This window comes from Streptomyces sp. NPDC015346 (assembly GCF_043078785.1).
Lineage (GTDB): Bacteria > Actinomycetota > Actinomycetes > Streptomycetales > Streptomycetaceae > Streptomyces.
Window position 1 is genome coordinate 1 of record NZ_JBIBTW010000003.1, and the last position, 54,515, is coordinate 54,515.

The following is a 54,515-nucleotide window of genomic DNA, read 5'->3' on the forward strand; positions in this document are numbered from 1 at the left end:
CGGTTACATTCCGAACCCGGAAGCTAAGCCTTTCAGCGCCGATGGTACTGCAGGGGGGACCCTGTGGGAGAGTAGGACGCCGCCGAACAATCATTAGCCTCAACCCCCGGACTTTGTCCGGGGGTTGAGGCATTTTTGCGTTCAGACGGGGACCGTCGACCCCTGTGCATCGCTCCCTCATGACGGAAGGTAAGGTCAGGGGGCATCGTTGGCACGTTCCCACAGGAGGCCCCCGGGTGGAGGTCCAGGAGACTCGCGTTCAGACGGACCGGGTGCTCACCATCCCCAACATCCTCAGCATGGCCCGCCTCCTGGGCGTGCCCCTCTTCCTGTGGCTGATTCTCCGTCCCGAGTTCGGTGGCCCCAAGAGCGATGGCTGGGCCCTGCTGGTGCTGATGCTGAGCGGTGTCAGCGACTATCTCGACGGGAAGCTCGCTCGGCGCTGGAACCAGATCAGCAAGCTCGGCCGGCTCCTCGATCCCGCCGCCGACCGGCTCTACATCCTTTCCACCCTCGTCGGGCTGACCTGGCGGGAGATCCTGCCGCTCTGGCTCGCCCTGGCCCTTTTGGCGCGCGAGCTGATGTTGCTGGTGATGGTGGGAATCCTCCGTCGGCACGGCTATCCGCCGCCGCAGGTGAACTTCCTCGGGAAAGCCGCGACATTCAACTTGATGTACGCCTTCCCCCTGCTGCTGCTCAGTGACGGAACGGGCTGGCTTGCGTCACTCGCTGAAGTTTTCGGGTGGGCCTTCGCCGGATGGGGTACAACTCTCTATTGGTGGGCAGGGATCCTCTACGTGGTCCAGGTCCGCCGACTCGTCAAGGCGGATACCGAGGCCGATTGAACCCGTCCCTTCCCGTGCCGTGCAGCGTCGCCGGCATGAAAGAGGACGCCGCAAGGGTCACTGAGCGGACAGGTGAAGCCGGCAGGACCGTCGTCTCTTGAAGGAGGACGCTTCCGACATGAAGGCCGTCGTGATGGCCGGTGGCGAAGGAACCCGACTTCGCCCCATGACCTCAAGCATGCCCAAGCCTCTTCTGCCGGTGGCAAACCGGCCGATCATGGAGCATGTCTTGCGACTGCTCAAGAGGCACGGTCTCAACGAGACCGTCGTCACCGTGCAGTTTCTCGCCTCGCTCGTCAAGAACTACTTCGGTGACGGCGAGGAGCTCGGTATGGAGCTCACGTACGCCAACGAGGAGAAACCGCTCGGTACCGCGGGGAGCGTCAAGAACGCCGAGGAGGCACTGAAGGACGATGCCTTCCTCGTCATCTCCGGCGATGCGCTCACCGACTTCGACCTCACCGACCTGATCGCCTTCCACAAGGAGAAAGGCGCCCTCGTCACCGTCTGCCTGACCCGTGTGCCCAATCCGCTGGAATTCGGTATCACGATCGTGGACGCGGAAGGAAAGGTCGAGCGCTTCCTGGAGAAGCCGACCTGGGGGCAGGTCTTCTCCGACACGGTGAATACCGGCATCTACGTCATGGAGCCCGAGGTCTTCGACTATGTCGAGGCCGACGTTCCGGTCGACTGGTCCGGTGACGTCTTTCCGCAGCTCATGAAGGAAGGCAAGCCGATCTACGGCTATGTCGCCGAGGGCTACTGGGAGGACGTCGGCACCCACGAGAGCTACGTCAAGGCGCAGGCCGACGTGCTCGAAGGCAAGGTGCAGGTCGAACTCGACGGTTTCGAGATCTCCCCGGGCGTCTGGGTCGCCGAAGGGGCCGAGGTCCATCCCGACGCCGTTCTCCGAGGGCCGCTGTACATCGGTGACTACGCGAAGGTCGAGGCCGGCGCCGAAATCCGAGAGCACAGCGTGATCGGCTCGAACGTCGTCGTCAAGACCGGCGCCTTCCTGCACAAGGCGGTCATCCACGACAACGTCTACATCGGCCCCCAGAGCAATCTGCGCGGCTGCGTCGTCGGCAAGAACACCGATGTCATGCGGGCCGCCCGCATCGAGGACGGCGCTGTCATCGGGGACGAATGCCTGGTCGGTGAAGAATCGATCGTGCAGGGGAACGTACGCGTCTATCCCTTCAAGACGATCGAGGCCGGCGCCTTCGTCAACACCTCCGTCATCTGGGAGTCCCGCGGTCAGGCCCACCTCTTCGGGGCGCGCGGGGTCTCCGGCATCCTCAACGTGGAGATCACGCCCGAGCTGGCCGTGCGGCTCGCGGGGGCGTACGCGACCACGCTGAAGAAGGGGTCCACGGTCACCACCGCGCGTGACCACTCCAGGGGTGCCCGCGCGCTGAAACGTGCGGTGATCTCGGCGCTGCAGGCCAGCGCCATCGACGTACGCGACCTGGAGAACGTACCGCTGCCGGTGGCACGGCAGCAGACGGCCAGAGGCAGCGCGGGCGGGATCATGCTGCGGACGTCGCCCGGTGTGCCGGACTCCGTCGACATCATGTTCTTCGACGAGCGGGGAGCGGATCTGTCGCAGGCGGGCCAGCGGAAGCTGGACCGGGTCTTCGCGCGGCAGGAGTACCGGCGGGCGTTCCCGGGCGAGATCGGGGACCTGTCCTTTCCGGCGAGCGTCTTCGACTCGTACACGGGCTCGCTGCTGCGGAACGTCGACACCTCCGGGATCGCGGAGGCGGGCCTCAAGGTGGTCGTCGACGCCTCCAACGGCAGTGCCGGGCTCGTCCTTCCCAGCCTGCTCGGCCGGCTGCAGGTCGATGCGCTGACGATCAACCCGGGGCTCGACGAGTCGCGGCCCACGGAGTCGATCGAGACGCGGCGGGCAGGGCTCGTACGGCTCGGGGAGATCGTGGCCTCGGCGCGGGCGGCGTTCGGTGTGCGGTTCGACCCGGTGGGCGAGCGGCTCTCGCTCGTCGACGAGCGGGGCCGGATCATCGAGGACGACCGCTCGCTGCTCGTCATGCTGGACCTGGTGGCCGCCGAACGGCGCTCGGGGCGGGTGGCGCTGCCCGTGACCACCACGAGGATCGCCGAGCAGGTCGCCGCCTATCACGGCACTCAGGTGGAGTGGACGACGACCTCGCCGGACGACCTCACCCGGGTCGGCCGCGAGGAGTCCACCATCTTCGGCGGTGACGGTCGCGGTGGCTTCATCATCCCCGAGTTCAGCAGCGTCTTCGACGGTGCGGCCGCCTTCGTACGGCTGATCGGTCTCGTCGCGCGGACGCAGCTCACGCTGAGCCAGATCGACGCCCGTATCCCGCGGGCCCATGTGCTCAAGCGGGATGTGGCGACGCCGTGGGCGGTCAAGGGCCTGGTGATGCGCAGGGTGGTGGAGGCGGCCGGTGACCGGTCCGTGGACACCACCGACGGGGTACGGGTGGTGGAGGCGGACGGGCGCTGGGTGATGGTGCTGCCCGACCCGGCCGAGGCCGTCACCCATCTGTGGGCGGAGGGCCCGGACGACACCTCGGCCCAGGCCCTGCTCGACGAGTGGTCGAGTGTGGTGGACAGCGCAGGTCACTGAAGCTCGGAGCCGATGAGCCGGGAGACGTCCTCGGGACGCCTCCCGGCTCATCGGTGGGGCCATTCGGCGGTAGCCCCGCCGACGTGCGACGATGTGCGACATGTCGCAGCAGCACCCCGTTCGGAGCACCGGAACACCGCCCGCGCGTCCGGACGCGTCCATGTCGCTGCTGAACAACGTGATGGACCACGCTCTCGACGACGGCTACGCGGAGGCGTCGGCCCGGCGGGCCGCGGAGGGCGGCGGGCTGCCGCGCACGCTGCGCGCCAAGCTCGGGCTCGCCGCCGGCCTCGTCCTCGCCGCTGCCGTGGTCACCGTGGGCGCGGCCGAGGCGCGGATCTCCGCGCCGGTCGTCGCCAAGGAGCGGCAGGAGCTCATCGACCGGATCGAGGCGGAGACGGCGGCGGCTGTCAGGCTGGAGCAGGACGTCGAGAAGATCCGCGCCGAGGTCGGGGAGCGGCAGCGCGAGGTGCTGGAGCAGCACGGCGGCGACCAGACCGAGCTCGTGGCGCTCCTCTCGGGAGCGACGCCCGTGCGCGGTCCGGGTGTGAAGCTCGTCGTCGACGACGCCAAGGACACCGAGCAGGGCGGCGGAGGTCCGCGCGAGAGCAGCGGGTTCTCCGACACCGGCCGGGTGCGCGACCGGGACATGCAGCGGATCGTCAACGGTCTGTGGGAGTCCGGCGCCGAGGCCGTGGCGATCAACGGTCAGCGACTGACCTCGCTCTCCGCGATCCGGGCGGCCGGCGACGCCATACTGGTCGACAACAAGCCGCTGGTGCCGCCGTACACGGTGCTCGCCGTGGGGGACGGCCGGCGGCTGAGCACCGCGTTCCAGGACAGCGCCGACGGACAGTACCTGCACGCGCTGCAGGAGAACTTCGGGATCCGCACCAGCATCTCGGCCGAGGCCGAGGTGCGTCTGCCGGCCGCGCCGAGCCTGATCGTACGTACAGCAGTGCCGAGGGGAGCCGGGGCGGCCAAGGCCACCGGACAGGCCACGGCCGACACAGGGAAGGGCACATCTTGATCGCCGTACTGGGCCTGATCGTGGGAGTGGTGGTCGGACTGTTCGTCCGGCCCGAGGTTCCGGCGGTGGTCGAGCCCTATCTTCCGATCGCCGTGGTCGCCGCCCTCGACGCGGTCTTCGGCGGGCTGCGGGCCATGCTCGACGGGATCTTCGTCGACAAGGTCTTCGTGGTCTCCTTCCTGTCGAACGTGGTGGTGGCGGCGCTGATCGTCTTCCTCGGCGACAAGCTGGGTGTGGGCGCGCAGTTGTCGACCGGCGTCGTCGTCGTGCTCGGCATCCGGATCTTCTCCAACGCGGCCGCCATCCGGCGGCACGTCTTCCGGGCGTGAGGCCGATGAGCGACGACGACACGCCTCGGAACGAGATGCCCGCGAACGAGATGCCCGCGAACGAGCCGCCGGTGAGCGGCGAGCCGGCCGTCGGTGAGAAGCAGGAGCTGACCGGACGGCAGCGGCTGGCCGCGGGGCTCTGGCCGCCGCGGGTGAGCAGGGCCCAACTCATCGTCGCCGTCCTGCTGTTCGTCCTCGGTCTCGGTCTCGCCATCCAGGTGCGCTCCACCAGCGACAACAGCGCGCTGCGCGGCGCCCGGCAGGAGGACCTGGTGCGGATCCTCGACGAGCTCGACGACCGCACGCAGCGCCTGGAGGACGAGAAGACCCGGCTCGGGACCCAGCGCTCGGAGCTGGAGACCAGCTCGGACCAGGCCGAAGAGGCGCGCAAGCAGACCCAGGAGAAGGAGCGGCAGCTCGGCATCCTGGCCGGAACGGTCGCGGCCGAGGGGCCCGGGATCACCCTGACGATCTCGGACGGCGCGGGCGCGGTCGAGTCCGACATGCTGCTCGACGCCATCCAGGAGCTCCGGGCGGCCGGTGCCGAGGCGATCCAGGTCAACGAGGTACGCGTGGTCGCGGACAGTTATTTCTCCGGCGGCGACGGTTCGATAGAGATCGATGGAACGAAGGTGACCGCTCCGTACGTCTTCAAGGTCATCGGCAAGCCCGAGGATCTCGAGCCCGCGCTCAACATCCCCGGCGGAGTCGTCCAGACCCTGGAGAAGGAGCAGGCCACGGCCTCCGTGGCCCGTTCCCAGAAGATCGTTGTGGACGCCTTGCGACCTGCGAAGCGGCCTGACTACGCTCAGTCGTCCTCGCAGTGACGCGGGGGCGCATGGCGGTCGCGCGACAAGGGCAAGACGTTGCGGGGGGTCGCCGCACCACAAGCGTGGTGCGTGGTGGAAACTGTCCGGAGGATACGGACGTTGTGAGGATGTCCGGGTCGGCAGGTGTGTTCATTCAGGGTTCGTCCTGCCCCACGGGCGGGTCTGTTTCGGTCAAGGGGAATCGCCCGTGAGTTTTTTTGCGAAGTTGTTCGGCAAGAGCGCACGCGAGGACGGCGGCAACGCCAAGCACCGCGCGCCGCGCCATGCCCAGAGCGAGGAGCAGGCCGGCGAGCGCCCGCTCTTCCGCGACGAGGTCGGTGACCGGGGCGGTGACATTCCGGGCGGACAGGGCGCGTCGTCTGTTGACCCTGCCGGTGCCGGCCGCATAGGTTTCGGAGAACCATCAACCTCAAGTGCGGGTGGAGGGTTCACTCCCGACCCGTATGCGACCCAAACCTCCGCGGGCCAGCCGCGGCAGGAGGATGCGTCCATGCCGGTGTGTACGAGGTGCGGTCACCGCAACACCGCGGACAGCCGTTTCTGCTCCCACTGCGGCACGCCGCTGCGGGGCGGGGCGCCTGTGGAGCGCGCGTCCGAGACGACGTCGACGATCTCCATCTCGGGTCTCGAGGCCTACGACGCGGAGGTCACCGGCCAGACCTCGCTTCCGTCCCTCTCTCCCGAGGCGCTGGCGGCGGTCGAGGCCCTGCCGGCCGGTTCGGCACTGCTCGTGGTGCGACGCGGTCCGAATTCGGGCAGCCGTTTCCTGCTGGACGGTGAGCTGACCACGGCCGGCCGTCACCCGCAGAGCGACATCTTCCTGGACGACTTCACCGTCTCCCGCCGTCATGTGGAGTTCCGCCGGGCGCAGGACGGCAGCTTCACCGTCGCCGATGTCGGCAGCCTCAACGGCACGTACGTCAACCGCGAGCCGATCGACTCGGTCGTCCTGTCCAACGGCGACGAGGTGCAGATCGGCAAGTACCGCCTGGTCTTCTACTCGAGCCAGCGGGGCGTGTAAACGCCCCGGAGAAGCCTTCAGGGAAGGTCCATGCTGCGATCACCGACGGGCGGTGCCGGACACGGCACCGCCACCGCGGGCGACCGGCTGGTCAGCATCGGTACGGTGCTGAGTCAGCTGCGCGACGAGTTTCCCGAAGTGACCATCTCCAAGATCCGTTTCCTGGAGGCCGAGGGGCTCGTCGAGCCCCGGCGTACGGCCTCCGGGTACCGGAAGTTCAGCCCGCAGGACGTGGAGCGGCTCGCTCAGATCCTGCGGATGCAGCGGGACCACTATCTTCCGCTGAAGGTCATCCGTGAGCATCTCGACGCCATGGCCAGGGGTGAGCAGGTCAAGCTGCCGGCCCCGGGTTCGCAGCGGGATCTGCTCGACGGTGCCTGGGATCCCGAGAGTGACCGTGCCACCGCCGCGCGGGTGGGCCGGGCGGAGCTGCTCGCCGCCGCGGAGGTGACCGAGGAGGAGCTCGCGGAGTGGGAGTCGTACGGGCTCCTGGCCCCGGGGGCCGAGGGCGGGTACGACCCCGAGGCGATCACCGTCGCCCGTCTGGTCGCGGATCTGGGGAGATTCGGTCTGGAACCGCGGCATCTGCGGGCGGTCAAAGCGGCCGCCGACCGGGAGGCGGGACTGGTCGAACAGATGGTCGCGCCGCTGCGCCGGCACCGTAATCCGCAGACCAGAGCCCATGCGGAGGCCACAGCCAAGGAGCTCGCCGGGCTCTCCGTACGGCTCCACGCGGCACTGGTCCAGACCGCGCTGGGACTCCGGGTGCAGTGAGCTGGAGGGGCCCCGACTACCCAAACCGGCCGAGCACGTCCTAGGGTTGCTGTGTGAACGAGCTCGACGTTGTGGGTGTCCGGGTGGAAATGCCCTCCAACCAACCGATCGTGCTCCTGCGTGAAGTGGGAGGCGATCGGTACCTCCCCATCTGGATCGGACCAGGTGAGGCGACCGCGATCGCCTTCGCCCAGCAGGGCATGGCCCCTGCCAGGCCGCTGACGCACGACCTCTTCAAGGACGTCCTTGAAGCCGTGGGTCAGGAGCTCACCGAGGTCCGCATCACGGATCTCCGTGACGGTGTCTTCTACGCGGAGCTGGTCTTCGCCAGTGGTGTCGAGGTGAGCGCCAGGCCGTCCGACGCGATAGCGCTGGCCCTGCGCACCGGGACGCCGATCTTCGGCAGTGACGGTGTCCTGGACGACGCCGGTATCGCCATTCCGGATGAGCAGGAGGACGAGGTGGAGAAGTTCCGCGAATTCCTCGACCAGATCTCTCCGGAGGACTTCGGTTCCAGCAGCCAGTGATTTCCAGCCGCCGGTGACCCGCTCTCCGAGGGTGCGTCAGCACATTCGAGTAGCCTTTCCCCGACGAGAGACACGGGAAACCACTCTCAGGGTGATTATCACTCGGCGTGCCGAGTGTGGCGATCGTTGACGCACCCCTAGTGACTGCCTACCTTCGTGTGGGCAGGTCAAGGACGGAGGGTCGGCGTGATGAGCAGCGGCGACGGTACGGCAGGGGGCTCCCTCGGGCGCGCGCCCGGGGAGAGCGGTCCGTATCCGCTTCACGGCAGTGTGGGCGACCTCGGGACGGACGCGGGTGCGGGCGAGGGCGCGGAAGCCGGTGCGGAGACGGTCGGATATCGCGGTCCGACGGCGTGCGCGGCGGCGGGGATCACCTACCGCCAATTGGACTACTGGGCGCGTACGGGACTCGTGGAGCCGAGCGTTCGGCCGGCGTACGGATCGGGGACGCAGCGGCTCTACAGCTTTCATGACGTCGTCGTCCTCAAGATCGTCAAGCGGTTCCTCGACACCGGGGTCGCGTTGCAGAACATCCGGGCGGCGGTGCAGCACCTGCGTGCCCGCGGCTTCCGTGATCTGGAGCGGATGACGCTGATGAGCGACGGGGCGACGGTCTACGAGTGCTCCTCGCCGGACGAGGTCGTCGACCTGCTCCAGGGCGGGCAGGGTGTCTTCGGCATCGCCGTTGGTGTGGTCTGGCGGGACGTCGAGGCGGCGCTCTCCCAGCTGCACGGCGAGCGCGTCGACACCGGAGAGACGCTGATCGGGCACAACCCGGGGGACGAGCTGGCGCGACGGCGGCGGGACCGGGCGGTCTGAGAGGCGCGGGGTTCGTGGCGCCGAGACGCGCGGGGTGGTGGCGTCGAGGGGTGCGGGGTGGTGGCGTCGAGGGGTGCGGGCGCGGCCGTACGGGTGTGCTGGTCGATTGTCAGTGGCGTAGGGCAGCATCGGAACTGTGAGAGCCGCGCCGACGATCCTGCATCTCGACATGGATGCCTTCTTCGCCGCCGCCGAGCAGGCGGCGAAGCCGAGTCTGCGCGGGAAGCCGGTGGTCGTCGGGGGGCTCGGGCCGCGCGGGGTCGTCGCCACCGCCTCGTACGAGGCGCGGCGCTTCGGGGTGCACTCCGCGATGCCGATGGGGCAGGCGCGGCGCCTCGCGCCGAACGCCGCCTACCTCGTGCCGCGCTTCGCGTTCTACCGGGCGATCAGCGAGCAGGTCATGGAGCTGCTGGGGCGTCTTTCGCCGCTGGTGGAGCCGCTGAGCCTGGACGAGGCGTTCGTGGACCTGGAGGCCGGGGGAGCGGCCGACGACAGCGCGAGCGCGCGGGCGACCGGCGAGCGGCTGCGCAGGGACATCCTGGCCACGACGGGGCTTAGCGGGTCGGTGGGGCTCGCGGGGTCCAAGATGATCGCGAAGATCGCCTCGGAGGAGGCCAAGCCGGACGGGCTCGTGCTCATAGAGCCCGGGACGGAGCGTGAGCTGCTCGGGCCGAAGTCGGTGCGCATCCTGCCGGGGGTCGGGCCGGCGACGGGGGAGCATCTGCGACGAGCCGGGATGACCACGGTGTCGGACCTCGCGGAGGCGGGCGAGGACGAGCTCGTACGGCTGCTTGGGCGGTCGCACGGGGCCTCGCTGTACCGGATGGCCCAGGGGTACGACGACAGACCCGTGGTGGCCGAGAGGGACGCGAAGTCGGTCTCGGTGGAGGACACCTTCGACGTGGATCTGCACGACCGGGTGCGGATCCGCACGGAGGTCGAGCGCCTGGCCGAACGGTGTGTGCGGAGGCTGCGGGGGTCCGGGCACTCGGGGCGGACGATCGTGCTGAAGGTGCGGCGGTTCGACTTCTCGACGCTCACCCGCTCGGAGACGCTCCGGGGGCCGACGGACGATCCCGTGGTGGTCCGGGAGGCCGCGGCGCGGCTGCTGGAGGCGGTGGACACGACGGGCGGAGTGAGGCTGCTGGGGGTGGGGGTGAGCGGCCTCGCGGACTACACGCAGGAGGACCTCTTCGCGCAGGCGGCGGAGCCGTCCGGGGGCGTGGAGGTGGAGGCACCCGAGCCGGAGGCACCCGAGCCGGAGGCGCCCGTCGAGCGGCGGTGGGCGCCGGGACACGACGTACGGCATGTCGTGTACGGCGCCGGGTGGGTGCAGGGGAGCGGGGTGGGGCGGGTCACCGTGCGTTTCGAGGAGCCGGGGTCGGCGCCGGGCCGGGTGCGGACGTTTCTCGTGGACGACCCGGAGCTGGAGGCGGCGGAGCCGCTGCCGTTGGTGGGGCGTGCGGACGGTGCGGCGGCGGTCGCCTAGCGGGCGTGCGCCCAGCTCCGACGTCGGCCGTGCCCGTGCGCAGCCGTCGACGGCCGGACACGACCTAGGACTCCTCCTGGCCCGCCAGGCGGCCGAAGTCGTGGTCCGGCGGAGGGGGCGGCGGGAGGGCGATGTCGTAGTGGCGATAGAGCTGGAGTTCCTGCTCCGGGGAGAGGTGGCGGCCCACGCCGAAGTCCGGGGCGTCCTTGATCAGGGAGCGTTCGTACGGGACGTGGAGGGCGTCGTCGATCAGTTCGCTCGGCTCCAGGGGGACGAAGGCGTCCCGGCTGAACAGGCCCGTGCGGACCGCGGCCCATTCCGGTACGCCGGTCGCGTCGTCCAGGTACACCTCGTCCACGGTGCCGATCTTGTTTCCATCGCGGTCATATGCCTTGCGGCCGATCAGGCTGCGCGGATCGACGTCGGTCTGCACGGTCCCTCCAACAGGTCGCAACTCGTGTTCAAGACTACGAAAGTGCACATCTGGGATGTCGGCCACTTGAGCGATGGCAGCGGGAACCGCGCTGGTAGGCTGGTTGTGGCTGTCGACCCCGTGCGGGAGAGTCCTCCGAAGAAACCTTTCGGAGGCGCCGAAGGAGCAAATCCTCCCCGGAATCTCTCAGGCCCCCGTACCGCACGGACGAGGTCACTCTGGAAAGCAGGGCGGGCGCTGTGACGGCATCCGCTCTCACCGACGGTGAAAGCCGGCGTGCCCTTCGGTGTGCGCCGGTGAAGCTCTCAGGTTGAGATGACAGAGGGGGAGGCCGTCCGGGCACCCACGCCGTGGTGCCCCTCGCAGGTCGTGACGACCAGGAGGCCTCCGTACATGACCGCCAACCGCACTCCGCTCTCCGAACTCGAACAGGGCATCCCGTTCGAGCAGCGGCACATCGGGCCCGACGCCGAAGCACGGGCCAAGATGCTCGCGCAGGTCGGCTACGGCTCCCTCGACGAGCTCACGGCCGCCGCCGTGCCGGACGTGATCAAGAACGCCGAGGCGCTGGGTCTGCCCGGCGCCCGCACCGAGGCCGAGGTCCTCGCCGAGCTGCGCACGCTCGCCGACCGCAACCAGGTCCTCGCCCCCATGATCGGCCTCGGCTACTACGGCACCTTCACGCCGCCGGTCATCCTCCGCAACGTGATGGAGAACCCCGCCTGGTACACGGCGTACACGCCCTACCAGCCGGAGATCTCGCAGGGCCGTCTGGAGGCGCTGCTCAACTTCCAGACCATGGTCGCCGACCTCACCGGTCTGCCCACCTCCGGCGCCTCGCTCCTCGACGAGGGCACCGCGGCCGCCGAGGCCATGGCGCTCTCCCGCCGGGTCGGCAAGGTCAAGAACGGTGTCTACCTCGTCGACGCCGACGCCCTGCCCCAGACCATCGCCGTGATCGAGACCCGCGCCGAGCCGACTGGTGTCGAGGTCGTCGTCGCGGACCTGAGCGACGGCATTCCGGCCGAGGTCGCCGAGCGCGGCGTCTTCGGCGTGCTGCTCCAGTACCCGGGTGCCTCCGGCGCCGTCCGGGACATCAAGCCGGTCATCGACGCCGCCCACGAGCTCGGCGCGATCGTCACCGTCGCCGCCGACCTGCTCGCGCTGACCCTGCTCACCTCGCCCGGTGAGCTCGGCGCCGACATCGCCGTCGGCACCACCCAGCGGTTCGGCGTTCCGATGGGCTTCGGCGGACCGCACGCCGGCTACATGGCCGTCCAGGGCAAGCACGCCCGCTCGCTGCCCGGCCGCCTGGTCGGCGTCTCGGTCGACGCCGACGGGAACCGGGCCTACCGCCTGGCGCTGCAGACCCGCGAGCAGCACATCCGCCGGGAGAAGGCCACCAGCAACATCTGTACCGCTCAGGTGCTGCTCGCGGTCATGGCCGGCATGTACGCCGTCTACCACGGCCCCGACGGTCTGAAGCAGATCGCCGAGCGCGTCCACCGCTACGCCACCGTCCTCGCCGCGGGACTCACCGCCGGCGGTGTCGAGGTCGTGCACGGTTCGTACTTCGACACCCTCACCGTCCGGGTGCCGGGCAAGGCCGCCGAGGTCGTCGCCGCCGCCCGTGAGGCCGGGGTGAACCTGTACCTCGTCGACGCCGACCACGTGTCGGTCTCCTGCGACGAGACCACTGGGCGTGCCCAGCTCGGCGCCGTCTGGAGCGCCTTCGGGGTAGACGCCGACATCGAGGCCCTGGACGCCGCCACCGAGGACGCGCTGCCCGCCGCGCTGCTGCGCTCCGACGCGTACCTGACCCACCCGGTCTTCCACGCACACCGCTCCGAGACGTCGATGCTGCGCTACCTGCGCAAGCTCGCCGACCGCGACTACGCGCTGGACCGCGGCATGATCCCGCTCGGCTCCTGCACGATGAAGCTGAACGCGACGACCGAGATGGAGCCGGTGACCTGGCCCGAGTTCGGCCAGATGCACCCCTTCGCCCCGGCCGACCAGGCGCAGGGCTACCTGACGCTCATCACGGAGCTCGAGGAGCGCCTCGCCGAGGTCACCGGCTACGACAAGGTGTCGATCCAGCCCAACGCCGGTTCGCAGGGTGAGCTGGCCGGTCTGCTCGCCGTCCGCGCGTACCACCGCGCCAACGGCGACCTGCAGCGCACGGTCTGCCTCATCCCGTCCTCCGCGCACGGCACCAACGCCGCGAGCGCCGTGATGGCCGGCATGAAGGTCGTCGTCGTCAAGACCGCCGACGACGGCGAGGTCGACGTCGCGGACCTGCGCGCCAAGATCGAGCAGTACCGCGACGAGCTGTCCGTGCTGATGATCACCTACCCGTCCACGCACGGTGTGTTCGAGGAGCACGTCGCCGATATCTGCGCCGAGGTCCACGAGGCCGGCGGCCAGGTGTACGTCGACGGCGCCAACCTCAACGCGCTGGTGGGTCTCGCCAAGCCGGGCAAGTTCGGCGGCGACGTGTCCCACCTGAACCTGCACAAGACCTTCTGCATCCCGCACGGCGGCGGCGGTCCCGGTGTCGGGCCGGTCGGCGTCCGCGCCCACCTCGCCCCGTACCTGCCGAACCACCCGCTCCAGCCCACCGCGGGCCCGGAGACCGGCGTCGGCCCGATCTCGGCGGCGCCGTGGGGCTCCGCCGGCATCCTGCCGATCTCGTGGTCGTACGTGCGTCTCATGGGTGGCGAGGGCCTCAAGCGCGCGACGCAGGTCGCCGTGCTCGCCGCGAACTACATCGCCAAGCGCCTGGAGCCGCACTACCCGGTGCTCTACACCGGCCCGGCCGGTCTGGTCGCCCACGAGTGCATCGTCGACCTGCGCCCGCTGTCCAAGGCGACCGGCGTCAGCGTCGACGACATCGCCAAGCGTCTGATCGACTACGGCTTCCACGCGCCGACGATGTCGTTCCCGGTGGCCGGCACGCTGATGATCGAGCCGACCGAGTCCGAGGACCTGTCCGAGCTGGACCGCTTCTGCGACACGATGATCGCGATCCGCGCCGAGATCGAGAAGGTCGCGTCGGGTGAGTGGCCCGCCGAGGACAACCCGCTCCGCAACGCGCCGCACACCGCGGCCGCGCTGGGCGGGGAGTGGAACCACGCGTACACCCGTGACGAGGCCGTCTTCCCGGCCGGTGTGTCGGCGGCCGACAAGTACTGGCCGCCGGTCCGCCGGATCGACGGAGCCTTCGGTGACCGCAACCTGGTCTGCTCCTGCCCGCCGCTGGACGAGTATGACAACTGATGGCTGATACGACGGCTGAAGCGTGAACCGCGCATGAGTCAGGGCCGGTTCGGAGGTCTCCTCCGGGCCGGCCCTTTGTCGTATGCCTCGTACGTGGTCGGTGCGTGTGCGCTCCGACGCCGCCGGCCGCCTCAGGCGGCGGTCGTGACGCGTCCCGCCGTCAGCGGGCGGTGCGGAGCGATGATCTGCCCGTCCGGCAGCAGTTCACCGGTGTCCTCGAAGAGCAGGACCCCGTTGCACAGCAGGCTCCAGCCCTGCTCGGGGTGGTGTGCCATCAGGCGGGCCGCCTCCCGGTCGGCGGAGTCGGCGGTGGGACAGGCTGGCTGGTGCTGGCACATGGGTGGGTTCTTTCGCTGCGTCGTGGTGAGTGTCGTCCTGCGGCTCGTGCTCATGGCCGCCCCCCGTTGTCGGTTCGGTTGGTCCAGTGTTCCCCCACGGACGTCGATCCGCAGGTATTTCGCGGCAGCTCTTCCTACTGCATGAAGACGTATCACCCGCGCGGGCGGTTCAACTCAACTGGGCGGTCTCTTCGGGTGGTTCGGGGTAGCCCCAGTGGGCTAGTCCGTACGGGTCGGGGTGTTCGACGCGCGCGTTCGGACGGAAGCGCGCCCCGCGGCCCGGTCGGCCGCGGGGCGGGAGGCGTGCGCGCGCCCGGGTGGGACGGATCAGGCCGGTGCCGGGGAGCCCAGCAGGGGCGGGGACGTGACGCGCAGGGTCAGGACGGGCAGGAGGTCCGCGACGCGGTGCGGGCGGTGGGCGGCGATGCCCGGCGGCGCGGGGGCGAGCGGGACGAGCAGGTCGGCCGGGTCCAGGCTGGCCGAGGCGCCGTCCGCCTCCGTGTCGCCGTGGAGCCAGAGCGTAAGCATGTACAGCTCCGGTACGGAGAGCAGGCGCGGCTGGTAGAGGGTGGGCAGCGCCTCCGCCTGGAGCAGGGCTCGCTCCGTGGCGGTGATGTAGGGACCCTCGAAGAAGTGCGAGAAGGACCAGCCGTCGGGGGTGAGCATCGTGTCGGCGGCGGCGACGGTCCGGTCGGTGCTCCGGATGAGGAAGCGCCAGCCGGCGAGCCGCGTGCGCGGTGCCTGCCCCGGCGGCACGACCTGGTCCCGTACGTCGAGGACGTGGACGGGCAGGGGCAGCTCGGGGCTCAGCGGCCCCTGGGCTGCCCTGAGGGCGGGAGTTCGCGCCTCGCGGACGGCGGTGGGGGAACCGAGGGCCGCGAGAACACTGCGCAGGGCCGGCGCAGGGGCCGGGGTGGGTCGGAGCATGATGGGTCGCCTCTCACTCAGGAGACACGGTGACGCGTGGGCAGGTACGACGGCGCTGTCAGCTGCCGGGCCGGAGGGGCCGAGAGGCCATGGCCGGGCGCCAACACTCTGCCTCGTTCGCGGAGTTTATACGAGACGTGTTCACGCATTGTTTCCGCTAGCTGTCGCAGATATTGCGGGCAAGGCCTCATCCGGCCTTATTTACGGGGTGATTCGGTGGCTTCCGGGCGGGTGCGCCTCGTCTGCCTGCGGCGTCGTCGCGGATGCGGACGGCCGAATAGCGATCCCACCCTTCCGGCAATTATGGCTCTGGAATATGTCCTTTGCCAGGTGCCGCTGGGATGTGCCGAGCGGGTGCTTCCACCAGCCTATCGCCCGTCGGGGTCGCACCGCAGGCGTTATGGATCAATCCGCTGGGCATCATGGTCCGTACGCGCGCGGCCGTCGCCGCCGTCGACGATCGGGGAGGGACGCTTCGATGGGCGAGAAGGTCGTGGCAGAGGGGTTCGGCCTGTCCGATCGCCAGCGATACCGGAGGAAGCTCCAGCAGTGTCTCGCGGGGCTCGCGAGGCTCTTGGCGGACAAGAGGTTCGACCGGCCGCGGAATCTCATGGGGCTGGAGATCGAACTCAATCTCGCCGGGGCCGACGGCATGCCCCGGATGGTGAATGGGGAGGTCCTCGAGCGGATCGCGAGTACGGATTTCCAGACGGAACTCGGAATGTTCAATCTCGAAGTGAACATCGCTCCGCACCGCCTCGGCGGCCGGGTTTTCGACCGGCTCGCGGAGGAGCTCAGGACCGGTCTGGGATATGCCGACCGCAAGGCCCGCGAAGTCGACGCGGGGGTGGTCATGATCGGAATTCTTCCCACACTCGCACAGCGGGATCTCGTCTTCGAGAATCTCTCCGCCGTCGACCGCTACACCCTTCTCAACGACCAGATCGTCGCCGCCCGGGGCGAGGACTTCCAACTCGACATCCAGGGCGTGGAGCGGCTGACGTGCACGTCGACGTCGATCGTGCCCGAGGCGGCGTGCACCTCCGTGCAGCTGCACCTCCAGGTCACGCCCGGCCGCTTCGCCGCGGTGTGGAACGCCGCGCAGGCCGTGGCGGCGGTCCAGATAGCCGTCGGCGCCAACTCGCCGTTCCTCTTCGGTCACGAGCTGTGGCGGGAGTCGCGGCCGCCGCTCTTCCAGCAGGCCACGGACACCAGGCCGCCCGAGCTCCAGGCGCAGGGGGTACGGCCCCGGACCTGGTTCGGGGAGCGGTGGGTGGACTCCGCGTACGACCTGTTCGAGGAGAACCTGCGGTACTTCCCGCCGCTGCTGCCGATCTGCGACGAGGAGGACCCGCTCCTCGTCCTCGACCGGGGCGGGGTGCCGCGGCTGCAGGAACTCGTCCTGCACAACGGCACGGTCTACCGCTGGAACCGCCCGGTGTACGGGTGGGTGGACGGGGTCCCGCACCTGCGGGTGGAGAACCGGGTGCTGCCGGCCGGGCCGACCGTCACCGACGTCGTCGCCAACGCGGCCTTCTACTACGGGCTCGTCAGGGCGCTCGCGGAGGAAGCGCGCCCGGTGTGGAAGCGGCTGCCGTTCGAGGACGCCGCCGCGAACTTCGAGGCGGCCTGCCGCCACGGGATCGAGTCGGAGCTGCGCTGGCCGCGCTCCGGCCGGTCGGGCGGGGTGGCGAGCGTCCCCGCTGTACGTCTCGTCCTCGACGAGCTGCTGCCGCTGGCCGCGTCCGGGCTCGACGCCTGGCACGTCGAGCCCGCCGACCGGGACTTCTATCTCGGCGTGATCGAGGAGCGCTGCCGGGCGCGGGTGAACGGCGCGTCCTGGCAGGCCGACACCTTCCACAAGGCGCTGGAGGCCGGCCTCGACCGTGAGGGGGCCCTGGCGGCGACGACCCGCCGGTACGCGGAGCTGATGCACGCGGGGGAGCCGGTGCACACCTGGCCGGTCGGGATCGACTGAGCCGGGGCACGCACCTGGGCAGGGGGGCGTTCGGCGACGGAATGGCGTCCGCACCGGCTCGTCGCGCATGATCTCCGTACCCGGAAAGCGATGGGGAAGTGGAGACAGGTGTGGTGTCGGATCAACGAGTGGTCGCCGGTTCTCTTCCCCCCGAGGGCATGCCGCGCAGGACCCTTCGCTCCGAGACGGTGCTCGTGCTCGCGCTCTCGCTCGGTGCGAGCGCTGTCTCGGCGCTCATCAGCTTCGTCGGCTCGCTGACCAAGCCGGGTGGCCTCAAGGACCAGGCGGCGACGCTGAACAGCTCGTACGCGCCCGGCCGGCCGTGGCTCGACCTCGCCTGGCAGCTCTTCGGGATCGCCTCAGCACTGGTCCCCGTCGTGCTCGTCGCGCATCTGCTGCTGCGTGAGGGGGCGGGGCTCCGGGCCATCGGCTTCGACCGGTCCAGGCCGTGGCCGGATCTCGGGCGCGGGGCGCTGATCGCGGCCGGGATCGGCAGCGCCGGCCTCGCCTTCTACCTGGCGGCGCGAGCTGCGGGCTTCAACCTGACGGTGGTGCCCGAGGCGCTGCCGGACGTGTGGTGGAAATACCCCGTCCTGATCCTGTCGGCGGTGCAGAACTCCGTACTGGAGGAGGTCATCGTCGTCGGCTATCTGCTGCGCAGGCTGGGGCAGTTGGGGTGGACGCCGATGGCCGCCCTGGTGGCGAGTTCGGTGTTGCGAGGCTCGTACCACCTGTACCAGGGGATCGGCGGCTTCATCGGGAACGTCGTCATGGGCGTCGTCTTCGTATGGCTCTACCGACGGTGGGGGCGGGTGGGGCCGCTGGTGGTGGCGCACGCGCTGCTCGACATCGTGGCCTTCGTCGGATACGGGCTGCTGGCCGGGAAGGTCGACTGGCTGCCCACCGCGTAGACGAGGAGCGGGGCGGGAGCGGGAAGGTAAGGGAAGGGAAGGGGCGTACGGCGGCGGCCGTACGCCCCTTCGTCGTAGGGGGCGGAGGCGGGACGGGCCGGGTCAGGCGTGCAGCTCGCCGTCGATGACCATGACCGCGTGGCCGGTCAGCAGGGTGCGGTCGCCGCGCAGGCTGGTGCGCACGATGCCGGTGCGGGCGCCGCCCTGGAAGCCGGTGAGTTCGTCGCGGCCGAGGCGCGCCGACCAGAACGGGGCGAGCGCGGTGTGCGCGCTGCCGGTGACCGGGTCCTCGTCGATGCCGACGCGCGGGAAGAAGCAGCGGGAGACGAAGTCGTAGCCGCGCTCGGGCCGTTCGGCGGCGGCGGTGGCGATGACGCCCCGCTCCGAGAGGTGCGCGAGGGCGGCGAAGTCCGGCGCGAGAGAGCGGACGGCGGCCTCGTCGCGGAGCTCCACGACGAGATCGCCGATGTGGGGCGCGGTGTCGTGGACGGAGACGGCCTCCGTGCCCAGCGCCTTGGTCAGGCCGTCCGGGGCCGTGACGGGCGTCAGCGACGAGGTCGGGAAATCCATGGTGATGGTGGAGTCCTCCTCGGCCGTGGCGCTGAGGATGCCGCAGCGGGCGGCGAACCGGACCGTCCCGGTCGCGAGCCCGGTGGTGTGCAGGACGTGCGCGGTGGCGAGCGTGGCGTGGCCGCACATGTCGACCTCGGTGGTCGGGGTGAACCAGCGCAGGGCCCAGTCGGCCTCGCCGCCGGCCGGGAGGGGGTGGGCGAAGGCGGTCTCGGAGAGGTTGACCTCGGCGGCCACCTTCTGGAGCCAGTGGTCGTCCGGGAAGGAGTCGAGGAGGAGGACCCCTGCCGGGTTGCCGGAGAAGGGGCGGTCGGTGAACGCGTCGACGATTCGGATCCGCATGTCAGGGACCGTACCGGCGCCGTAAAGCCGCAGGCCAAGGCCAATCCGGAGTGAGTGGACCGGTCCGGGTCGGTCGTCGGGTTAGCAGGAGGGCTGGCAGAAGGGTTGGCAAACGAACACTTCCGATATATCGTTGAGGCATCGCGACAGTTCGATGATGTACCCGATGGAAGGAGCGTTGCGATGCGTTCACATGGACACGAACACGGACATGGAGACTGCGGACCCGGCCCTCGCGGCCGGGGGGACTTCGGTCGCGGCGCGTTCGGCCGCGGGGAGTTCGACCGTGGTGACTTCGAGCGACGGCGCGCCGCCTTCGGCCCCTTCGGGCCGGGCTTCGGCGGCGGACCGTTCGGCGGAGGCCCCTTCGGGGGCGGGCGGGGCCGCGGCGGAGGCAGGGCGCGGCGCGGAGACGTGCGCGCCTCGATCCTCGCGCTGCTGAAGGATCGCCCGATGCACGGCTACGAGATGATCCGGGAGATCGGCGAGCGCAGCGGCGGGGCGTGGAAGCCCAGCCCCGGCTCCGTCTACCCGACCCTCCAGCTCCTCGAGGACGAGGGCCTCATCGCCAGTGAGACCGAGGGCGGCAAGAAGCTGTTCACGCTCACCGACGCCGGCCGCGCCGAGGCCGAGTCGGGGCCCGAGGCGCCCTGGGAGGACGCCGGGCGCGGTGTCGACTGGGAGGCGCTGAACGAGATCCGGCAGGCCGGCTTCGGTCTGATGGAGGCGTTCGGGCAGGTCTGGAAGACCGGCAGCGCCGAACAGCGGCAGAAGGCGGTCGAGGTCATCAACGACGCCCGTAAGAAGCTGTACCTGATCCTGGCCGACGAGCACTGAGAGGCCGGACCGGACCAGTCCGGACCGGACCGGTCCGGCGAGAGGGGCCCCGCGGCGATGCGCCGCGGGGCCCCTTCTCGCGCTCGGTGGGGGGTCGGGTTCGTGTGTGTGGGGGTCAGGTCACCAGGCCGGCCAGTTTGCGCAGCGACTCGTTCAGTGCCGCGGTGGCGGAGTCCTTCAGCTTGCCCGCCATCAGCGAGACGGCCGCGCCCGTGAACTCCCCGTCGATCCGGACGGTGGTGGCCTCCCCGTCGGCCGCGAGCGAGTAGCGCGTGCCGACGTTGACGCCCATCGGGCCCTTGCCGCGGATCGCCAGTACGCGGGCCGTCTCCAGCTCCTCGACCGTCCACGTCACCTCGGCGGGGAACCCCATCAGCTTCATGTTCTCGGCGAAGGTGGCGCCCGTCTCCAGCGTGGTGGGGCCGCCGTTCGGGAAGTTCGTGTGGGTGGCGTTCCACTCGCCGTACGAGGTGAAGTCCGTCAGCTGGGCCCAGACCTTCTCGGCCGGCGCGTCGATCCGTGCCTCGGCACTGACTTCGGCCATGCGACCACCCCTTCACGCGTTCACGTGTCGTCGTTGGGATCCGGTGTCGCGGAACGTAGCCGGGCGGCCGTGAACATTCAATACTGATGAACCGTCAGTTCTTCTATGTCGCCGATCCACCACATCTGCGCCGCGTCGAACCAGTCGGAGGCCCGAGGGCCCCCGGTCTCCTCATGGCAGTGGAACGCGGCCCAGAAGAGGTCGGCCGGCAGCGCTTCCCGCGGCGCGTACACGCGGTAGACGTACTGCCGCCCGTCGAGTGCGAGCAGCGCGACCATCCAGAACATACCCGGAGGACGAAACGGGAGGGGGTCGTGGTTGCGTGCGGGGCGTAGAGCAAGGCGGCGCGCGCCCCCGAGGCCGAAGTCTCTCGATCTCCTCCGCAAGGAGGAGGAACCGCACGTCCATGCCCAACTCCGGTGGGATGCGCACATGCTTCTCCACGGGGATGTTCCGGCCGGCCCGGCCTGATGAGGTGGGAGGGTGCAAAGTCCCGTCCCTCGTCCCGCCTCCCGCCCCGTTCCTCATGTGCCGCGGCGGACCGCCGCCGTCGGGCGCGCGGACGTCGAGCCGGGCCCGACCGCCGCGCTCGCCACCACCGCCAGCGGCGCCAGCGGCGCTGCCATCGCCACCGGCGCTGCCACGGTCGCGCTCGCCACGGTGGTAGCCGGTGCGCGCCGCAGGGCGCTGCGCGACGGGGACCGGCAGATCGACACCGCCCACCTGCTGCACTCCCTCGTCGAGTCCGACCCGGAGGTCGGCCCCGCCTTCGAGGGCCGGACACAGCTCGCCCGCGTGCTCGGCTACCTCGTCCAGCGCTCCATCGGATACGGGTTGCGGTGGCAGCGTTCGGTCGAGGACTCCGGCGCCCGCCGCGTCGGCCGGGAGGGGGAGGCGGCGGCGGAGGTGTCGCAGTGGGCCGTGGCCGTGGCCGGATGGTCCCCCTCGGCCGCGGCGGCGATGGCCCGCGCCCGGGAGCGGGCCGCGCCGCGCGTCGATCCGCGCGTCCGCGGCCTCGATCTGCTCGCCGCCCTCACCGCCGACCCGGACTGCCGCGCCGTCGAGGTGCTGCGCCGCGCGGGCGTCGATCCGCGCGTCCTGGCCGACCGGATCGAAGAGCTGTCTCAACAGGTGTAACGGGGGTTACGCACCTGACGGCGTCCTGTCATCATGTCCGGATGCACGCGTCTCAGGGGAGAAGCGCCGGCCTGGGACTAGCCCTGGCCTCGGCCTTCGCATTCGGTGGTTCAGGTGTGGCGGCCAAGCCGCTCATCGAGGCGGGCCTCGACCCGCTCCATGTGGTGTGGCTCCGGGTGGCCGGAGCCGCCCTCGTCATGCTGCCCGTGGCCTGGCGCCACCGGGACCTGCTGCGGCGCAGGCCCGCACTCCTCGCCGGCTTCGGACTGCTCGCCGTCGCGGGCGTCCAGGCCTGCTACTTCGCCTCGATCTCCCGGATCCCGGTCGGCGTCGCCCTGCTCATCGAGTACCTTGCCCCGGCCCTCGTCCTCGGCTGGGTCCGCTTCGTCCAGCGTCGGCCCGTGACGCGCGCCGCCGCGCTCGGTGTCGTCCTCGCCGTCGGCGGACTCGCCTGCGTCGTGCAGGTGTGGTCGGGACTGAGCTTCGATCTGATCGGGCTGCTGCTCGCGCTGGGCGCCGCCTGCTGCCAGGTCGGCTACTTCGTCCTCTCCGACCACGGCGGGGACGAGTCCGACCCGGCCGACCCGATGGGCGTCATCGCGTACGGACTTCTCATCGGCGCCCTCGTCCTCACCGTCGTCGCCCGGCCGTGGGGGATGGACTTCTCGGTGCTCGCCGGCGACGCGGACATGGACGGTACGGGCGTCCCCGCCTGGCTGCTGCTGGGCTGGATCGTGCTGATCGCCACCGTCCTCGCCTACGTCACCGGAATCGTCTCGGTGCGGCGGCTGTCGCCGCAGGTGGCCGGTGTCGTGGCCTGCCTCGAGGCGGTGATCGCCACCGTGCTGGCGTGGGTGCTGCTCGGGGAGCACCTGGCGGCCCCGCAGATCCTCGGTGGCGCCGTCGTCCTGATCGGCGCGTTCATCGCCCAGTCGTCGACGCCGAAGGCGGCGGTGGCGGAGCCGGTGGCCGGGTCCCTGGCGGGCGCCGGGCCGGGTGAGTCCGTATCCGAGTTGTCCGGAGACCGGACCGCCCCCTAAGGTGACGATCATGCATTCGACCGTACTTCCGCCTCCCGCCGCCTAGCGCGGGCGGCCACTCTCCCTGACGAAGACCGGGCTCGGGCAGTCCCCGAGCGGTTCGTCGCTGCCCGCGTGCGGAGTCGAGCGACCACATCACCCCGTCTTCACACGGAGAAGCACGTGTCGAATTCCTCCTCCGCGTCCGCGGCAGCCATGCCTGCCGTCGGGCGGAGCCTCCTCTATCTGATCGTCGCCGGAGTCGCCTGGGGCACGGCCGGTGCCGCCGCCTCGCTGATGTTCCGGGTCAGCGACATGGGCCCGCTGGCGCTGTCCTTCTGGCGCTGCGTCGGTGGCCTGGTGCTGCTGCTCGGGGCGCTCGCGCTACGGCCCCGCCGGGTCGTGGCGGCCCTGGAACCGCGTCGGCGGCGGCTCGTCCGCATCCTCGGGACGGGTATCGGGCTGACCCTCTTCCAGAGCGCCTACTTCGCCGCCGTCCAGGCGACGGGTCTCGCGGTCGCGACCGTCGTCACCCTGGGCGCCGGGCCTGTCCTGATCGCGCTCGGCGCCCGGCTCACCATGGGCGAACGGCTCGGGCGCGGCGGTGCGGCCGCCGTCGTCGGCGCGCTCGCCGGACTCGCCGTCCTCGTCCTGGGCGGGGAGTCGGGCGAGGTCCGCCCGCTGGGCGTGTTCCTCGCGGTGGTGTCGGCGGCGGGGTACGCGGCGATCACGCTGCTCACCCGGTGGCTGGGGCGCGACGGCGGGGCGTCCGACGCCCTGTCGACGACGACGTGGGCCTTCGCGATCGGCTCCGTCGGGCTGCTGCCGATGGCGGCCCTGGAGGGGCTTCTCCCGCACACGGCGGAGCCGGTGCGGGTCGTCGGCCTGCTGATCTACGTGGCGGCGGTGCCGACGGCGCTCGCGTACGCGCTGTACTTCGCGGGCGCGGCCGTGGTCCGCGCGGCGACCGTCTCCGTGATCATGCTCTTGGAGCCGGTGAGCGCGGCGGTCATCGCCGTCACGCTCCTCGGCGAGCAGCTCACCGGCGCCACGGTGGCCGGCACGCTGCTGCTCCTGGCTGCGGTGTCCGGACTCGCCACGGCGGAGGCCCGCGGCGCGGCGGAGCGCCGCAGGGAGGCGGTCGTGGCGGTGTAGCGGGCGGCCGTCCGGCCCCGCGGCGCGACTGCGGGGCCGGGCTGCGGGGCCGGCTGCTGGGCCCGGCTGTGGGCCGGACGCGGCTGCGGGGCCGGGGCGGGGCTGCGGGCCGCGCCCTCAGATGGCGGCGAGGTAGTCGGGCAGGGCGACGGACGGGTCCAGGTCGTCGGCCGGGATCGGTGTGCCGTAGCCCTTGCGTACGGGGACGACACCGGTCCAGTGGGGCAGCGCCGTGTCCTCCGGGTCGTCGTTGGGGCCGCCGGTGCGGACCTTCGCCGAGACCTCCTCCAGGTCCAGGCGCAGCACGGCGGTGGCGGCGAGCTCCTTGGCGTTGGCCGGGCGGGAGTCAGCGGACCGGCCCCGGACGACCTGGTCCACCAGGGCGTCCAGGGCCGTGCGCCGTTCCTCGGGGTCGGTGACCTGGTGGGCGGTCCCATGGACCACCACCGAGCGGTAGTTGATCGAGTGGTGGAAAGCCGAGCGGGCGAGGACGAGGCCGTCGACATGGGTCACGGCTCGCGGCGGCGGCGGGCCCGGCGCCGGCACGGAGTTACGGCTGAGGGGTGAGAGCGGCGGCCGGGGGCTGCTCCCCGGAGCCCTCGGCGCGCTGCGCACCGCCCACCCCGAACCGCGGGTGAAGACCGTCGAGCTGGAGCCGGAGCAGGGCCTCGGGCGGGGAACGGCCCTGGAAGGGATCGCCGGCCGGACACCCGGTCCGGTGGCCCGGTGACGCCCTGACCCGGTGGGGGCGCGGGGCGGACGGCGCTCAGCCGCCCGGCGTCCCCAGCTTGCGGAAGTCCCAGGAGACGACGGCGTCCGGGGTCAGCCGCAGCCAGGCGTGCCTGCCGTCGTGCGGCATCGTGTCCAGGCCGAAGTTCTTCGCGGCGAAGAGCCGCTCGGGGGCGTCGAGTTCGGGGCAGGGCTCGCCCGTGCGCGGGGCCTCGCCGACGAAGACGGCGGTCCCCGACAACTCGACGCCGCGCAGCTCTCCGTACTCCTCGCCGTCGTCGACCACCACGGCGATCCGGGGGTCGGCGCGCAGCTGCGCCCAGCGGCGGCTCCGGGTGATCGAGTAGAGCCAGAGCGAGGTCCCGTCCCAGGCGAACCAGAGCGCCCCGACGTGCGGCCGGCCGTCGGCGGAGACGGTCGCGACCCGGCAGGTGCGCTGCTCGGTGAGGAAGGTGTCCAGCTCGGCCGGGCTCATCATGATCCGGCGCCCGCGGCGCTGTGTGACGGTCATCGCCTGCCCTCTTCCGATGATTCCGAGATTCTGATGGAGTGTCAGGAATCATGAGGGCTCTTCCCTCCTGGGACAAGGGTGGCCGACCCCGCCCGGAGGGTCAGCGGGTGGGGGGATGGTGGAGGGGGATGAGGGCATGACCACGACGAGTCGGCCGGGGCGGCTTCAGGAACTGATCGACCCGGTCGGTACGGTGCTGCTCACCGTCGAGTGCCAGGAGGGGGTCGTCGGTCGCGACAGCGCCCTGCCCGAGCTGGCCGCCGCGGCCCGGGCCTCCGGCGCCCTGCGTAACGTCGCCCGGCTGGTCGCGGCCGCGCACGAGGCCGATGTGCAGGTGCTGCACGCGGTCGCCGAGCGGCGGCCGGACGGGCGCGGTGCCAACAGCAACGCCCGGCTGTTCCGGGCCGCCGCCCGGCTTCCCGTACAGCAGCACAGCGGCAGCGCGGCGGTACGGATCGCCGCGCCCATCGAGGTCGCCGGCCAGGACCTCGTCGTACGGCGCCTGCACGGCCTGTCGCCGCTCGCCGGGACCGACGTGGACCCGCTGCTGCGCAACCTCGGCTGCCGCACCCTCGTCGTCACCGGCGTCTCGGCCAACATCGCCGTCCCGAACGCGGTCTTCGACGCGGTCAACCTCGGCTACACCGTGGTCGTGCCGAGCGACGCCATCGCGGGAGTGCCCGCGGACTACACCCCCGCGATGATCCGTCACACGCTCGCGCTCGTCTCGACCGTCACCACCACCGAGGAGGTGCTCGGCTGCTGGAAGAGCCCGCAGCGCGTCACGCGAGCGTGATCGCGTCCCCGTCGACCTGGATGGGGGTGGGCGGCAGGGGAGTGGTGGCGGGGCCGCCCTTCACGCTGCCGTCCGACGCGTCGAAGAGGCTCTGGTGACAGGGGCAGGTGATGACCCCGTCGCTGACGCCGCTGACGGCGCAGCCCTGGTGGGTGCACTTGGACGAGAAGGCCTTGAACTGGCCGGCCGTCGGCTGCGTGATCACCACGCCCTGGTCGGCGAGCACCTTGCCGCCGCCGACCGGGATGTCCGCGGTCCTGGCGAGGGGCGCGCCCGCTTCCTCGGCCGCCGGTGCCGAACCGCCGCCGCTGCCTCCCGCCTTGCCGTCCGGCCCGCCGCCACAGGCGGCGAGAACCGCCACCAGACCCGCGCCGCCCGCCGCCGAGACCACCGTCCGGCGTGCCACTTCACTCATACCGCTCCCCTTGAGGTTCCGGTCGCGTCGATCCGACCACTGTGTCAGGGGGAAGTACGGGCGGGTGGCGCGAAACGTTCAGAACGAGAGCGGTTACTTCTCCGGGGCCGGGCCCGGAGGACGGACGGCGATCGCGTGATCACCCCTGAGAGTGGAAGCCGAGGTCCAGTGGGCGCAGCGCGGCGCGGCCGTGACGCGGCCGGTGGCGGTGCCCCCGAAACTGTCGCCGCCAGGAAACTGACGGACCGACAGACGGAGTGATCGCGCATGCCCCTGTTCTCCTCATCGCGCCGGGCCGGGCGCATCGGCACGGTGAGCGCCGTCGGCCTGGCGCTCGTACTGAGCCTGCCCGGAGTGGCGGCGGCCGCCCCCGGCGACCTGGATCCCACCTTCGGTGGCGACGGCAGGGTCACCACCGACGTCGGCGGCTACTCGGCCGTCGACGGCATGGCCGTCCAGCCCGACGGCAAGATCGTCACGATCGGCTACGGCTACTCCAACGAGACCTCCGGCGACTACACGCTGGTGCGCTACAACCCGGACGGCAGCCTGGACCCGACGTTCGGCGGCGACGGCATCGTCACCACCGACTTCGAGCAGCGGAACGACGAGGCGCGGGCCCTGGCCCTGCAGTCCGACGGCAAGATCGTCGCGGTCGGTGGCTCCACCGACTGGGGCGGCAACGGCTCGTGGTCCGCGGCCCGCTACCACCCCGACGGCACCCTGGACACCAGCTTCGGGGACGGCGGAAGGGTTCTCACCCAGACCAACCTCGAGGCCATCGGGACCGCCGAGGCCGTATCGGTGCAGCCCGACGGCAGGATCGTCCTCGGCGGATCGGCCATCGGCATCTGGACGATGGCGCGCTACAACGCCAACGGCACCCTGGACCCGACGTTCGGCGGTGACGGCATCGTCACCACCGACTTCTCGACCGACTGCTGCGACTTCGTCCGCGACGTGGCGCTGCAGTCCGACGGCAAGATCGTCGCCGCCGGGTACGCCAACTACAGCACCGGCGGCTTCACGCTGGTGCGCTACAACGCCGACGGCAGCCTGGACACCGGGTTCGACGGCGACGGCCTGCTGACCACGGGCTTCGGATCCGGCGTCGAGGGCGTGGTGTTGCAGTCCGACGGCAAGATCGTCGCCGCGGGCAGCGCCTTCAACGCCTTCGCGGTGGCGCGGTTCCATCCGAACGGCTCCTTCGACGCGACCTTCGGCGAGAACGGCCGCGTGACCACGTCCTTCGGCACCGGGACCGCCGCCGCGCACGACGTGGTGCTGCAGTCCGACGGCAGGATCGTCGCCGCCGGTGTCTACGAGGGTGACTTCGCGCTGACGCGCTACAACACCGGCGGCACCCTGGACACGTCCTTCGGCGGCGACGGCCGCGTGACCACCGACTTCGGCGGTCCCGACGACCAGGCCAACGCGGTGGTGCTGCAGTCCGACGGCAAGATCGTCGCCGGCGGCCTGGCCGGCACCGAGAGCAGCTTCGAGTCCGAGCGCGCCCTCGCCCGCTACCTGGGCGGCGGGGGCGTCGAGCCGCCGCCCGGCGTTGACCTGTCGGTCACCAAGACCGGGCCCACCACCCTCAGCATCGGCGACCAGGCCACGTACACGGTCCGTGTGACCAACAACAGCACCACCACGGCCGCCACCGGGGTCGTCCTCTCCGACAGCGTCACCGGCGGTTCCGGCACCATCCTGTCGGCCACGCCCAGCCAGGGCAGCCCCTGCACGCGGAACGCCAACACGGCGGACTGCGCCCTCGGCACGATCCCCGCGGGCGGATCGGCCACGGTCACGCTGGTCGTCGAACCCCGCACCACCGGCACCATGACGGACCGCGCGACGGTGAGGGCGACCGAGGCCGACCCGGTGGCGGGCAACAACACCGCCACGGCCGCCACCACGGTGAACAACGCCCGCGGCTGCACGATCATCGGCAGGAGCACCATGGAGACCCTCTACGGCACCTCCGGCAACGACGTGATCTGCGCGCTCAGCGGCAACGACACGGTCTACGCGGGCAGCGGCAACGACACGGTCCACGCCGGCGCCGGCAACGACACCGTCTACGGCGGCTACGGCACCGACCGGCTGATCGGCCAGTCCGGCAGCGACCGCCTCCACGGCGAGGCGTACAACGACACCGTCGACACCCGGGACGGCGTCAGCGGCAACGACTCGGCGTACGGCGGCTCCGGCTCCGACACCTGCCTCACCGACTCCGGCGACCTCCGCGACAGCTGCCCGTAAGCCCTCCGTGCCCGCCGGGGGAGGGGCCCCGGCGGAAACTCCGGATAGCCTCGGAACATGCTTACAGAGGTGACAGCGACCCGCTACGTCACGCCCTTGCGTGAGGGCGGGTCGCTCCCCGGGATCGTCGAGGCCGACGATCTCGGGACGTACGTCATGAAGTTCACCGGCGCGGGGCAAGGCCGCAAGACCCTGGTCGCCGAGGTGATCTGCGGGCAGCTCGCCCGGCGGCTCGGGCTGCGGGTGCCCGAGCTGGTCACCATTCAGCTCGATCCCGTCATCGGGCTCTCCGAGCCCGACCAGGAGGTCCAGGAGCTGCTCAAGGCGAGCGGTGGCCTCAACCTCGGGATGGACTATCTGCCCGGCTCGCTGGGGTTCGACCCGCTCGCCTACGAGGTGGACCCCGAGGAGGCGGGGAAGGTCGTCTGGTTCGACGCGGTGATCAACAACGTCGACCGGTCCTGGCGCAATCCCAACATGCTGGTCTGGCACGGCGACCTGTGGCTGATCGACCACGGCGCGACCATGATCTGGCACCACAACTGGCCGGGCGTCCACGCGTCCGCGGCCAAGCCGTACGACGCCTCCGACCACGCCCTCGCCCCCTTCGGGCCCGATGTCGCCTCCGCCGCCGCCGAGTTGGCGCCGCTGGTGACACGGGAGCTGCTCGACGAGGTCGCCGCCGACGTGCCCGACGAGTGGCTGGTCGACGAGCCCGGCTTCGAGACGACCGACGCGCTGCGCGGCGCCTATGTGGAGGCGCTGCTCTCGCGCGCCGCGACGATCCACGAACGGATCACCCTGGGGCCGCGCGTCGAGCGCGAGCCCGCGCGGCCGCCCGGCTGGCTCGCCGACCGCCTCGCCCCCCGGCCGCACTCCGCCCAGAAGGACCGCACCGCGTGACCGACCGTGACGTCTTCGAGTACGCGCTCCTGCGCGTCGTGCCGCGCGTCGAGCGCGGCGAGTTCTTCAACGCGGGCGTGGTGGTCTACTGCCGGGCGAAGTCCTTCGTCGCCGCCCGCACCCATCTGGACGAGGCCAAGCTGAAGGCGCTCGACCCGGCCGCTGACGTGGTCGGGGTACGGGCCGCGCTCAGGGCCGTCGAGGGCGTCTGCCTCGGCGGCGAGGACGCCGGACAGGCGGCCAAGGACGACGCCGGACGGCGTTTTCGCTGGCTGATCGCGCCCCGCTCCACGGTCGTCCAGCCCGGCCCGGTGCACACCGGTCTCACCGCGGATCCGGAGGCCGAGGTCGAAAGGCTGCTCGATCTGCTGGTGCGCTGAGCCCGGCCCTCGCGGCGCGGAGTGATCGGGTGCACCCGGTGGGCCGTTGACACCGGGTGCCAGGGCTTCTAGCGTCTCGTCTGCTGAGGTACTAAGCGGTCGCTCATGTGCGGGACGTACCGTGTGGGCCGCATCCAGGGATGATCCAAGGGCGAGGAGAACCAGCATGTCCACCACCGAGCAGCGCGTAGCCGTCGTCACCGGCGCGGCGCGGGGCATTGGCGCCGCGACCGCGGTACGGCTGGCCGCGGAGGGCCGCGCCGTCGCCGTACTCGACCTCGACGAGGCTGCCTGCAAGGACACCGTCGAGAAGATCACCAACGCCGGCGGCACCGCCATCGCCGTCGGCTGCGACGTCTCCGACAGCGCCCAGGTGGAGGCCGCGGTCGCCCGCGTCGCCACCGAGCTCGGCGCTCCGACGATCCTCGTCAACAACGCGGGCGTGCTCCGCGACAACCTGCTCTTCAAGATGACCGAGTCCGACTGGGACACGGTCATGAACGTGCACCTCAAGGGCGCCTTCCTGATGGCCAAGGCCTGCCAGAAGCACATGGTCGACGCGGGCTTCGGCCGGATCGTCTCGCTCTCCTCGTCCTCGGCGCTCGGCAACCGCGGCCAGGCCAACTACTCCGCCGTCAAGGCGGGCCTCCAGGGCTTCACCAAGACGCTCGCCAAGGAGCTGGGCAAGTTCGGCATCACCGCCAACGCCGTCGCCCCGGGCTTCATCGTCACCGAGATGACCGCGCAGACCGCCGAGCGGGTCGGCATGGGCTTCGAGGACTTCCAGGCCGCGGCCGCCTCCATGATCCCGGTCCAGCGGGTCGGCAAGCCGGAGGACATCGCCAACGCCATCGCCTTCTTCACGGGCGACGACGCCGGCTTCGTCTCCGGGCAGGTCCTGTACGTGGCCGGCGGCCCGCTCAACTGACGCGCGAGCGGACAACGAAGGAGGAGGCGTACATGAGCACGCAGGAACCGCCCGAGCTGTCGGGCAAGGTCGCTCTGGTCACCGGCGCCAGCCGGGGCATCGGCTACGGCATCGCCGAGGCGCTCGTCGCCCGCGGCGACCGGGTCTGCATCACCGGGCGCGGCGAGGAGGCCCTCAAGGAGGCCGTCGAGCGGCTCGGCTCCGACCGGGTCATCGGCGTGGCCGGCAAGGCCCACGACGAGGCCCACCAGGCCGCCGCGGTCGAAGCGACGATGGAGGCTTTCGGCCGGGTCGACTTCCTGGTGAACAACGCCGGGACGAACCCCGTCTTCGGGCCGATCGCGGAACTCGACCTGAATGTCGCCCGCAAGGTCTACGAGACCAATGTGATCTCCGCGCTCGGTTTCGCCCAGCAGACCTGGCGGGCCTGGCAGAAGGAGCACGGCGGCGCGATCGTGAACATCGCCTCGGTCGCGGGCATCTCCGCCTCGCCGTTCATCGGCGCGTACGGGATGAGCAAGGCCGCCATGGTCAACCTGACCCTTCAGCTGGCGCACGAATTCGCGCCGCTGGTCCGGGTCAACGCCATCGCTCCGGCGGTCGTGAAGACCAAGTTCGCCCAGGCGCTCTACGAGGGCCGGGAGGCGGAGGCGGCGGCCGCGTACCCGCTCGGCCGGCTCGGTGTCCCGGAGGACATCGGCGGGGCGGCGGCCTTCCTCACCTCGGGCCAGTCGGACTGGATCACGGGCCAGACCCTCGTGGTCGACGGGGGGATTTTCCTCAACGCCGGTGTCGGGTGACCGATATCCGGACACTTTCCTGAATTCCTGACCGGTTTGCACCCGGTTATACGCCGATTGTGCCAAGTGCCCCGCCAGGGTCGAACATTGACCTGGCGGGGCGCTGCGGTATGGTCGGCCGACCCATGGCTGAACGAGGAGCGTGCACGTGTTCAACCGGACCAGTCTGCAGGCCGCTGCAGCCCTTGCGTCCATATCCCTGGTGTCCGGATGTGGCGTGTTTTCGGACGCCGAATCCGCTGGGGAGCAGAGAATCGTCGTCGGCACGACGAGTTCTCCCACCACGCTCGATCCGGCAGCCGCTTGGGACAATTCCTGGGAGCTGTTCCGAAATGTCTTCCAGACGCTGGTGAGTTTCCCGACGGGAAGCACCACCCCCCAGTCGGACGCCGCCGACTGCAAATTCAAGGACACCTCCAGCCGGGTCTTCGAGTGCCGGCTCGTCGAAGGTCTGCAATTCTCGAACGGGCACAAGCTGGACGCCAAGGCCGTCCAGTACTCCATCGAGCGCATTCGGAAGATCGATGTCGACGGCGGCCCCAACGGCATGCTGGGCTCCCTCGACACGATCGAGACCGTCGGCGACCGCACGGTCGTCTTCCGGCTGAACAAGCCCGACGCCACCTTCCCGTTCGTCCTCGCCACCCCCGCCATGTCGCTCGTGGACCCGGCCGAGTACCCGGCCGACAAGCTCCGCGAGGACGGCAAGCTCGTCGGCTCCGGCCCCTACGTCCTCGACGAGTACACCGAGGGCGAGAAGGCCGAGCTGTCGAAGAACCCCAGCTACAAGGGGTTCGCCGACCGCAAGAACGGCGGCGTGACCATCCGGTACTTCAAGGAGTCCGAGCCGATGGTCACCGCGCTCAAGGACAAGGAGATCGACGCCACCTACCGCGGTCTCACCGCCGAGGAGGTCGTCGACCTCCAGGCGGACAAGGAGGAGAACAAGGGCCTCCAGCTCATCGAGTCCACCGGCGCCGACATCCGCTACCTCGTCTTCAACGCCGAGGACTCCTCCGTCGCCAAGTCGGCCGTCCGCAAGGCCGTCGCCCAGGTCGTCGACCGAGAGGCACTCGTCGCCAAGGTGTACCAGGGCACGGCGGAGCCGCTGTACTCGATGGTCCCCAAGGGCATCGCCGGCCACACCACCGAGTTCTTCGACCGCTTCGGCGCGCCCGACGCCGGCAAGGCCCGCGAGATCCTGCGCGACGCGGGGATCACCGAACCCGTCGAGCTGACCTTCTGGTTCACCACCGACCGGTACGGCTCGGCCACCGCTCTGGAGTTCGCCGAGCTCAAGCGGCAGCTGGAAGCGTCGGGACTCTTCAAGATCACCCTGCGCGGCAAGCCGTGGAAGGAGTTCCAGGCCGGCTACCAGAAGGGTCAGTACCCGGTCTTCGGCCGAGGCTGGTTCCCCGACTTCCCGGACGCCGACAACTTCGTCGCCCCCTTCGTCGGCAAGCAGAACGTGCTGGGCACGCCGTACGTGCGTCCCGAGATCACCGACCAGCTGCTCCCGAAGTCCCGGCGCGAGAGCGACCGCGGCGCGGCCACCGACGAGTTCGAGAAGGCCCAGGAACTCATGGTGCAGGACGTCCGGCTCCTCCCCCTGTGGCAGGGCAAGCTCTACATCGCGGCCAGCGAGGACATCGGCGGTGGCGAGCGCGCCCTCGACCCGCAGACCGTCATGCAGATGTGGGAGCTCAACCGCAGGGCCAGCTGGTAGGAGAGCTGGGCTGCTCGGTTGTCAGTGGCCCCCGGTAGGTTCTGTGATCGTACGAACGAAGGCCTACCGGAGGTTGTTGACGTGACCGACACCGACATGCTGCCCGAATCCTGGCGCGGCGTCCTCGGCGACGAGCTGCAGAAGCCGTACTTCAAGCAGCTCACCGAGTTCGTCGAGGAGGAGCGGGCCAAGGGGCCGGTGTACCCGCCGCGTGAGGAGGTCTTCGCCGCCCTCGCGGCGACCCCGTACGACAAGGTGAAGGTCCTGGTCCTCGGCCAGGACCCGTACCACGGCGAGGGGCAGGGGCACGGCCTCTGCTTCTCCGTGCGGCCGGGCGTCAAGACCCCGCCCTCCCTCCGCAACATCTACAAGGAGATGCACGAGGAGCTCGGGCACCCGGTGCCGGACAACGGCTATCTGATGCCATGGGCCGAGCAGGGCGTCCTGCTGCTCAACGCGGTCCTCACCGTCCGCGCCGGTGAGGCCAACTCCCACAAGGGGAAGGGCTGGGAGAAGTTCACCGACGCCGTGATCAGCGCGGTGGCCTCGCGGCCGGACCCGGCGGTCTTCGTGCTGTGGGGGAACTACGCGCAGAAGAAGCTCCCCCTCATCGACGAGGAGCGCCACGTCGTGGTGAAGGGCGCGCACCCCTCGCCGCTGTCGGCGAAGAAGTTCTTCGGATCCCGCCCCTTCACGCAGATCGACGCGGCGATCGCCGCCCAGGGCCACGAGCCGATCGACTGGCGCATCCCGAACCTCGGCTGAGCCCGCCCGGCTGACAGGACCGGGGCGCCGCCCGAGCCTGTGCCGGATCGGCGGTCGCTGCGGCTAGCGTCGGCTCTCTGGACGACAGAGCGCGTGGAGGCCGCAGTGACCGAGCAGCAGCAGGTGTCGGACGACGGCGTCATGACCCGGATCGGGCAGGCGATGATGCTCCTCCACGGAGGGGACCGCGAAGAGGCGCGCAACCGCTTCGGGGAGCTGTGGGAGCAGATCGGCCCGGACGGAGACCCCCTGCACCGCTGCACGCTCGCGCACTGCATGGCCGACGTGCAGGACGACCCGGACGCCGAGCTGGCCTGGGACCTGCGGGCCCTGCTGGCGGCCGAGGGGCTGGACGAGGAGCGGGTCGCCGCGCACGACTCGTCGGTCGCGCTGCGGGCCCTGTACCCCTCGCTCCATCTCAACCTGGCCGCCGACTACGTGAAGCTGCAGCGGCCCGACGCGGCGCGGACCCATCTGGACCGGGCCCGCGCGGCGTCGGACGCGCTGGAGCACGACGGGTACGGCAACGGAGTGCGCGCCGCGATCGAACGCCTGGAGGTACGGCTCCGGGCGCGCTGACACCGAGCCCCCCGGGACCTCGGCGTCGGCGCGGGGCTCACTTCTTGTACGTACCCCGGCAGATCTTCGCCTGGTCGCTGTCGCGGCCCCACCCTCCGTACCGCTCGCCCAGGTCGCAGGCGTCGGCCCGATCGCGTGGTGGTTCGGCCCATGCAGGCGGCTCGGTGCCGGGACCGCGCCGGTGCCCGGGTGGAAGGGACGACGGCCGCTCCTCGGCCGCCCGCGCGTCGCCCTTGCCCCGCGCCTTCCCCTTGGCGCCCTGCTGCTTCTGCTGCTTCTGATCCCGCTCCTCCTGCTCCGTCGTGACGCGGGGCGACGGCGGAGGGGGATCGGGCAGCGCCGCTTCGAGCGCCTCGCGGGCCGGGCCCTCCATGATCTGCGGTGCCACGTCCTGGGTGGGGCGGCTGACCTCGTTGGGGTACGTGGGGGCCGCCGGAGGCGCCGTCTCCACCGACACGCAGCCGGAGAGCGTGGCGACCGCCACCCCGACCAGCATCTTCACTGTGGTTCTCGTTCCATGCACCCGCGCAACTCTGCTGCGCCGCCGGTGATCTTCGCGCCCCTACCGGCGGGGAATGCCCCGCACGGGTGATGCCCGTGATCAGGGTGACAGCCGGCCCGTCCCCGTGCCGAGCATGCCGCGCAGCAACTCCGCGACCCCCGTACGCAGTTCGGGGAGGCTCGGTACGGAGGCGTGGAACGAGCCCGCCGCACAGGAGAACATCAGGCCCTCGGACCAGGCGATCAGCGAGAGCGCGTGACGCTCGGGGGCCGGGGAGCCGGCGTCCGCCATCATCGCGATCAGGGGGTCGCGGAACGCCGCACCCGCCGCGTCGAAGAAGGTGCGCAGTTCGGGGCGGCGGGTGGCTTCCAGAGCGAGTTCGTAGCGCGATACGAGCAGCGCCCGGTGGTCGGTGAGGTACCGGTGCAGGGCCAGGGCGAGGGCGTCCGCCAGGGCTCCGGCGCCGCTGTCGGGGCCCGGCATCTCGTCGGGGGTGAGGACGCGGGACTCCAGCTCGACCTGGCGCCGGACCGCCGTCTCGAGGAGGGCCTGGCGGGTGCGGGCGTGGTTGGAGGTCGACCCCTGCGGCAGCCCCGCCCGCTCGTCCACGGCCCGGTGCGTGAGGCCGCGCATCCCGCGCTCGACGAGGAGGTCCAGCGCGGCGTCGCCGATCCGCTCGGCCCGGGAGGCGGCCGGAGTGGCCGTGGCCGCCGGGGTGGCCGGGGTGGCCGGGGTGGCCGGGGTGACGGTGCCGGTCGGGGCGGCCGCGCCGGAGGAGGCCGGTTCAGGGGTGCGTGCGCTCATGGGGACAACCTACTACCCAGCCGACTACACCTGTAGTACGGTCGACGTGTCACTACAGATGTAGTCGCCGAGGGAGCAGTCATGGACCAGCACCGTGCCGTCGTCGTCGGAGCCGGAATCGGCGGACTCACCGCCGCCGTCGCCCTCCACCAGCGCGGCTGGGACGTGACCGTCCTGGAGCGCGCCACCGCCCTCACCCCGGTCGGAGCCGGCATCGGCCTCGCCCCCAACTCCCAGCGCGCCCTCGACGTCATCGGTCTCGGCGACCGCGTCCGCGAGCTGTCCGCCTGGCAGGGGGACGGCGGCATGCGCGCCCCCGACGGCCGCTGGCTCGCCCGTACCAGCGCCAAGGCGGCCGCCGCCCGCTTCGGCGGACCGCTCGTGCTGCTGCACCGCGCCACCCTCGTCGACCTGCTCACCTCCGCCCTCCCCACCGGGGTCGTACGGACCGGCGTGACCGCCTCCCTCGTCGACCCCGGCGACGACCGGCGGCCCGCCGTCGTCGCCACCCCCGACGGGGAGATCGAGGCCGCACTCGTCCTCGGCGCGGACGGCGTCCGCTCCACGGTCCGCCGGGCCCTGTTCCCCGACCATCCCGGCCCGCGCTACTCAGGCTTCACCACCTGGCGCGTCGTCGTCCCCGCCCCCGACCGGCCCTTCGCCCCGCACGAGACCTGGGGAGCCGGCCGCCTCTGGGGCACCCAGCCCCTCAAGGACGGCAGGATCTACGCCTACGCGATGGCCGCCGCCCCCGCCGGCGCCCACGCCCCCGACGACGAGAAGGCCGAACTCCTGCGCCTCTTCGGCGACTGGCACCACCCGGTCCCCGACATCCTCGCCGCCACCGACCCGGCCGGCGTCCTGCGCCACGACGTCCACCACATGCCGCAGCCCCTGCCCGCCTTCCACCGCGGCCGGGTCGCCCTGCTCGGCGACGCCGCCCACGCCATGCAGCCCACCCTCGGCCAGGGCGGCAACCAGGCCATCGAGGACGCCGTCGTCCTCGCCCACCACGCCGACCGGGAACCGCTGCCGAGCCGCGCGCTCGCCGCGTACACCGCCGACCGGCTCCCGCGGACCACGGCGATCGTCCGCAAGGCGGCCCTGACCGGCCGGCTCACGCTCCTCTCCACCCGCCCCGCCGTCGCCCTGCGCGACGCCCTCATCGCCGCCGTCTCCCGCTTCGGCCCCGGTCTCGTCCTGCGCGGCTTCGACGGCATCGCCGACTGGCGGCCCCCCACGGCCGCCGAACGCCCCCGCGTAAGCTGACCAGCCGAGCAGGGCGGACGTAGAGCGAAGGAGACCCCGTGAAGGTTGGCTGCATCGGACTCGGCGACATCGCGCAGAAGGCCTATCTCCCCGTCCTCGCCGCCCTTCCCGGCGTCGAACTCCACCTGCAGACGCGCACGCGGGCCACTCTCGACCGGATCGCCGAGACTCACCACGTGCCCGCCGCGCGGCGCCACGGCGACCTCGACTCGCTGCTCTCCGCAGGCCTCGACGCCGCCTTCGTGCACGCGCCGACCGCCGCCCACGCCGAGATCACCACCCGGCTCCTCGAAGCGGGCGTGCCGACCTACGTCGACAAGCCGCTCGCCTACGAGTACGCCGAGTCCGAGCGGCTCGTGGAGCTTTCGGAGGAGCGCGGGGTGAGCCTGGCCGTCGGCTTCAACCGCCGCCTGGCGCCGGGGTACGCCCAGTGCCTGGAGCACCCCCGCGACCTGATCCTCATGCAGAAGAACCGGATCGGGCTCCCCGAGGACCCCCGCACCCTCGTCCTGGACGACTTCATCCACGTCGTGGACACCCTGCGCTTCCTGCTGCCGGGAGAGGTCGAGCACACGGATGTACGGGCGCGGATCCGCGACGGCCTCATGCACCACGTCGTGCTCCAGCTCTCCGGCGACGGTTTCACCGCCATCGGCATCATGAACCGGATGAACGGCTCCACCGAGGAGATCCTGGAGGTCTCCGGCCGGGACACCAAGCGCCAGGTCCTCAACCTGGCGGACGTCGTGGACCACAAGGGACAGCCGACCGTCCGGCGGCGCGGCGACTGGGTACCGGTCGCCCGCCAGCGCGGCATCGAGCAGGCGGTCCTCGCCTTCCTCGACGCCGTACGGGCCGGCCGGCGGCTCAGCGCGAGGGACGCGCTGAGGACCCACGAGCTCTGCGAGCGCGTGGTGCGCGAGGCCCTGACCCAGGCCTCCTGAGCGCCCCCATGCCCTCGGCGGCGCACAGCGCCGCCAGGACGGTCAGGGCGCCGTACAACGGCCAGTCGCCGTACCGGACATAGCCCGTGGTCCCGTCGGCGAGCGGCAGCTCGTAGACGCTCGTCGCGCTTCGGTCGGTACCGAGCGGTGTCCCGATCCGCGTGCCGTCCGGGCCGTACACCGCGCTGACGCCGGTCAGCGTCGCGTGCACCACCGGACGGCCGGACTCCGCCGCGCGCAGCGCGGCCAACGAGGCGTGCTGCGCGGGCGCCCAACTGTCCTGGAAGGTCGAGGTCGCCGACTGGGCGATCACCAGATCGGCGCCGTCCCGGACCAGCCGCCGGGTCATGTCGGGGAACGCCGACTCGAAGCAGACCAGCGGTCCGATCCGCAGTTCGGGGGCGCCGGCCTCGGCCGGCAGGCTCATCACCACCGGCTGAGAGCCCCGCCGCCGGTCCTCGCTCGCCGCCTTGCCGACCGACGTCACCCAGCCCAGGACCGTGCGCGCCGGGACGTACTCGCCGAACGGCACCAGCCGCATCTTGTCGTACCGGTCTCCCGTCGGCCCCCGCTCCCCGATCAGCACACTGCTCTTGAAGATGCCCGGCCGGTCGGAGCGGCGGGCGTCCACATTCACCAGGATCGGCGCGTCGACCGTGCGCGCGAGGGCGGTCAGCCGGGCGGTGAGATCCGGGCGGGCCGTCAGATCGGAGCCGACACTGCTCTCGCCCCAGACGACCAGGTCCAGGTCCTGGCCGGCGAGGCCGCGCGTCAGCTGCTCACCACGGGCGAACCTCCGGTCCGCGCCGCCCGGTCCGTCGAAGATCCCGGGCTGGACGACGGCGATCCGGGCCGTCCCCTGCTCACGCGGGGCCCCCACCCCCCACCAGACGACGCCCACGGTGAGCGCGCCCACCACGACCCCGACCAGCGCGGCGAGCCGTACGGCCGCCGTCGACACCACAAGGAGGGCCAGGGCCGTGTTGACCGCCACCACCAGCAGGCTCACCAGCCACACCCCGCCGACGGAGGCGAGCCGCAGCACCGGCGGCACCTGCCACTGACTGGCGCCGAGGAGACCCCAGGGACCGCCCAAGCCCTCCCAGGAGCGGACGAGTTCGACGAGCAGCCAGCCGGAGGGGACGACGAGGAGCGCGGCGACGGCGCGCGCACCGGAGGGCCCGTCGCCGAGCATCGCCCGTACCAGCCACCCCCAGGGCACCCACAACAGCCCGAGCAGCCCTGCCAGGAGGAAGATGAAGACGTGCAGGCTCGGCATCAGCCAGTGGTGCACGGCCAGCATGAAGCCGAGGCCGCCGAGCCACCCTTCGAGGGCGGCCCGGCGGGCGGTCGGGGCGCTGCGGAGCAGCAGCATCCAGGGGACGAGGGCGACGTAGGCGAACCACCAGAGGGCGGGGGTGGGGAAGGCCAGCGCGGGCAGCGCGCCCGCGACGACGGCGAGCACGGCGCGGGCGCCGGGCCGAAACGCGGGCGTTGGGGCGGGTGTGGCGGCGGCCTCGGGACCGGGACCGCGTGCGGCGGCGGCCTCGGGATCGGGACCGGGCGGGCCGGCGGCCTCAGGACTGGGACTGGGTGCGGCGGCGGCCTCGGGATCGGGACCGGGCGTGGTGGCGGCGGCCTGGGGGCCCGGGCTCGGTTCAGCGCCGGTGCCCGGCTCGTGGCCGGTACGGGAGCCCGTACCGGCGCGCGGGCCGGTGGCCGTGCCGGTGGCCGCGCCCGTGGTCGTGCCGCGTCGGCCGAACGGAAACCGCATTCCGCGCCTCCAGGTGTCGCCTCCAGTGTGCGCGCGGTCGCCTACGAGCGGCGCCATTTCTCCCGTACGACGACGGACCGGAGCCGCCAGCCGGCGTCGGTGCGCACCGCCGCGAAGCTGTACCGCCCGCCGCAGACGAAGTCCTCGCCCGACTCGAACCGCATCGGGTTCACATAGTCGGCGCGCACGTCGGCGCTGTCGCCCGGGTACCCGCCGTGGAGGGTCACCCGCCGGTTGACGATGAGGTGCTGGCGTACGGGGAAGAGCCGCATCGTCTCCGCCAGCCAGTCGGCGACCTCGGCCACCGGTCCCTCGGTGCCGCCGGAGCCGCTGTAGTCGGCCCTGCCGTCATGGGTGAAGAGCGCGCGGTAGGCCGCCCAGTCGGAGTCGTCCACGGCCACCGCGTACCCGGTGACAAGGTCGTCGATGGCCATCCGGTCCATCACGGTCGCGAGATCCACGCGCTGCGTCATCGGCTCAGTGTCGGGCAGACAGTGGCCGGGGGCCAAGAGCCGTGCGGGCGGGGCGCCGTCGTTCACCGGTCATACTTTTGGCCATGCGCATCGACTTCGATCCCGACCACAGCGACCGGAACACCTTCTACCGGCTGCTCACCGCCACCGTCGTCCCCCGGCCGATCGCCTGGATCTCCACGACCTCGGCCGACGGGACCGACAACCTCGCCCCGCACTCCTTCTTCACCATCTCGTCGGTGACTCCGCCGGTGGTGCAGTTCACCTCGGTCGGCCGCAAGGACTCGCTGCGCAACATCGAGGACACGGGGGCGTTCGTGGTGAACCTGGCGCCCGAGCCGCTGTTCGAGCGGATCAACGCGACGGCGACGGACTTCCCGCGCGGCATAGGGGAGTTCGACGCGTGCGGGGTGGAGCGCGAGCCGAGTCTGCGGGTGAAGCCGCCGCGGGTGGCGGCCTCCCCCGTGGCGCTCGAGTGCGAGCTGCACAGCACCCTGCGGATCGGCGACTCGACCGTCGTCTTCGGACGCGTCGTGCACGCGGCGGTGGACGAGTCCGTGATGGTCGACGGCCATCCCGAGATCACCCGGATGCGGCCGCTCACCCGGCTCGGCCGGAACGAGTGGGGGACGCTGGGCGGCATCCGCGAGCTGGCCCGCGTCCCCTACGTCCCCGAGGCCTGAGCCGAGAGCCTGCGCCGAGCGCCTGGGCGGAGGGACCGCGGGCGGCCCCCCTAGGCGGCCTCCCAGCGGTGCGGCCGGCCGCCCCGCCACTCCACCAGATGGGGGTCGTCGAGGATCATGTCGGCGTCCTCGAGACCGGCACGGCGCAGGAACTCGACGAGGTCGGTGTCGTTGTGCGCGAGGCCCACGATCTGTCCGCGGACGGTGACGCGCCGCCCGCCGCCGGGGGAGGGGCGGTGGACGACGATGGGTGCTTGCCAGGCCATGGTTCCAGGGTGCGACGACCGCCGGTGTCCCGCCTGCCGGCCGCGGGACGGGCTCTGTCGCAGAGTCCGTCCGCGGTACGGATCAGTGGCCGGACTCGCCCGCGTGGGGGCTGAGGGTGTCGGTGCCGACGAGGACGAAGAGGACGATGCCGAGCACGATCCGGTAGATCACGAACGGCATGAAGCTCTTGGTCGTGATGAACTTCATGAACCAGGCGATCACGGCGTATCCGACACCGAAGGCGATGATCGTGGCGAAGATCGTCGGCCCCCAGGACACGTGCCCGCCCTCGCCGGCGTCCTTCAGCTCGAAGAGGCCCGAGGCGAGGACGGCGGGGATGGCGAGCAGGAACGAGTACCGGGCCGCCGCCTCGCGGGTGTAGCCCATCAGCAGTCCGCCGGAGATCGTCGCGCCGGAGCGGGAGACGCCCGGGATCAGGGCCATCGCCTGGCAGAAGCCGAAGATGAGGCCGTCCTTCACACCGAGGTCCTTGAGCGTCTTGCGCTCGCGGATGGCGCGGTGCCGGCCGCCGATCTCGTCGCGGGCCGCCAGGCGGTCCGCGACGCCGAGGACGATGCCCATCACGATGAGGGTCGTGGCGATCAGCCGCAGATCACGGAAGGGACCCTCGATCTGGTCCTTGAGCGTGACGCCGAGGACGCCGATCGGGATCGATCCGACGATGACCAGCCAGCCCATCTGGGCGTCGTGGTCGGACCGCATCGACTTGTCGCGCAGGGAGCGGAACCAGGCGGAGACGATCCGCGCGATGTCCTTGCGGAAGTAGATCAGGACGGCGGTCTCCGTACCGATCTGGGTGATCGCGGTGAAGGCCGCGCCCGGGTCGTGCCAGCCCGCGAAGGCGGCCGTGAGGCGGAGATGAGCGCTGGAGGAGATGGGAAGGAACTCCGTCAGCCCCTGGACGAGTCCGAGGATGAATGATTCGAACCAACTCATGGGGCTAGGGCCGTCCCGAATGTGCTCGTGCGGTCAGAAAGGGTCAGAAAGGGCTCACGACGAAAGGCGGTCGGATCGGAGATCCACCGCCGTTCGTTTCGCAGCGTACCGTCCCCGGGTGACGGCCCCGTTCTCAGGTCTCTACGGCCCTCGGCTCTCGACGGTCATTAGCTACGGCCCTCGGCTCTCGACGGCCCTCAGCTCTCCACGGGCCCCGTCCTCGTCCAGCCGGGCGCCCGCACGTGCGGGGTCAGGCTGGCGGTGTCGGCCTCGTCGCCGCAGCAGGCGCACACGACCCGGGGGCTGAGCACCTCGCCGCAGCTGTGCTCCAGGAGCACCGGGCGGTTCGCCGGGTTCACGTGGCGGTCGCCCCAGGCCATCAGCGTCAGCAGGACGGGCTGCAACTCCTCGCCGGCCGTGGTGGCCCGGTACTCGTACCGCCGTGGCCGCTCGCTGTACGGCACCTTCTCGAGGATTCCGGCCTCCACCAGCCGCTTCAGCCGCGTGGTGAGGATGTCACGGGGGGCTCCGGTGTTGCGGGCGATCCGGTCGAAGCGGCGCACACCGAGCGAGATCTCGCGCAGCACGAGCAGCGAGTACTTCTCGCCGACGAGGGCGAGGGTGTCGGCGATCGAGCAGGGACGGGGGGCGGCCTTCATGGGGCCAGCCTAAGGGAGACGGACGAGTGAGGGTTTGAAATTCAAACTCACTGGGCTATGTTACTGGCACGTGTTGGTCCAGTTCTCCCACTCACCAGGTGATCGAGGAGCCGTCATCATGCGCGACGCCGTCATCGTCGAAGCGGTCCGCACACCCATCGGCCGGGGCAAGACAACCGGCGCCCTGTCCGAGGTCCACCCCGTCGCTCTGCTCTCCCACACGCTCGGCGCCCTCGTCGAGCGCGGCGGCGTCGACCCCGCACTCGTCGACGACGTGATCGGCGGCACCGTCGACCAGGTCGGCGAGCAGGCCATGAACACCACGCGGTACGCGTGGCTGGGCGCCGGCCTCCCGGAGTCCGTCCCCGCCACCACCGTCGACCGGCAGTGCGGCTCCTCGCAGCAGGCCGTGCACTTCGCCGCCCAGGGTGTCCTCTCGGGCGCGTACGACATCGCCGTCGCCTGCGGAGTCGAGTCGATGAGCCGCGTCCCGATGTGGTCGAACGTGCCGCCGGGCGCCGACCCGTTCGGCCCCGGGGTGGCCGAGCGGTACCCCGAGGGCCTGGTGCCGCAGGGCATCAGCGCGGAGCTGATCGCCGCCAAGTGGTCCCTCGGACGCGAGGCCATGGACGAGTTCGCCGCCGCCTCGCACGCCAAGGCGGCCCGCGCCTGGGAGGCCGGGCTCTTCGACACCGAGGTCGTCCCCTTCGGGGACGTCCGGCGCGACGAGTCGGTACGGCCCTCGACCACGACCGAGATCCTGGCCGGGCTGCGGCCCGCCTTCCAGGACCCCGTCTTCGCCGAGCGCTTCCCGCAGATCGACTGGTCGGTGACGGCGGGCAACAGCAGCCCGACCAACGACGGCGCCGCCGCCGTCCTCGTCATGGCGGCGGACACCGCCCGACGGCTCGGGCTGCGCCCGCTCGCCCGACTGCACAGCTTCGCGGTGACCGGCTCCGACCCGCTGCTGATGCTCACCGGCGTCATCCCCGCGACCGAGAAGGTGTTGCGGCGGGCGGGACTCGACCTCGGCGACATCGATCTCTTCGAGGTCAACGAGGCCTTCGCGAGCGTGGTGCTCGCCTGGCAGCAGGAGACCGGCGCCGACCCGGCCAAGGTCAACGTCCACGGCGGGGCGATCGCCCTCGGCCACCCCCTGGGCGCCAGCGGCGCCCGCCTGACGACCACGCTGGTCCACGCCCTGCGCGCCCGCGGCGGCCGCTACGGGCTCCAGGTCATGTGCGAGGCGGGCGGACTGGCGAACGCGATGATCGTCGAGGCGCTCTGACGCGCTCTGAGGCGCTCTGAGAGGGTCGGGCCCGTGCCCGGGCGGCGCCGGCGGCCCTGGCGGCGTCGCTCGCCGCCGCTCGCGCTTCGGGCGGCGGCCTATGCCTTCCGCGCCGGCCCGGCACCCACGCCCGCCGGCGCCCGCTCGGCCCCGGCAGCAGGCCCGATCGCGGCGTCGACCGCGACCTCGGCCGCGGCCTCGGACCCGACCTCGGCCCCGGACGGGCTCGCCGAGCGCAGACTGTGGCGTTTGCGCCAGGCGACGGTCGCCGCGGTGAGGCCGGAGACGACGATGAACCCCATCGAGATCAGGAACGCGGGCGAGGTCGGCGAACCGGCCTCGCTGCCCGCGATCACGTAGGCGGCCGTGTTCGGGATCGACCCGATCCCGGTCGCGAGGAGAAAGGGCGCGTATCCCATACGGGAGACCGCCGCGCAGTAGTTGGCGGCGGCGAACGGCGCCCCCGGAAAGAGCCGGATCGCCAGCATGGAACGGAAGCCGTGCCGGCTCAGCTGGCCGTCCGCCGCCTTCAGCCAGCGGCCCCGCAGGAGCGGCCGCAGCGCGTCCTGCCCGAGAACCCGCCCGAGGGTGAACGAGATCCCCGCCCCCAGAACCGTCCCGGCCACCGCGGACACCAGCCCCGCCTGCGTCCCGAAGAGCGCGCCCGCCGCCAGGTTCAGGATCGGCCGGGGCACGAACGCGGCCGTGCACAGCCCGTACGCGAGTCCGAACAGCACCACCGCGCCCGCGCCGCTCATCTGCGGCGGCCACCCCGCCGCGAGCAGCCGCTGGGGCTCGTACAGCACGACCGTCGTCGCCGCGCTCAGGAGCACCACGGCGAGCAGGGAGAGCCGCGACCAGGGCGAGAGCAGCGCCCGGGAGCAGCGAAGAGCGAAGGAGCCCGGCGGCCGGGTGACGGGGTCGAGCATCCGGGGAGACTAACCGACAACCACAGGTGATCGCCGTCATGTCCGTCATCCGCCGTACCTCTGCCGTACCTCTGACGCACGCCGCGAAAATCGTTCGACGCCGGTGTCCCGCCACGCCATGATCGTGGGCATGTTCCGGTACGCCTTCCTCGCAGCACGGCCCGCAGTCGCGGCCGCGCCGAAGGCTGCCGTCGTTCTCTCCGCGCTCGGCCTTGCCGCGCTCTGCGCCGTCGCACTCGACGGCGCCCGAAGCTGACCCTCCCCGGATCGTCCGGCGGACCCCGCAGGGGGAGGGTCGGTTCGGCCCCGGGGTCCCGCCTCACGCTTCGAGCTCAAGGAATGAGCGAAGAACCATGCCCAAGACGGCATACGTGCGTACCAAGCCGCACCTGAACATCGGCACCATGGGCCACGTCGACCACGGCAAGACCACCCTGACCGCCGCCATCACCAAGGTCCTCAGCGAGCGCGGGACCGGCACCTTCGTGCCCTTCGACCGGATCGACCGCGCCCCCGAGGAGGCCCAACGCGGCATCACCATCAACATCGCGCACGTGGAGTACGAGACCGACACCCGTCACTACGCCCATGTCGACATGCCCGGCCACGCCGACTACGTCAAGAACATGGTCACCGGCGCGGCCCAGCTCGACGGGGCGATCCTCGTGGTCTCCGCGCTCGACGGGATCATGCCGCAGACCGCCGAGCACGTCCTGCTCGCCCGTCAGGTCGGCGTCGACCACATCGTGGTGGCGCTCAACAAGGCCGACGCCGGGGACGACGAGCTGACCGACCTCGTCGAGCTCGAGGTACGGGAGCTCCTCACCGCCCACGGCTACGGCGGCGACACCGTCCCCGTCGTGCGGGTCTCCGGCCTCAGGGCCCTGGAGGGCGACCCGCGCTGGACGGGCGCGATCGAGGCGCTGCTCGACGCGGTGGACACCTATGTGCCCATGCCCGTGCGGTATGTGGAGGCGCCGTTCCTGATGTCCGTCGAGAACGTCCTCACCATCACCGGCCGCGGCACGGTCGTCACCGGTGCGATCGAGCGCGGCACGGTGAAGGTCGGCGACCGCGTGGAGGTCCTCGGTGCCGACGCCGAGACGGTCGTCACCGGTGTCGAGACCTTCGGCAAGCCCATGGAGTCCGCCGAGGCGGGGGACAACGTGGCCCTGCTGCTGCGCGGGGTCGCGCGGGACGCCGTACGCCGCGGCCATGTCGTGGCCGCGCCGGGCAGCGTCGTGCCGAGCCGGCGGTTCACCGCCCAGGTGTACGTCCTGTCGGGGAAGGAGGGAGGCCGCACCACCCCGGTCTCCACCGGCTACCGGCCGCAGTTCTACATCCGGACGGCGGACGTCGTCGGCGATGTCGACCTCGGCGAGGCGGCGGTCGCGCGCCCCGGTGAGACGGTCACCATGACCGTCGAACTCGGCCGGGACGTTCCGCTGGAGGCGGGGCTCGGCTTCGCGATCCGCGAGGGCGGCCGTACGGTCGGCGCCGGCACGGTCACCACCGTCGGCTGACGGAGGCCCGCATTCCGCACGCTGCGGGATGCGGGCCGGACGGGCCCGCGCCCAGGCCGTCGCCGCCGTGTGCGCACAATGAGGGCGTGAACGAGAGCGCGAACGACGGCGTGGACGAGAGCGTGGACGACGGCGTGGACGAGAGCGTGGGCGAGCAGATCCCCGTCATCCGGGACGTGGACGGCGGCACCGCCCGGCTCCTGCCCGATGTCGACCGCGACCGGGCCTGGCTCCTCACGGTCGACGACGCGCCCCAGTCGTACATCGACCTGGACGAGCCGACGCATCTGGAGTTCGAGTACGCGCGTCGGCTCGCCCACGTCCTCGACGGTGTGGCCGACGACGGGGCCCCGCTCGACGTGGTGCACCTCGGCGGTGGCGCGCTGACACTGCCCCGCTACGTCGCCGCCACCCGTCCCGGCTCGCGCCAGCACGTCGTCGAGGCCGACCGGGGGCTGCTCGACCTCGTCACCGAGCACCTTCCGCTGCCGGAGGGTTCCGGCATCACCCTGCACGGCACCGACGCCCGTACGTGGCTGGAGAACGCGCCCGACGCGTCGGCGGACGTGCTGATCGCCGACGTCTTCGGCGGCTCGCGGGTGCCCGCGCATCTGACGTCGGCCGAGTACGCGCGCGAGGCCCGGCGGGTGCTGCGGCGGGGCGGCACTTACGCCGCCAACCTGGCCGACGGGTCGCCGTTCACCTTCCTCCGCTCTCAACTGGCCACCCTCGCCGGGGTCTTCCCGGAACTCGCGCTGATCGCCGAGCCGGCCGTGCTACGCGGCCGGCGCTTCGGGAACGCCGTCCTCGTCGCCTCCGACCGGGAGATCGACACCGCCCGCCTCACCCGGCGTACGGCGGCGGACGCCTTCCCGGCGCGGGTGCAGTACGGGGCGTCCCTCACCCGCTTCATCGGCGGCGCCCGCCCGGTGAGCGACGCCGACGCGGTGCCGTCACCCGTACCGCCGGACGGGGCGTTCAGCGTCGGCTGACCCTCGGTCGCTCCTCGCCGGCGCGCGGCTCGAGAACGGCGAACGCCGCCGCGATCAGAGCACCGTGGGTGCCCGGGGTGGTGACGATCGCGGCGGCGGTCAGGAGCAGATGGTCGCGGCCCGCCCGTTCGGAGCCCGTCGGCGTCAGGAAGACGCCGGGGCCAGTCGCACGGTGGAGAGGATCTGCTGGATCGTGGCGTCCGGCAGCTCGTCCTTGACCCCGTCGGCCGCGTAGAGGACGAACGACGAGAAGTCGCCTTGGGAGTTCTTGAAGGAGAAGGCGATGGACTTGCCGTCCGACTCGCACTTGTTCCGCTTCTTGATCCCGGGGGCGGTGGCCGTCGACATGCTGCCCACGAGACCCGACTTGGTCGTGTACGGGACGGCCTTGGTGATCTTGATGGTGCCCTTGGGCATGTGCTGGGCGTAACCGGCCCACACCCAGTTGCCGGCCTCGTTGTACGCCGCCTCGGAGGTGTTCTTGGCACCCTGGCCGCCCTTGGTGCCCGCGGTGCTCAGGCCCCAGCTCTCCTGGGTGCCGTTCTTGTCGGTGTCGAAGGTGCACCACTTGCTCTTGAACCGCGCGGGCGCCGACATGGTGACGACAGGTGTGCCGTCACCCTTCTTCTCGTCCTCGAAGAACGTGATGGAGCCGGGCTTGAGCAGCTCCCACTCCGGGGGTACGTCGAACAGCGTGCCGTACTTGGGGTTGTGGACGACCTTCCACCCCGGGATCGTCGGCTGCTGTCCGGCGTCGTCGCGCGGGTTGTCCAGCGAGGGCGACGGGGCGGCGGACGTGGGAGCCGAGACGGTGGGCTTGGCGTCGTCGCCGGCGTGGGTGTTCTTGTCGTCGTCCTTGTCCAGGACCAGGAAGCCCGTCACCCCGGCGGCGACGACCACGGCGATCGCGGCGACGACGGCGATGAGCGTCGTCTGCTTCTTCCCGCCGCCGCCCGGTCCGCCCTGCGGCGGCCCCGGCATCGCGTACTGCGGGACGGTCGGCTGCTGGTACGGGTTGGGCTGCGGATATCCGGCCTGGGCCGGCGGCTGCTGCGGGTAGCCCGGCTGGGCCGGCGGCTGCTGCGGATAGCCGGGCTGCGTCGGCGGCTGCTGGTATCCCGGCTGCTGGTACGGGTTCGGCTGCTGGGGATAGCCCGGCTGCTGATACGGGTTCTGGTCCTGCGGGTTCTGCTCGCCCCCGGGCGGCTGCTGTCCTGGCCACATGGCCAGTAACCATAGAGGTGCGACGGGAAGCCTGCTACGCCCGGCCCCTGCCGGGGGATGGCCATCCCCCCTACTCGTGGGTAACATCGGCGCATGAGCGCAGACCAGATGTCCGTCGGCGAGATGCTCGCCGCCACGGTTCCCATGGCCAGGACCCTCAACCTCGAGTTCCTGGAGACCACTTCCGAGCGTGCCGTCGTCCGCCTGCCGGACCAGCCCGACTACCACAACCACGTCGGCGGCCCGCACGCCGGAGCCATGTTCACGCTGGCCGAGTCGGCCAGTGGCGCGATCGTCCTCGCCGCCTTCGGCGACCAGCTCGGCCGTGCCGTGCCGCTCGCCGTCAACGCCGAGATCGGTTACAAGAAGCTCGCCATGGGCGTCGTCACGGCCACCGCCACGCTGGGCCGCCCGGCCGCGGACGTCGTCGCCGAGCTGGACGCCGGCCGGCGCCCGGAGTTCCCCGTGCGGATCGAGATCACGCGCGAGGACGGCGCCGTGACCGGCGAGATGACCGTGGTCTGGACCCTGCGCCCGAACGCCTGACCCCCGGTCGACGCCTTCCGGCTCTGCCCCGCCCTCGCCGTCGCCCCCGCCTCGCTTCCGTGGGTGCGGGGGCGGTCGTGCGCGCCGGCCCCCGGGACGGGCGTCCGCACCTCCCTGACCAGGTAGGCTGCCCCGGCGTGCGCGACGCCGCGCGCGCCGCGGCTTCGGGCCGAGAGGGTCGAAACGGGAGGAACCCGCGTTGCACGTCCAGGAGTGGCTGGAGACGATTCCCGCGGTCGCCGTCTACGCGTTGGTGGGCGTGGTGATCGGGCTCGAGAGCCTCGGCATCCCGCTGCCCGGTGAGATCGTGCTCGTGAGCTCGGCGCTGCTCGCCTCGCAGCACGGCGACATCAACCCGTATGTCCTCGGCACCTGCGCCACGGCCGGGGCGATCATCGGGGACTCGATCGGATACGCCATCGGCCGCAAGGGCGGCCGGCCGCTGCTCGCCCGGCTCGGGAAGAAGTTCCCCAAGCACTTCAGCGAGGCCAACATCGCGATGGCCGAGCGGTCCTTCGAGAAGTGGGGCATGTGGGCGGTCTTCTTCGGCCGCTTCGTCGCCCTGCTGCGGATCTTCGCGGGCCCGCTCGCGGGCGTCCTGCGCATGCCGTACTGGAAGTTCCTCATCGCCAATGTCTTCGGCGGGATCCTCTGGGCGGGCGGCACCACGGCCGTCATCTACTCGGTCGGTGTCGTCGCCGAGGCGTGGCTGAAGCGCTTCTCGTGGCTCGGGCTCGTGCTCGCCGTCGTGATGGGCCTCGCCTCGATGCTGATCCTGAAGAACCGCGCGAAGAAGGCGGCGGCAAAGATGGAGGCGACCGCACAGGCGCAGGCGCAGGAACCGGCCGCGGAGCCGGCCCAGGTCCCGGTGTCGGTCGCCGACTGACGGCCCCAGCGGTACGGCGGACGGCGGTACGGCGGTACGGCGGCACCGGTACCGCGGTAGGGCCGGCACGACAGCGGCGGTACGGAGAAGGGCGCGGCCCCAGCAGGGGCGCCGCGCCCTTCTCCGTACGCGAGCCTCCGCCGCCCGCCCCGAGCGTCCTCAGTCGGTGAAGGCCTCGGCGTGGCCCTTCGCCAGGTGCAGGTACATCTCCGCGTTGAGACGGATGCCCGCCTGCTCCTCCTCCGTCAGCGGGCGTCGCACCTTCGCCGGGACGCCCGCCACCAGCGAGCCGGGCGGGATCTCCATTCCCTGCGGGACCAGCGCCTGAGCGGCGATGAGCGAACCGGCGCCGACACGGGCTCCGTTGAGGATCGTGGCGCCCATGCCGACGAGGACGTCGTCCTCGACCGTGCAGCCGTGGACGGTCGCGTTGTGGCCGACGGTCACGCGGGCGCCGATGGTGACCGGGAAGCCCGGGTCGACGTGGACCGTGCAGTTGTCCTGGATGTTGGAGTCCTCGCCGACCGCGATGGGGCCGCAGTCGGCCCGCAGCACCGCGTGGTACCAGACGCTGACGCGGGCGCCCAGGGTGACGTCGCCCAGCACGACGGAGGTCGGGGCGGTGAAGGCGGTCGGATCGACCTTCGGCTCCTTGCCGCCCACGCCCTTGATCAACGCCTCTGTCATCGTTCGCTCCCGATCGTTCGCTTCTTCTGTCGCGCCCGCACGCCTATGGGAACCCTAGTGGCGGCCCATGACGGACATCACAGGGCACCCCACTGATCAGGTACGACGCCTGCGACTACCGTGTGCGGGTGCCGAGGAACAGAAACACGTTCTCATCTCTTACCGCCTGGCGGCGCCGGGTGGTCGCCCACGCCCTGCAGGGCGGCCGGCGCTGGGTGCAGCAGGCCGGGGCCGTCACCGCGGAGCACCCCGGAAAGCTGCGCTTCCGGCGCCTGGGCGCGGGGACCCGGCTCGCCTTCCCGCAGGGCACGGTCTTCGGTGAACCCTGGATCGAGATCGGCGAGCACTGCATCATCGCCGAGCAGGTCACCCTCACCGCCGGCATGCTGCCCGGGCTCGACCTCGGCCCGGCCCCGATCCTGACCCTCGGCGACGGCGTCGTCCTGGGGCGCGGCAGCCACGTCATCGCCGACACCACGGTGACCATCGGCTCGGACACGTACTGCGGCCCGTACGTCTACATCACCTCGACCAACCACAGTTACGACGATCCCCACGAGCCGGTCGGCCGGCAGTGGCCCCGCTCCGAGCCGGTCGAGATCGGCCCGGGCTGCTGGGTGGGCACGGGCGCGGTGATCCTGCCGGGCGCGCGGCTGGGGCGCAATGTGGTGGTCGCGGCCGGCGCCGTCGTGCGGGGCGAGGTGCCGGACCACTCGGTGGTGGCCGGGGCCCCGGCCCGGGTCGTACGGAGCTGGGACCCGGAGAAGGGCTGGCAGCCGCCGCTGCGTACGCCGCCTCCCGTACCGATCCCGGACGGCGTGACGTCGGAACAGCTCGCCGCCCTCGCGGAGTGGGATCTCGCGGAGAGCTGATGGGCAAGACCCGGGGGACCGGGGTCCGGGGAATCGGGGGGTCCGGGGGATCCGGCGGACCGGGGGATCCGGCGGACCGGGGGATCCGATCGGCGGGCGCTCAGCCCGTCGCGAGGAGCACCGTGCCGACCAGGGCCAGGCCCGCGCCGGCCGCCTGCACCGCCCGCAGCCGTTCCTTGAGCACGCCGCGGGCGGCCAGCGCCGTGATCACCGGATAGAGATTGGCCAGAACGGCGGCGACGGTGACGGGACCGTTCTGCGCGGCGATCGAGTACGTGCCGTTGGCGGCGACGTCGGCCAGGCCGACGAAGGCGAGCGCCGGGAGCGCCACCACGACGGCCTTCATGCCGCCGCCGTCCTCGGGCAGCGCCCGCCCGCCCCGCTTCACGGAGACGAACAGCGCGGCGCCGCCCACCGCCACGTTGGTGACACGCTGCACGAAGAGGGCGAGGAAGAGCCCGGTGAGGGTGGAGGACGCCTCCGCGATCAGCGCCATGACCGAGCCGAACCCGAAGGCGGCGACGAGGGTGAGGAGGACCGCCTGGCGCTGCACCGGCGCGCCGCGCAGCTCCGGGCCGCCGGCCAGCACGATGCCGACGATCGCCACACCGATGCCGGCGAACTGCAGCAGCCCCGGCCGGTCCCCGATCAACAGGCCCACGGACACGGGGACGATGACGCCGAGGGAGCCGAGCGGGGAGACCACGCCCATCGGCCCGAGGGCCAGGGCCTTGTAGAAGCAGAGCATCGCCACCGGGCCGACCACGCCCGCCGCGGCCGCGTACCAGAGCTGTGGCCCCGTCTCGCTCCAACCGCCGGTGGCCACCACGATCACGCCGAGGACGACGACCGCGACGACCTGGGAGACGACAACGACCGTCAGGGCCGGCATGCGCCGGGTGAGCAGCCCGCCGCCGAAGTCGGCCAGCCCCCAGAGCAGGGCGGTGGCCAGGGCGAACAGAGCGGTCATGAGGTCCTCGCAGGCGGCGGTCGCGCAGTACAGTGCGGTGTACAGCTGGGTACACTGCGGTAGACCGCACAGTAGTTCAGTTCAGTGAACTCTGTCATCCAAAATATTGGACGGAACGTGTCGGACCTCGATCAGCTCACGCAGTCGCTCGCGCGGAACCTCAAGCGGTGGCGCAACGAACGCGGCTTCACCCTCGACGCGCTCGCGGCGCGCGCCGGTGTGAGCCGCGGCATGATCATCCAGATCGAGCAGGCCCGCACGAACCCCAGCGTCGGCACCACGGTGAAGCTCGCGGACGCCCTCGGAGTCTCCATCACCACCCTCCTCGACTACGAACAGGGCCCTCAGGTCCGTCTCGTCCCGCCGAGCCAGGCCGTGCGCATGTGGTCCACCTCCACCGGCAGCCACACCACCCTCCTGGTCGGCACCGAGGCGCGCGGACCGCTGGAGCTCTGGTCCTGGACCCTCATGCCCGGAGACGGCAGCGCCTCCGACCCCCATCCCGACGGCACGACCGAACTGCTGCACGTCACCGAGGGGGTGCTCACCCTGGTCGTCGAGGGCGAGGAGCACACCCTGCCGGCCGGAACGTCGGCCGCCTTCGAGGCGAACCTGCCGCACGCCTACCGCAACGACGGCGAGGAGAAGGTCGAGATGACCATGGCCGTCTCCATCCCGCCGGTCCGCTGACGCACCCGGCCCGGCCCCGCGGCGGACCACCGGTCGGCGTGGGCCGCCCGCCGTTGTGTGGAGGGTTTCGGTCTCAGCCGAGCAGTGGGATCTCGATCGCCGGGCAGCGGTCCATGACCATGTCGAGCCCGGCCGCACGGGTCCGCGCGTACGCCGCCTCGTCGACCACACCGAGCTGGAACCAGACGGCCTTGGCGCCGATCGCCACCGCCTCGTCCGCGATCCCTCCCGCGTGCTCGCTGTTGACGAACACGTCCACGACGTCGACCGGGAACGGGATGTCGGCGAGCGAGGCGTACCCCCGCTCGCCGTGGACCGTCTCCGCCTTCGGGTGGACGGGCACGATCCGCTTGCCGTAGCGCTGCAGCACCGCCGCGACACCGTACGCCGCGCGAGCCCGGTTCGAGGAGAGCCCGACGACGGCCCAGGTGTCGCCCGTGGCGGTCAGGATCTTCCGTACGGTCTCCGACTCGGTGGTCCCGGCGCTGGTCGTCTCGGTCGTCACGTGCTGCCTCCCGGTGGATCGGCTGGTCACGGTCGATAACGAACCGGAGCCCACCGTGATTCCCGCGCGCGCCCTCACGTCCGCGTAACCCCCCGAAGCGGGTACCGCTCCCTACCGGCTGACGGCGACGCACTAGGGTGGCGGGATGCAGGAGCAGTACCGCACGCTCGCTCGCGAGGGTGTGCACGAGACCGAGATCAACCGCTCGCGCTTCATCTGCGCGCTCGCGCCCGTCGCGACCGAGCGGGAGGCGCAGGACTTCGTCGCACGCGTCCGCAAGGAGCACCCGACCGCCACGCACAACTGCTTCGCGTACGTCATCGGCGCCGACGCGGCCGTACAGAAGGCCAGTGACGACGGCGAGCCCGGGGGCACGGCGGGCGCCCCGATGCTCCAGATGCTCATGCGGCGTGAGGTGCGGTACGTCGCCGCCGTCGTCACCCGCTACTACGGCGGCGTGAAACTCGGCGCGGGCGGTCTCATCCGCGCCTACGGGGGCGTGGTCGGCGAGGCCCTCGACGCGCTC

Annotated in this window: 58 protein-coding genes, 1 rRNA gene, 1 pseudogene and 1 riboswitch (1 of these 61 running past the window's edge); of the genes and pseudogenes, 39 read left to right on the forward strand and 21 right to left on the reverse strand. The window is 71.5% G+C overall.

All coding sequences use genetic code 11. The features are described from left to right. The 11 genes from rrf to ACF06X_RS10900 form a co-directional block, all read left to right on the forward strand. A 5S ribosomal RNA gene (rrf, locus tag ACF06X_RS10850) occupies positions 1–88 on the forward strand; the annotation flags it as partial. Between the two features lie 148 nt (positions 89–236). After that, positions 237–845, forward strand: coding sequence for a CDP-alcohol phosphatidyltransferase family protein (locus ACF06X_RS10855; RefSeq protein ID WP_158985237.1), 609 nt, complete (start codon positions 237–239; stop codon positions 843–845). Between the two features lie 118 nt (positions 846–963). Beyond that, positions 964–3,459, forward strand: a complete 2,496-nt coding sequence (locus tag ACF06X_RS10860) for a sugar phosphate nucleotidyltransferase (RefSeq protein WP_392287664.1) — start codon at positions 964–966, stop codon at positions 3,457–3,459. A 100-nt stretch (positions 3,460–3,559) separates the two neighbouring features. Continuing rightward, positions 3,560–4,489 (forward strand): DUF881 domain-containing protein, encoded by a 930-nt coding sequence (locus ACF06X_RS10865; protein WP_392286921.1) that lies wholly within the window; start codon positions 3,560–3,562, stop codon positions 4,487–4,489. Beyond that, entirely contained in the window at positions 4,486–4,818 is a 333-nt protein-coding gene (locus ACF06X_RS10870) for a small basic family protein (protein WP_158985233.1), read from the forward strand. Before ACF06X_RS10865 ends, ACF06X_RS10870 begins: the two co-directional genes overlap by 4 nt. A gap of 5 nt (positions 4,819–4,823) precedes the next feature. Continuing rightward, positions 4,824–5,645, forward strand: coding sequence for a DUF881 domain-containing protein (locus ACF06X_RS10875; protein ID WP_392286922.1), 822 nt, complete (start codon positions 4,824–4,826; stop codon positions 5,643–5,645). Positions 5,646–5,727: 82 nt separating this feature from the next. After that, complete coding sequence (locus ACF06X_RS10880; protein WP_392287665.1) at positions 5,728–6,669, forward strand: FHA domain-containing protein; 942 nt, start codon at positions 5,728–5,730, stop codon at positions 6,667–6,669. Positions 6,670–6,699: 30 nt separating this feature from the next. Beyond that, the gene (locus ACF06X_RS10885) at positions 6,700–7,443 is read left to right on the forward strand and encodes a MerR family transcriptional regulator (protein ID WP_392286923.1); all 744 of its coding nucleotides are present in this window, start codon (positions 6,700–6,702) and stop codon (positions 7,441–7,443) included. A gap of 53 nt (positions 7,444–7,496) precedes the next feature. After that, positions 7,497–7,970 (forward strand): bifunctional nuclease family protein, encoded by a 474-nt coding sequence (locus tag ACF06X_RS10890; RefSeq protein WP_315894873.1) that lies wholly within the window; start codon positions 7,497–7,499, stop codon positions 7,968–7,970. A 189-nt stretch (positions 7,971–8,159) separates the two neighbouring features. Beyond that, on the forward strand, positions 8,160–8,789 hold the full coding sequence (locus ACF06X_RS10895; RefSeq protein ID WP_392286924.1) for a MerR family transcriptional regulator: 630 nt from the start codon (positions 8,160–8,162) through the stop codon (positions 8,787–8,789). Positions 8,790–8,925: 136 nt separating this feature from the next. Further along, positions 8,926–10,278 (forward strand): DNA polymerase IV, encoded by a 1,353-nt coding sequence (locus ACF06X_RS10900; RefSeq protein WP_392286925.1) that lies wholly within the window; start codon positions 8,926–8,928, stop codon positions 10,276–10,278. A gap of 64 nt (positions 10,279–10,342) precedes the next feature. Here the strand turns inward: ACF06X_RS10900 and ACF06X_RS10905 are convergent, their stop codons facing one another. Then, positions 10,343–10,711, reverse strand: coding sequence for a PRC-barrel domain-containing protein (locus ACF06X_RS10905; protein ID WP_392286926.1), 369 nt, complete (start codon positions 10,709–10,711; stop codon positions 10,343–10,345). Positions 10,712–10,824: 113 nt separating this feature from the next. After that, positions 10,825–10,923: riboswitch (glycine riboswitch) on the forward strand. 181 nt (positions 10,924–11,104) lie between these two features. Between ACF06X_RS10905 and gcvP the strand changes: the two genes are divergently transcribed. After that, complete coding sequence (gene gcvP / locus ACF06X_RS10910) at positions 11,105–13,990, forward strand: aminomethyl-transferring glycine dehydrogenase (protein WP_392286927.1); 2,886 nt, start codon at positions 11,105–11,107, stop codon at positions 13,988–13,990. 131 nt (positions 13,991–14,121) lie between these two features. Here gcvP and ACF06X_RS10915 read toward each other — a convergent pair whose 3' ends face one another. Beyond that, positions 14,122–14,328 (reverse strand): DUF5999 family protein, encoded by a 207-nt coding sequence (locus tag ACF06X_RS10915; RefSeq protein ID WP_137990635.1) that lies wholly within the window; start codon positions 14,326–14,328, stop codon positions 14,122–14,124. A gap of 327 nt (positions 14,329–14,655) precedes the next feature. Continuing rightward, entirely contained in the window at positions 14,656–15,255 is a 600-nt protein-coding gene (locus ACF06X_RS10920) for a hypothetical protein (RefSeq protein WP_392286928.1), read from the reverse strand. Between the two features lie 478 nt (positions 15,256–15,733). On the opposite strand from ACF06X_RS10920, the gene ACF06X_RS10925 reads away from it, so the two are divergent. Continuing rightward, positions 15,734–17,233: a glutamate-cysteine ligase family protein gene (locus tag ACF06X_RS10925; RefSeq protein ID WP_392286929.1), complete on the forward strand. Its 1,500-nt coding sequence runs from the start codon at positions 15,734–15,736 to the stop codon at positions 17,231–17,233. 158 nt (positions 17,234–17,391) lie between these two features. Beyond that, complete coding sequence (locus ACF06X_RS10930) at positions 17,392–18,144, forward strand: CPBP family intramembrane glutamic endopeptidase (protein WP_392287666.1); 753 nt, start codon at positions 17,392–17,394, stop codon at positions 18,142–18,144. Positions 18,145–18,246: 102 nt separating this feature from the next. On the opposite strand, the gene ACF06X_RS10935 is transcribed toward ACF06X_RS10930, so the two are convergent. After that, positions 18,247–19,056 (reverse strand): PhzF family phenazine biosynthesis protein, encoded by an 810-nt coding sequence (locus ACF06X_RS10935; RefSeq protein WP_392286930.1) that lies wholly within the window; start codon positions 19,054–19,056, stop codon positions 18,247–18,249. Between the two features lie 183 nt (positions 19,057–19,239). Here ACF06X_RS10935 and ACF06X_RS10940 point away from each other — a divergent pair, with 183 nt between their 5' ends. Then, the gene (locus tag ACF06X_RS10940; RefSeq protein ID WP_392286931.1) at positions 19,240–19,893 is read left to right on the forward strand and encodes a PadR family transcriptional regulator; all 654 of its coding nucleotides are present in this window, start codon (positions 19,240–19,242) and stop codon (positions 19,891–19,893) included. A gap of 115 nt (positions 19,894–20,008) precedes the next feature. Here the strand turns inward: ACF06X_RS10940 and ACF06X_RS10945 are convergent, their stop codons facing one another. Then, positions 20,009–20,437: an SRPBCC family protein gene (locus tag ACF06X_RS10945; RefSeq protein WP_392286932.1), complete on the reverse strand. Its 429-nt coding sequence runs from the start codon at positions 20,435–20,437 to the stop codon at positions 20,009–20,011. 77 nt (positions 20,438–20,514) lie between these two features. Next, positions 20,515–20,724, reverse strand: coding sequence for a hypothetical protein (locus ACF06X_RS10950; protein WP_392286933.1), 210 nt, complete (start codon positions 20,722–20,724; stop codon positions 20,515–20,517). 337 nt (positions 20,725–21,061) lie between these two features. Between ACF06X_RS10950 and ACF06X_RS10955 the strand changes: the two genes are divergently transcribed. From ACF06X_RS10955 to ACF06X_RS10965, 3 genes are all read left to right on the forward strand, one after another. Then, positions 21,062–21,574, forward strand: a complete 513-nt coding sequence (locus ACF06X_RS10955) for a Clp protease N-terminal domain-containing protein (protein WP_392287667.1) — start codon at positions 21,062–21,064, stop codon at positions 21,572–21,574. A gap of 41 nt (positions 21,575–21,615) precedes the next feature. Continuing rightward, positions 21,616–22,614, forward strand: coding sequence for a DMT family transporter (locus ACF06X_RS10960; protein ID WP_392286934.1), 999 nt, complete (start codon positions 21,616–21,618; stop codon positions 22,612–22,614). A gap of 195 nt (positions 22,615–22,809) precedes the next feature. Continuing rightward, on the forward strand, positions 22,810–23,748 hold the full coding sequence (locus ACF06X_RS10965) for a DMT family transporter (protein WP_392287668.1): 939 nt from the start codon (positions 22,810–22,812) through the stop codon (positions 23,746–23,748). 117 nt (positions 23,749–23,865) lie between these two features. Here the strand turns inward: ACF06X_RS10965 and ACF06X_RS10970 are convergent. Both ACF06X_RS10970 and ACF06X_RS10975 read right to left on the reverse strand, forming a co-directional pair. After that, a pseudogene (locus ACF06X_RS10970) lies at positions 23,866–24,267 on the reverse strand (pyridoxamine 5'-phosphate oxidase family protein); the annotation flags it as partial. A 247-nt stretch (positions 24,268–24,514) separates the two neighbouring features. Beyond that, complete coding sequence (locus tag ACF06X_RS10975; RefSeq protein WP_392286935.1) at positions 24,515–24,988, reverse strand: pyridoxamine 5'-phosphate oxidase family protein; 474 nt, start codon at positions 24,986–24,988, stop codon at positions 24,515–24,517. Between the two features lie 136 nt (positions 24,989–25,124). On the opposite strand from ACF06X_RS10975, the gene ACF06X_RS10980 reads away from it, so the two are divergent. Then, a complete protein-coding gene (locus tag ACF06X_RS10980; protein WP_392286936.1) occupies positions 25,125–25,784 on the forward strand; it encodes a cysteine hydrolase in 660 nt (219 codons plus the stop codon). Here the strand turns inward: ACF06X_RS10980 and ACF06X_RS10985 are convergent. Further along, positions 25,771–26,199: a Rieske (2Fe-2S) protein gene (locus ACF06X_RS10985; RefSeq protein ID WP_392286937.1), complete on the reverse strand. Its 429-nt coding sequence runs from the start codon at positions 26,197–26,199 to the stop codon at positions 25,771–25,773. The genes ACF06X_RS10980 and ACF06X_RS10985 overlap by 14 nt on opposite strands. A gap of 267 nt (positions 26,200–26,466) precedes the next feature. Here ACF06X_RS10985 and ACF06X_RS10990 point away from each other — a divergent pair, with 267 nt between their 5' ends. The 8 genes from ACF06X_RS10990 to ACF06X_RS11025 all read left to right on the forward strand — a co-directional run bounded on the left by ACF06X_RS10990 (position 26,467) and on the right by ACF06X_RS11025 (position 34,545). Continuing rightward, positions 26,467–28,464, forward strand: coding sequence for a calcium-binding protein (locus ACF06X_RS10990; RefSeq protein WP_392286938.1), 1,998 nt, complete (start codon positions 26,467–26,469; stop codon positions 28,462–28,464). Between the two features lie 57 nt (positions 28,465–28,521). Continuing rightward, entirely contained in the window at positions 28,522–29,367 is an 846-nt protein-coding gene (locus ACF06X_RS10995) for a HipA family kinase (RefSeq protein ID WP_392286939.1), read from the forward strand. Then, positions 29,364–29,747, forward strand: coding sequence for a DUF3037 domain-containing protein (locus tag ACF06X_RS11000; protein WP_392286940.1), 384 nt, complete (start codon positions 29,364–29,366; stop codon positions 29,745–29,747). Before ACF06X_RS10995 ends, ACF06X_RS11000 begins: the two co-directional genes overlap by 4 nt. A gap of 166 nt (positions 29,748–29,913) precedes the next feature. Continuing rightward, positions 29,914–30,675 (forward strand): 3-oxoacyl-ACP reductase FabG, encoded by a 762-nt coding sequence (gene fabG / locus ACF06X_RS11005; protein WP_392286941.1) that lies wholly within the window; start codon positions 29,914–29,916, stop codon positions 30,673–30,675. A gap of 32 nt (positions 30,676–30,707) precedes the next feature. Then, entirely contained in the window at positions 30,708–31,475 is a 768-nt protein-coding gene (locus ACF06X_RS11010) for an SDR family oxidoreductase (protein ID WP_392286942.1), read from the forward strand. Positions 31,476–31,623: 148 nt separating this feature from the next. After that, on the forward strand, positions 31,624–33,201 hold the full coding sequence (locus ACF06X_RS11015) for an ABC transporter substrate-binding protein (protein ID WP_392286943.1): 1,578 nt from the start codon (positions 31,624–31,626) through the stop codon (positions 33,199–33,201). Between the two features lie 81 nt (positions 33,202–33,282). Then, the gene (ung, locus tag ACF06X_RS11020) at positions 33,283–33,966 is read left to right on the forward strand and encodes a uracil-DNA glycosylase (protein ID WP_392286944.1); all 684 of its coding nucleotides are present in this window, start codon (positions 33,283–33,285) and stop codon (positions 33,964–33,966) included. A gap of 105 nt (positions 33,967–34,071) precedes the next feature. Beyond that, positions 34,072–34,545 (forward strand): hypothetical protein, encoded by a 474-nt coding sequence (locus ACF06X_RS11025; RefSeq protein WP_392286945.1) that lies wholly within the window; start codon positions 34,072–34,074, stop codon positions 34,543–34,545. A gap of 37 nt (positions 34,546–34,582) precedes the next feature. On the opposite strand, the gene ACF06X_RS11030 is transcribed toward ACF06X_RS11025, so the two are convergent. After that, positions 34,583–35,068 carry a hypothetical protein gene (locus ACF06X_RS11030; protein WP_392286946.1) on the reverse strand — a complete coding sequence of 162 codons (486 nt, stop codon included), beginning with the start codon at positions 35,066–35,068 and terminating at the stop codon, positions 34,583–34,585. Positions 35,069–35,146: 78 nt separating this feature from the next. Next, positions 35,147–35,851 (reverse strand): TetR/AcrR family transcriptional regulator, encoded by a 705-nt coding sequence (locus tag ACF06X_RS11035; RefSeq protein ID WP_392286947.1) that lies wholly within the window; start codon positions 35,849–35,851, stop codon positions 35,147–35,149. 81 nt (positions 35,852–35,932) lie between these two features. On the opposite strand from ACF06X_RS11035, the gene ACF06X_RS11040 reads away from it, so the two are divergent. Together ACF06X_RS11040 and ACF06X_RS11045 are read left to right on the forward strand one after the other, a co-directional pair. Next, positions 35,933–37,120, forward strand: a complete 1,188-nt coding sequence (locus ACF06X_RS11040; protein WP_392286948.1) for an FAD-dependent monooxygenase — start codon at positions 35,933–35,935, stop codon at positions 37,118–37,120. A 38-nt stretch (positions 37,121–37,158) separates the two neighbouring features. Further along, positions 37,159–38,064, forward strand: coding sequence for a Gfo/Idh/MocA family protein (locus ACF06X_RS11045; RefSeq protein ID WP_392286949.1), 906 nt, complete (start codon positions 37,159–37,161; stop codon positions 38,062–38,064). Here the strand turns inward: ACF06X_RS11045 and lnt are convergent. Together lnt and ACF06X_RS11055 are read right to left on the reverse strand one after the other, a co-directional pair. After that, entirely contained in the window at positions 37,988–39,838 is a 1,851-nt protein-coding gene (lnt, locus tag ACF06X_RS11050; protein WP_392286950.1) for an apolipoprotein N-acyltransferase, read from the reverse strand. The genes ACF06X_RS11045 and lnt overlap by 77 nt on opposite strands. Before the next feature lie 41 nt (positions 39,839–39,879). After that, the gene (locus ACF06X_RS11055; protein ID WP_392286951.1) at positions 39,880–40,311 is read right to left on the reverse strand and encodes a nuclear transport factor 2 family protein; all 432 of its coding nucleotides are present in this window, start codon (positions 40,309–40,311) and stop codon (positions 39,880–39,882) included. Between the two features lie 83 nt (positions 40,312–40,394). Between ACF06X_RS11055 and ACF06X_RS11060 the strand changes: the two genes are divergently transcribed. After that, a complete protein-coding gene (locus ACF06X_RS11060) occupies positions 40,395–40,994 on the forward strand; it encodes a flavin reductase family protein (RefSeq protein ID WP_392286952.1) in 600 nt (199 codons plus the stop codon). 50 nt (positions 40,995–41,044) lie between these two features. Here ACF06X_RS11060 and ACF06X_RS11065 read toward each other — a convergent pair whose 3' ends face one another. The 3 genes from ACF06X_RS11065 to ACF06X_RS11075 form a co-directional block, all read right to left on the reverse strand. Beyond that, positions 41,045–41,260: a hypothetical protein gene (locus tag ACF06X_RS11065; RefSeq protein ID WP_137990668.1), complete on the reverse strand. Its 216-nt coding sequence runs from the start codon at positions 41,258–41,260 to the stop codon at positions 41,045–41,047. Positions 41,261–41,342: 82 nt separating this feature from the next. Further along, positions 41,343–42,218: an undecaprenyl-diphosphate phosphatase gene (locus ACF06X_RS11070; protein ID WP_392286953.1), complete on the reverse strand. Its 876-nt coding sequence runs from the start codon at positions 42,216–42,218 to the stop codon at positions 41,343–41,345. A gap of 197 nt (positions 42,219–42,415) precedes the next feature. Then, positions 42,416–42,877 (reverse strand): winged helix-turn-helix transcriptional regulator, encoded by a 462-nt coding sequence (locus ACF06X_RS11075; RefSeq protein ID WP_392286954.1) that lies wholly within the window; start codon positions 42,875–42,877, stop codon positions 42,416–42,418. A 118-nt stretch (positions 42,878–42,995) separates the two neighbouring features. On the opposite strand from ACF06X_RS11075, the gene ACF06X_RS11080 reads away from it, so the two are divergent. Then, positions 42,996–44,165, forward strand: coding sequence for a thiolase family protein (locus ACF06X_RS11080; RefSeq protein ID WP_392286955.1), 1,170 nt, complete (start codon positions 42,996–42,998; stop codon positions 44,163–44,165). A 98-nt stretch (positions 44,166–44,263) separates the two neighbouring features. On the opposite strand, the gene ACF06X_RS11085 is transcribed toward ACF06X_RS11080, so the two are convergent. Continuing rightward, positions 44,264–45,094, reverse strand: coding sequence for a TVP38/TMEM64 family protein (locus tag ACF06X_RS11085; protein WP_392286956.1), 831 nt, complete (start codon positions 45,092–45,094; stop codon positions 44,264–44,266). Positions 45,095–45,224: 130 nt separating this feature from the next. Between ACF06X_RS11085 and ACF06X_RS11090 the strand changes: the two genes are divergently transcribed. From ACF06X_RS11090 to ACF06X_RS11100, 3 genes are all read left to right on the forward strand, one after another. Next, positions 45,225–45,350 (forward strand): hypothetical protein, encoded by a 126-nt coding sequence (locus ACF06X_RS11090; RefSeq protein WP_392286957.1) that lies wholly within the window; start codon positions 45,225–45,227, stop codon positions 45,348–45,350. 97 nt (positions 45,351–45,447) lie between these two features. After that, on the forward strand, positions 45,448–46,617 hold the full coding sequence (tuf, locus tag ACF06X_RS11095; RefSeq protein ID WP_392286958.1) for an elongation factor Tu: 1,170 nt from the start codon (positions 45,448–45,450) through the stop codon (positions 46,615–46,617). A gap of 146 nt (positions 46,618–46,763) precedes the next feature. After that, entirely contained in the window at positions 46,764–47,609 is an 846-nt protein-coding gene (locus ACF06X_RS11100; RefSeq protein WP_392287669.1) for a spermidine synthase, read from the forward strand. Positions 47,610–47,753: 144 nt separating this feature from the next. Here ACF06X_RS11100 and ACF06X_RS11105 read toward each other — a convergent pair whose 3' ends face one another. After that, positions 47,754–48,833 (reverse strand): hypothetical protein, encoded by a 1,080-nt coding sequence (locus ACF06X_RS11105; protein WP_392286959.1) that lies wholly within the window; start codon positions 48,831–48,833, stop codon positions 47,754–47,756. A gap of 93 nt (positions 48,834–48,926) precedes the next feature. Between ACF06X_RS11105 and ACF06X_RS11110 the strand changes: the two genes are divergently transcribed. Next, complete coding sequence (locus ACF06X_RS11110; protein WP_392286960.1) at positions 48,927–49,379, forward strand: DUF4442 domain-containing protein; 453 nt, start codon at positions 48,927–48,929, stop codon at positions 49,377–49,379. 199 nt (positions 49,380–49,578) lie between these two features. Next, positions 49,579–50,265: a DedA family protein gene (locus ACF06X_RS11115; RefSeq protein ID WP_392286961.1), complete on the forward strand. Its 687-nt coding sequence runs from the start codon at positions 49,579–49,581 to the stop codon at positions 50,263–50,265. 159 nt (positions 50,266–50,424) lie between these two features. On the opposite strand, the gene ACF06X_RS11120 is transcribed toward ACF06X_RS11115, so the two are convergent. Beyond that, a complete protein-coding gene (locus ACF06X_RS11120; RefSeq protein WP_392286962.1) occupies positions 50,425–50,952 on the reverse strand; it encodes a gamma carbonic anhydrase family protein in 528 nt (175 codons plus the stop codon). Between the two features lie 128 nt (positions 50,953–51,080). On the opposite strand from ACF06X_RS11120, the gene ACF06X_RS11125 reads away from it, so the two are divergent. Next, a complete protein-coding gene (locus ACF06X_RS11125; RefSeq protein ID WP_392286963.1) occupies positions 51,081–51,824 on the forward strand; it encodes an acyltransferase in 744 nt (247 codons plus the stop codon). Positions 51,825–51,924: 100 nt separating this feature from the next. Here the strand turns inward: ACF06X_RS11125 and ACF06X_RS11130 are convergent, their stop codons facing one another. Beyond that, complete coding sequence (locus tag ACF06X_RS11130; protein ID WP_392286964.1) at positions 51,925–52,794, reverse strand: EamA family transporter; 870 nt, start codon at positions 52,792–52,794, stop codon at positions 51,925–51,927. Between the two features lie 117 nt (positions 52,795–52,911). On the opposite strand from ACF06X_RS11130, the gene ACF06X_RS11135 reads away from it, so the two are divergent. Continuing rightward, positions 52,912–53,484 carry a helix-turn-helix domain-containing protein gene (locus tag ACF06X_RS11135; protein WP_392286965.1) on the forward strand — a complete coding sequence of 191 codons (573 nt, stop codon included), beginning with the start codon at positions 52,912–52,914 and terminating at the stop codon, positions 53,482–53,484. A gap of 73 nt (positions 53,485–53,557) precedes the next feature. On the opposite strand, the gene ACF06X_RS11140 is transcribed toward ACF06X_RS11135, so the two are convergent. Further along, positions 53,558–53,989: a CoA-binding protein gene (locus ACF06X_RS11140; RefSeq protein ID WP_392286966.1), complete on the reverse strand. Its 432-nt coding sequence runs from the start codon at positions 53,987–53,989 to the stop codon at positions 53,558–53,560. A 145-nt stretch (positions 53,990–54,134) separates the two neighbouring features. Between ACF06X_RS11140 and ACF06X_RS11145 the strand changes: the two genes are divergently transcribed. After that, on the forward strand, positions 54,135–54,515 hold the 5' portion of the coding sequence (locus tag ACF06X_RS11145; RefSeq protein WP_392286967.1) for a YigZ family protein. 246 nt of this gene lie beyond the right edge of the window; the window shows 381 of its 627 coding nt (coding positions 1–381); its start codon is at positions 54,135–54,137; the stop codon falls past the right edge of the window.

What these genes read in the sequence shown, in the direction of transcription:
- ACF06X_RS11065 (WP_137990668.1), bottom strand. Translation starts at nt 41,260, where the DNA reads ATGGCCTGGCAAGCACCCATCGTCGTCCACCGCCCCTCCCCCGGCGGC.
- ACF06X_RS10985 (WP_392286937.1), bottom strand. Translation starts at nt 26,199, where the DNA reads ATGAGTGAAGTGGCACGCCGGACGGTGGTCTCGGCGGCGGGCGGCGCG.
- ACF06X_RS10895 (WP_392286924.1), top strand. Translation starts at nt 8,160, where the DNA reads ATGAGCAGCGGCGACGGTACGGCAGGGGGCTCCCTCGGGCGCGCGCCC.
- ACF06X_RS11060 (WP_392286952.1), top strand. Translation starts at nt 40,395, where the DNA reads ATGCGCATCGACTTCGATCCCGACCACAGCGACCGGAACACCTTCTAC.
- ACF06X_RS11110 (WP_392286960.1), top strand. Translation starts at nt 48,927, where the DNA reads ATGAGCGCAGACCAGATGTCCGTCGGCGAGATGCTCGCCGCCACGGTT.
- ACF06X_RS11040 (WP_392286948.1), top strand. Translation starts at nt 35,933, where the DNA reads ATGGACCAGCACCGTGCCGTCGTCGTCGGAGCCGGAATCGGCGGACTC.
- ACF06X_RS11080 (WP_392286955.1), top strand. Translation starts at nt 42,996, where the DNA reads ATGCGCGACGCCGTCATCGTCGAAGCGGTCCGCACACCCATCGGCCGG.
- ACF06X_RS11055 (WP_392286951.1), bottom strand. Translation starts at nt 40,311, where the DNA reads ATGACGCAGCGCGTGGATCTCGCGACCGTGATGGACCGGATGGCCATC.
- fabG (WP_392286941.1), top strand. Translation starts at nt 29,914, where the DNA reads ATGTCCACCACCGAGCAGCGCGTAGCCGTCGTCACCGGCGCGGCGCGG.
- ACF06X_RS10925 (WP_392286929.1), top strand. Translation starts at nt 15,734, where the DNA reads ATGGGCGAGAAGGTCGTGGCAGAGGGGTTCGGCCTGTCCGATCGCCAG.
- lnt (WP_392286950.1), bottom strand. Translation starts at nt 39,838, where the DNA reads ATGCGGTTTCCGTTCGGCCGACGCGGCACGACCACGGGCGCGGCCACC.
- ACF06X_RS10860 (WP_392287664.1), top strand. Translation starts at nt 964, where the DNA reads ATGAAGGCCGTCGTGATGGCCGGTGGCGAAGGAACCCGACTTCGCCCC.
- ACF06X_RS11090 (WP_392286957.1), top strand. Translation starts at nt 45,225, where the DNA reads ATGTTCCGGTACGCCTTCCTCGCAGCACGGCCCGCAGTCGCGGCCGCG.
- ACF06X_RS10915 (WP_137990635.1), bottom strand. Translation starts at nt 14,328, where the DNA reads ATGTGCCAGCACCAGCCAGCCTGTCCCACCGCCGACTCCGCCGACCGG.
- ACF06X_RS10995 (WP_392286939.1), top strand. Translation starts at nt 28,522, where the DNA reads ATGCTTACAGAGGTGACAGCGACCCGCTACGTCACGCCCTTGCGTGAG.
- ACF06X_RS10935 (WP_392286930.1), bottom strand. Translation starts at nt 19,056, where the DNA reads ATGCGGATCCGAATCGTCGACGCGTTCACCGACCGCCCCTTCTCCGGC.
- ACF06X_RS11075 (WP_392286954.1), bottom strand. Translation starts at nt 42,877, where the DNA reads ATGAAGGCCGCCCCCCGTCCCTGCTCGATCGCCGACACCCTCGCCCTC.
- ACF06X_RS11130 (WP_392286964.1), bottom strand. Translation starts at nt 52,794, where the DNA reads ATGACCGCTCTGTTCGCCCTGGCCACCGCCCTGCTCTGGGGGCTGGCC.
- ACF06X_RS10885 (WP_392286923.1), top strand. Translation starts at nt 6,700, where the DNA reads ATGCTGCGATCACCGACGGGCGGTGCCGGACACGGCACCGCCACCGCG.
- ACF06X_RS10875 (WP_392286922.1), top strand. Translation starts at nt 4,824, where the DNA reads ATGAGCGACGACGACACGCCTCGGAACGAGATGCCCGCGAACGAGATG.
- tuf (WP_392286958.1), top strand. Translation starts at nt 45,448, where the DNA reads ATGCCCAAGACGGCATACGTGCGTACCAAGCCGCACCTGAACATCGGC.
- ACF06X_RS10980 (WP_392286936.1), top strand. Translation starts at nt 25,125, where the DNA reads ATGACCACGACGAGTCGGCCGGGGCGGCTTCAGGAACTGATCGACCCG.
- ACF06X_RS11085 (WP_392286956.1), bottom strand. Translation starts at nt 45,094, where the DNA reads ATGCTCGACCCCGTCACCCGGCCGCCGGGCTCCTTCGCTCTTCGCTGC.
- ACF06X_RS11035 (WP_392286947.1), bottom strand. Translation starts at nt 35,851, where the DNA reads ATGAGCGCACGCACCCCTGAACCGGCCTCCTCCGGCGCGGCCGCCCCG.
- ACF06X_RS10940 (WP_392286931.1), top strand. Translation starts at nt 19,240, where the DNA reads ATGCGTTCACATGGACACGAACACGGACATGGAGACTGCGGACCCGGC.
- ACF06X_RS11105 (WP_392286959.1), bottom strand. Translation starts at nt 48,833, where the DNA reads ATGTGGCCAGGACAGCAGCCGCCCGGGGGCGAGCAGAACCCGCAGGAC.
- ACF06X_RS10950 (WP_392286933.1), bottom strand. Translation starts at nt 20,724, where the DNA reads ATGTTCTGGATGGTCGCGCTGCTCGCACTCGACGGGCGGCAGTACGTC.
- ACF06X_RS11120 (WP_392286962.1), bottom strand. Translation starts at nt 50,952, where the DNA reads ATGACAGAGGCGTTGATCAAGGGCGTGGGCGGCAAGGAGCCGAAGGTC.
- ACF06X_RS10990 (WP_392286938.1), top strand. Translation starts at nt 26,467, where the DNA reads ATGCCCCTGTTCTCCTCATCGCGCCGGGCCGGGCGCATCGGCACGGTG.
- ACF06X_RS11010 (WP_392286942.1), top strand. Translation starts at nt 30,708, where the DNA reads ATGAGCACGCAGGAACCGCCCGAGCTGTCGGGCAAGGTCGCTCTGGTC.
- ACF06X_RS10930 (WP_392287666.1), top strand. Translation starts at nt 17,392, where the DNA reads ATGCCGCGCAGGACCCTTCGCTCCGAGACGGTGCTCGTGCTCGCGCTC.
- ACF06X_RS10965 (WP_392287668.1), top strand. Translation starts at nt 22,810, where the DNA reads ATGCCTGCCGTCGGGCGGAGCCTCCTCTATCTGATCGTCGCCGGAGTC.
- ACF06X_RS10975 (WP_392286935.1), bottom strand. Translation starts at nt 24,988, where the DNA reads ATGACCGTCACACAGCGCCGCGGGCGCCGGATCATGATGAGCCCGGCC.
- ACF06X_RS10960 (WP_392286934.1), top strand. Translation starts at nt 21,616, where the DNA reads ATGCACGCGTCTCAGGGGAGAAGCGCCGGCCTGGGACTAGCCCTGGCC.
- ACF06X_RS10945 (WP_392286932.1), bottom strand. Translation starts at nt 20,437, where the DNA reads ATGGCCGAAGTCAGTGCCGAGGCACGGATCGACGCGCCGGCCGAGAAG.
- ACF06X_RS10865 (WP_392286921.1), top strand. Translation starts at nt 3,560, where the DNA reads ATGTCGCAGCAGCACCCCGTTCGGAGCACCGGAACACCGCCCGCGCGT.
- gcvP (WP_392286927.1), top strand. Translation starts at nt 11,105, where the DNA reads ATGACCGCCAACCGCACTCCGCTCTCCGAACTCGAACAGGGCATCCCG.
- ACF06X_RS10920 (WP_392286928.1), bottom strand. Translation starts at nt 15,255, where the DNA reads ATGCTCCGACCCACCCCGGCCCCTGCGCCGGCCCTGCGCAGTGTTCTC.
- ACF06X_RS11070 (WP_392286953.1), bottom strand. Translation starts at nt 42,218, where the DNA reads ATGAGTTGGTTCGAATCATTCATCCTCGGACTCGTCCAGGGGCTGACG.